We start from the raw sequence: 43,913 nt of genomic DNA on the forward strand, positions 1-43,913 counted from the left end.
CTGAATGTCGATTGGCCCTAGCCCTAGTGTCGATCGGCCCTAACGCGTGTTCGCTCGCGGTGCCTTCCCGAAAGAAGCCCCGGAAAACGGACCTTCCAGAAACGGCTTGTTCCAGGTGATACGCGGCATCCGGCCCGGATGATCGAGAGTGAGCAGCGGATCGTAGCCGCCATGGCGCACCGCATAGACATGGGCGAAACCGCCAAGCCTGCGGCGCGCGGCCGCATCATCGAGCAGCGCCGTGCCGGCGAGGCCCAGCGACCAGTAGTCCGAGGGCAAGCCGGACCGGAGCGGAACGAGCGCGAAAGGGCACGGCCCCTTGAAGCGCAAGGCACAGGCTTCCCTTGCCACCACCAGCATCGCTTCATGCTGCACCAGCAGCGCACTTGAGGGCCGCGCCGCCGCGCGCGTCAGCGCGGTATCCCAGTCCTCGATCACGAAATCCTGCCGGTGCGATGCCAGGTTCAGGACTAGCACTGCGGCCGTAACCGCCACCACCGCCCGCCGCACCAGAACCAGACGCAGTTCGGCGATACCGCAGGCCATGATGATGGCGAGCATACTCATCGGCCACTGCACGGTGCGCTGCGTCACAACCGGCTGAAACACGGAAGCCCCCCACCAGGCCAGCGGACACAGCGCCACGATCACGCAGCACAGGCGCACCAGCGGCACATGCCGGCCAAACCCGGCCATGGCGATGATAAAGGCAGTCCCGGCCACCATCAGCGGAAACTCGGCGGCGCTCACAAAGCCCAGAAGCTGGCCGTTCTGCAGGAACTTGAAAACCGTCTGGACGAAATTGAAATGGACAATCCACGACGTGTTTTCAGCCGCCTCCGCCGGGCGGTGCAGCAGAACCCAGATCCACCAGGATGCCCCCAGACACGACACCGCGACCATGGCGGCGAGGTCTCGCCAGAGTGCACCGCGCGTTCGCATCCCCGCCACCATCCGCACGCCATCGCGAAAGAACGCGCGCCAGTGGCAGAGCACCAACGCGGCCGGGCCGATCCCCAGCCAGAGGATCAGGGTGGTATGCGTATAAAAGGCGAGGAGCGAGCCCAGCACGAACAGCCCCATGCCGGGCAGCCGTCCACGCCCGCCGTCCCACCACAGCAGCAGCCCGGCAAGCGCGACGGACGATCCCAGCATCGCAAAGGTATATCCGCGCACCATGTGGGTCACGAGGACATGCTGCATCGACAGCGCCAGCAACAGCGCCGCCACCAGAGCGGCCGTCCGGCTGTGCCAGCGCTGGCAGATCCAGGCGACCACGGCCACGTGCAGCGTCCCGGCAGCGATCGGCAGCAGCCGCAAGGTCACGATGCCGTCAGCGCCCAGACCGCGCCAGATCCGCAGCAGGGAATAGAACAGCGGCGGGTTGGCTTCCCGCGCCATCCACAGACTCCACAGGCGCGATTGCGGTTGATCGGCAAAAATCAGCGAAGCGTAGTCATCGAACCACAACGAATAACCGGCCAAAGCCAGACGCACCGCGAAGGCCAGGAGCAGAAGGCCTCCCAAGGCAAGGCCAAAGGCCCATTGCCCCTTCACGGGAGGCCGGATGCCCGTGCCATCTGCCAGCCTGTCTTCCCCCGGCAAGCCCACGCACCGGGCTCAGGACTTGGAGCCGCGCTCCCGCGTCAGACGCTCCTGGCGCTCGATCGCCGATTCGGTGGGCACGAAGCTGTCACCGCTCACGCCCAGCCAGATCAGGATCGGCGCGGCCATGTAGATCGAGCTGTACGTACCCACGAAGATACCCAGCACGATCGCCGCAGTCAGCCCGAACAGGCTTTCCGGCCCGAAGAACAGCAGCGGGATCAGCGCCACCAGCAGCGTCGCCGAGGTCATCACGGTACGCGCCAGCGTCTCGTTCACCGACATGTCGAGCAGCTCGGGCAGCGGCATCTTGCGGTACTTTTTCAGGTCTTCGCGGATACGGTCATAGACGACGATCGTATCGTTCAGCGAATAGCCGATGATGGCCAGGATCGCGGCGATGATCTGCAGGCTGAATTCGAGCTGGAACAGCGCGAACATGCCCAGCGTCAGCGAGACGTCGTGGAACAGCGCGAACAGTGCACCCACGCCGAACTGCCATTCGAAGCGAACCCAGATGTAGATCGAGATCGCCAGCATCGCCGCGCCTAGCGCGTAGATCGCGGTCTGGCGGAATTCGCCCGAGACCTTGCCCGAAACGGTGCTCACGCTTTCGATGCGCACATCGGGATTGCTGGCGCGGATCGCGGCGATGATCTTCTTGGAGATCGCCTCGGCCGCGCCGGGGTTGCCCTCAGCGCTTTCCGGCAGCTTGGTGCGGATCGAGACTTCATTGGGCGCACCGAAGCGCTGGATCACCGGATCGCCGTAGCCCAGCTTGCCCACCTGCTCACGCAGCGCGGCGACGGGGGCTTCGGCCTGTTTGGTGAAAGTGGCCTCGATTTCCTGACCACCGGCGAAGTCGACGCCGTAGTTCAGCCCCTTGGTCATGATCAGGCCCCAGCTCGCGGCGATCAGGATCATGCTGACCACGTAGAACGGAACCCGCCAGCGCAGGAACTTGATGTTGGTGTTGTCGGGGACAAGCTTGAGAAGACGCATGGCAGCAGTCCCTTACACGTTCAGTTCGGTCGGCCGCGCCTTGCGCAGCCAGTCGGCCACCCACATGCGGGTCAGCGTCACGCCGGTGAAGACCGAAGTGAACAGGCCGATGATGAGAACCACCGCAAAGCCGCGCACCGGACCCGAGCCGAAGGCAAAGAGCAGCACGCCTGCGATGAAGTTGGTGATGTTCGCGTCGTAGATCGCGCGGCTGGCTTCCTTGTAGCCGTTCTCCACCGCCGCGATCACCCGCCTGCCCTTCTTGCGCTCCTCGCGCATACGTTCGTAGATCAGCACGTTGGCGTCCACGGCGGCACCGATGGTGAGCACGAAACCGGCGATACCCGGCAGCGTCAGGGTCGTACCCATCACTGCCATCACGCCCAGGATCATCATCAGGTTGAAGATCAGCGCGATCGTCGCATAGATGCCGAAGCGGCCATAGACCGCGATCATCAGCAGCACGACCAGCCCCGAACCGACGCCCATGGCGATCAAACCCTTGCGGATCGAGTCGGCACCAAGGTCCGGCCCGACGGTGCGCTCTTCGACCACGGTGAGATCGACCGGCAGCGCGCCGGAACGCAGAGCGATCGCGAGCTGCGTGGCCGACTGCACGGTGAAGCTGCCCTGGATCTGAGCACTGCCGCCCATGATCGGTTCGTTGATGGCCGGGGCCGACAGCACTTTACCGTCAAGGATGATGGCAAAGCGCTTGTTGACGTTCTCGCTGGTCAGCTTGGCGAACTTGGCGCCGCCCTGCTGGTCGAACGTGATCGAGACGACCGGCGTGTTGTTGCGGCTGTCGAACGACTGCTTGGCATCGGTGAGCTGATCGCCCTTGATGCCGCCCAGACGCTTGACCGCCAGCACCGGCACCCCGCCCGAACCGGGCGCGTTGGGATCGGCCCAGGGCACGATCTCGTCGCCCGGAGGGGCAATGCCCTGCTTCACGTCATTGGGCGCGGCGGTCTCGTCGACCATCTTGAATTCGAGCTTGGCGGTCTGGCCGAGCAGGTTCTTGAGCGCGGTGGGATCGTCGAGGCCGGGAACCTGCACGACAATGCGGTTCTCACCCTGGCGAATGATCGTCGGCTCGCGGGTGCCCAGCGCGTCAATGCGCTTGCGGACCACTTCGATGGCCGAATCCATCGCATTCGAAACGGCCTGTTCCAGACCTTCGCGAGTCGGCGTCAGCACGAAGCGGCTGCCGTCCTCGACCGCGATGTCCCAGTCGCGCTGGCCGGTCAGGCCCGCGCCAGTGGTCAGCGGCAGGATCTGCTCGCGCGCCGCATCGACTTGCGAGGGGTCCTTGAGCATGAACGTGAGGCGGCCGTTAGCGCTGGAGATGTCGCCGATGCCGATCCGCGGGTCCGCCAGCTTGAGGCGGCCGCGGACCGATTCCTCCATGTTCTCCAGACGCTGCTGCGCCACCTGCTTTTCATTGGCTTCGAGCAGGATATGGCTGCCACCGGCAAGGTCAAGCCCGAGGCTGACTTGCGGATTGGGAAGCGCCGAGGGCCAAGAAAGCCCGGCCACGGAGAACAGGGAAGGCAGCGCGGCGGCGGCGATGACAAGCGTCAGCCCCCAGTACCAGAGCTTCTTCCAGAGAGGAAATTCGAGCATTGCCTGTGGCTTCTCTCCAAGCGGGCTCTCACGCCGGAGAGCCCTGGAATGGTCTGCGTCGCGAAAGCTCAGTCGTTCGCGGGCTTGGATCCCGCAGGCGGGATCACGTCGACGATCGTCGACTTGAGCGTCTTGACCTTGACCCCCTGCGCGAGTTCGACTTCGGCATAGTTCTCGTCAACCTTGAGAACCTTGCCGACGAAACCACCGCCCGTCAGCACTTCATCGCCCTTCTTGAGCCCGCCGAGCTTGGCCTTGTGTTCTTTCTGCTGCTTCATCTGCGGACGCAGGATGAGGAACCAGAAGATCAGCGCCATGGCGACGAACGGCATGTACTGGATCCAGACCGGCGGCGATCCGGCAGGAGCGGCGGCGGCGAGCTGGTTGAGAATCGAGGTCTGCATTGAATTGAAAGGCCTTCTCGTAATCGACCGGTTGACGGCTTGGGGCGCAGCATCGCGGCATCGCACATGCCGCACAGCTCACCCGGAAATCCGCAACCGGCTTTTTCCGGATGCGGGCGGTTAGCAACAAAGCGCCGCACTGGCAACGCGTGCGCCATTTTGCGCCCCGCCTCCGTCAGGGGCGACAGATAAGGCTGCAGGCGGTGCAATCAAGCGCAGTGCAAAACTCTTTATCACACCGCTTGCGCTAGCCGCACGACCTGCCTATAGGCCGCGGCTCCGGTCGGGACGTAGCGCAGCCTGGTAGCGCATCACACTGGGGGTGTGGGGGTCGGAGGTTCGAATCCTCTCGTCCCGACCAATTTTCCGAAAGCCCTGATTTTCCGCAGCCTGCGGCCGCTTTCGAAAACCATTTTCCTACACGAACCGTTATGGTTATCTGATTGCGAGTCACCAACCGGAAACGGAAGACTCGCTCATGCCCCTGCTCGATTCGATCCTTGGCCCCGCCACCCGCATCATCGACAAGGTGATTCCCGATCCCGACGCGCGCGACCGGGCCAAGCTGGAACTGCTCAAGCTCGACGCTTCGCAGGAACTGGACATGCTGCGCGCCAGCCTTTCGGCCGTGATCGCCGAAGCCGGCGCGCCCGATCCCTGGACCAGCCGCGCCCGGCCGAGTTTTCTCTACGTGATGTATGCGCTGATCCTGTGGGCGCTGCCCATGGGGCTGATCGGCGCATTCAGCCCCGGCACGGCCAAAGCTATTACAGCCGGCATGAGCGCCTATCTCTCGGGCATTCCCGAACCGCTCTATGCCCTCTTCGGCACGGGCTATCTCGGCTATTCGGCGATGCGCCAATGGGGCAAGGTCAAGGGCTCTGACCGTTGAAGCACAGGAGCGCCAGCCGCGCCGCCGCGCTTGCGCCGCCCTGCACGGCCGCTAAAGGTCACGGCATCGGTTCAACCGCGTTCCAGGGATTTCGCGCATCATGGCAAGCAAGCTGGTCTATGTCCTCAACGGCCCCAACCTCAACCGGCTGGGCAAGCGCGAGCCCGAAATCTACGGCTCGCAGACGCTGGACGACATTGCCGCTATGCTGGCGGAACGCGGCGAGGCGCTGGGCTGCGCAATCGAGATGCGCCAGTCCAACCATGAAGGCGACCTCGTCGACTGGCTGCACGAGGCGCAGGACGAAGGCGCGCACGCGGTGCTGCTCAATGCCGGGGCCTATACCCACACCTCGGTCGCGCTGCTCGATGCGATCCGCTCGATTTCGGTGCCGGTGATCGAGGTCCACCTGTCGAACCCGCACACCCGCGAGCCCTTCCGGCACACGTCATGGGTGGGTCAGGCCGCGAAAGGCACGATCGCCGGATTCGGCGCGAAGGGCTATCTTCTGGCGCTGGAGGCTGCGGCGGGGCTCTGAGTTCGCTCCACACATGGCACCCGGACGCCATCTTCGTTGCGCACGGCAATGATTGGCGTGACTCCTGAGTCGTAGGTAAGTGCCGTTTCGTCAATCACTGCACCGACGGCCGTTGCACCATCCTGCGCAACAGCCACTTCACATATGCCCGAGCGCACCAGAGAAAACAGCATCGCGCGCATGTCAGCGGATGAAGCATCACGTGCCAACGCGACCATGAGCACATTCTTCCCCAGAACAGCCGCGTCACCCGAAACTTCGTAGCTCGGACGAAAAAACGCCGAAAGGTCAGATATCGGTGCGCCTTTCACCATCCAGATCCGGCGCGCGCCATCAAACCTTGGCAAATCAGGGAGCTGCTCCCTTTCGATGGATACGTAGGCTCGACTTGAACCCAACTCGAAATCCATATCCGGGGCGGGCTTTTCACTGGCAAACCACCAGATATTTCCAGCCAACAGAACCGTCGCGACACCAATAAGGCTGGCACGCCGCACCCGACCCGAGAAAGGCATGCCCGTCTGGTTCAGCCCAGCGGCACGCCCGGCACGTTCTTCGAGGTCCGGATCGTCAGCGAGGTCTTCACGCTGTCCACGTTCGGCGCGGGGGTCAGCTTGCTGGTCAGGAATTCCTGGAAACTCTGCAGGTCGCGGCTGACGATCTTGAGGATGAAGTCGATCTCGCCATTGAGCATGTGGCACTCACGCACTTCGGGCAGCGTCTTCATGTGGTCTTCGAAGGCCCGCAGCGATTCCTCGGCCTGGCTCTTGAGGCTGACGAGCGCGAAAACGGTGATCGTGAAACCCAGCTTCGAGGCATCGAGATCGGCATGATAGCCCTGGATGATGCCCGCTTCCTCCAAGCTGCGCACGCGGCGCAGGCACGGCGGCGCAGTGAGGCCCACGCGCTGGGCCAGTTCCACGTTTGTGATCCGCCCTTCCGCCTGCAGCTCGGCAAGGAGCCGGCGATCGATTTCGTCGAGATTAATCATATATGTTCCCTGGCGAGTGCCCTTCGCTTCCATTCAATGCAATATCCACATCGAAAACGCCAGCGCACCGTAATATTATTATTCCTTAGCGTAATCGTCCCGCTTTGCAACGCTACAAAGCGAACACTTCCGATCATCCACGGCTTTGCTAGTAGAGAGGCTTCCCCAGCCCGGCTGGCTGGCTAGAATGCAAAGTTCGTGTGCCTGCACCCGGTTGCCACCATGGCCGGGCGGGGCCGCTCTGGAGTTCAGATGCACTTTGACGATCGCCTGGATACGGTCTTGCGCCTCCCCGATTCCGGGGATGGCCTTGCGCGTATCCAGTACCGTCAGCTCATCGACATCCTCGGACGGCTGCCGACCGGCGCCGTGTCCGAAGCGCTCGACGCGGGATTCGCCCGGCTCGCGGCGCTGTCCACGCGCATCCCGGCGGCCGATCAGGCCCGGCTGCTGCGCCAGCCGCTCCAGCCGATCACCAATCCGCGGCTGATCGCGATTCTGGCGCAGGCCGAACCCGGCGTCGCCAGCGCCGCTATGGGGGCCGCGCAGCTTCGCGATTCCGACTGGCTCTCGCTGATTCCCGAATTGCCCGTGCGCGCTCGCGGCATCCTGCGCCACCGCCGCGATCTGTCGGCGCCGGTCGAAGCGCTGCTCGAACGGTTGGGCGTGCATGACCGGGGCCTGCCGCCCGCTGCGGTCTCTGCCGCGGATGACGAATACATTTCCGGGGACGTGCTGGAACTGCTCGACATGATCGAGGATCCGCCCGCCCCCACCTCGCTGCACGAATGGGCGCAGGCGCGCGCGGCCAGGGCCCAGGCCTCGCCTCCCTCCCCTGCGCCTTCCGCATCGGCCGAGGCCGGTATCGGCGCCATCGTCCGGCGCATCGAGGAATTCCGCAAGGCCCGCGAATCGCAGGGCCATCCCGAAACGGGCACCGATGCCCCGCGCCTGCCGCTGGGCGATGCCGTGCCGGCGGCGGACCGGCGCGCCAGGGCCATCGATTTCGCCACCGACGCGGAAGGCCGCATCAACTGGGCCGACGGCCCCTTCGCGCCTGCCGTTTTCGGCCTCAACCTCGCCGCCAACGACGACGACACCGGCTCCTCGCCGAACCCGGGCGCGGCCATGCGCAAGCGCCAGCCGCTGCGCGCCGCGCGCCTGTGCGTCAACGGCGCCCCGGCGGTCTGCGGCGAATGGCAGGTCGATGCCGTGCCGCGCTTCGATCCGGTCGGCGGCCACTTCACCGGCTATTACGGCCGCCTGCGCCGCCTGCGCCCCCGCGCGGCCGACGAAGCGGCAGCCGCGGCACGCCGCGAAGCCGGGCGGATGCGCGAGATCCTCCACGAACTGCGCACCCCGGCCAATGCCATCCAGGTCGCTGCCGAGATCATCCAGCAGCAGCTCTATGGCCCGGCCCCGCACGAATACCGCGCGCTGGCCGCCGCCATCGCCAGCGACTGCGCGCATATCCTTGCCGGCTTCGAAGAGCTGGACCGGCTGGTAAAGCTGGAAACCGGGGCGCTGCAGCTCGAAACGGGCGAATGCGATCTCGCGCAGGTCCTGGCCGAAACCGTCGCCCGCCTGCGTTCATGGACCGATCCGCGCCGCAGCGGCTTCATCGTCGATCCCGGCGCGGCACCCGCCTCGCTCCCGGTTCCGTTCGACAGCATCGAGGTCAACCGCCTGATCTGGCGCCTGTTCGCCGTGCTGGCCGGTGCCACCGCGCCGGACGAGCCGCTGGCCCTGACCTGGTCCTCCAGCCCCCAGGGCATCGCCCTGCACGTCGCCCTGCCTGCTGCACTGGCCGTCCGGGAGGATGGAGACCTCTTCGGCACGAACCCCGGCGAGCGCGGACAGGCGCTGACGGCCGGCATGTTCGGGATCGGTTTCACCTTGCGCCTCGCAGCGGCGGAAGCGGCCGCGGCCGGCGGCAGTCTGCAACGGGAAGGCAATGGTCTCTGCCTGCGCCTTCCCCGGCTGGACACCGGATTGGCATCCGGGCAGGCCACTGGGTTGACCAGTGCAAATACAGGCAATAGCACTGTTGAGAGTTACTCGCAGTAATTCAGATCCTCGCAGCCTTTGCTTGGTGACGATTTCTCAAAGGGAACGGGCTAGCATCAGCACAGCACGGGCCAGAGGGGCAATTTGCCAATGCCAAGTCTCAATCTTCTGGAAACCCCAGAACCGGGGGCCAGAACCGTTTTCCGCGAGGATTTCGGGCAGCGGTTCATGGTCACGGTCGATACCGAAGAGGAATTCGACTGGGACGCGCCGCTCGACCGGTACAAGCACAGCGTGGTCACAGTGCCTGCCCTGCGCAAGTTCCAGCAGTTCTGCGAAAGCTTTGGCGTCGTCCCCACATATCTGGTCGACTATCCCGTCGCCTGCTCTCCCTATGCCCCCGAAGCCATCGGCGAGGCCGTTGCGCAAGGCCGCGCCGATATCGGCGTGCAGCTCCATCCCTGGGTAAGCCCTCCGTTCGAGGAGGACGTCACCGAATTCAACAGCTATGCCGGCAACCTGCCCTTCGAACTGGAGCGTGCGAAGTTCCACACGCTGCGCGACCGTATCGAAGAGGCCTTCGGCGTCGCCCCGCTGATCTATCGCGCCGGGCGCTATGGGCTGGGCCCGCGAACCGCCGAGATCCTGCGAGAATGCGGCATCGCCATCGACACTTCGGTACGCGCCCGCTTCGACTACAGCGGCACCGGCGGGCCGAACTACCGCGACCATCCGCTGCATCCCTACTGGGTCGATGAAGACCACAGCCTGCTCGAACTGCCGCTGACGACCGTCTATTGGGGCCCGCTGCGGCAGGTCGGCAATGTGATCTACCCGCATTTGTGGCGCGCCCCTTCGATGCGCGGCGTGCTGGCGCGCGCGGGCCTGCTGGAGCGCATCCCGCTTACGCCCGAGGGAATCACCGCCGAAGAGGCGCTGCGCGGCGTCGACATCGCCATCGACGAGGGGCTGCCGGTGCTGATGTTCTCGTTCCACAGCCCTTCGCTGGCACCGGGCCACACCCCCTATGTGCGCAGCGACGAGGATCTTGATGCTCTTTATGACTGGTGGCGCACGCTTTTCGGCCATCTTGCCGAGCGCGGCGTGAAACCGGCGAGTGTTACCGACATCATGTCGTCCGTGACGCTTGCCTGATCGCAAAAGCCAAGCTAACGCGCACCGGCCCGGCCGGCTCGTGTACCGCCGGGCGCACGGCGGTTGGGGCCTGTAGCTCAGCGGTTAGAGCTGGCCGCTCATAACGGCTAGGTCGCGGGTTCGAATCCTGCCGGGCCCACCACCGTGGACCTACACGCCCGAAGGGTCGGGGAGTGGCGCAGTCCGGTAGCGCGCCTGCTTTGGGAGCAGGATGTCGCAGGTTCGAATCCTGTCTCCCCGACCAACTTCCTTTTCCCTATCAATGCGTTCCGGTTCCCGTCGCAACTCCGGGGCATTCCGCGCGGATGCGGGCGATGATGTCCTCGCCGGTGGCGGTGAAGCTCGCCTTCGAAAAGCGCGTCAGCATGTCGGTGCGCGCGGCGCGGCCCATCGCGGCCAGGCGGGAGGGATCGGCAAGGGCCTCGCGCAGGGCGTCCGCAAGCGATGCCACATCGCCCGGCTCGACCAGCCAGCCGGTTTCGCCCGGGATGATCGAATGGGGCATTTCGCCCACGCGCCCGCCGATCACCGGCAATCCGGCGGTCAGCGCCTCGTGCGCGGCGATGCAGAACCCCTCGGCGCGCGAGGGCTGGAGATAGAGATGGAGGTCCGACAGGAACGCGCGCGGCGTCTCGGTATAGCCGGCCAGCGAGAGTTCCGTGATCCCGGCCTCCCGCATCGCCGCTCGCAGCCGTTCGGCCTGTGCCCCCTCGCCCGCGATCGCGATCGTAAAAGGCACTGGTGGCACAAAGCCCTCGGCGCGCAGGCGGGCCAGCGCGGCGATGAGCACGTCATAGCCCTTGGCCGGATGCAGGCGCCCCAGACTGCCCAGGCGCAGCTGCTCCCCGGGCGACCAGGGCCGCGCCTCGGGCATGGCCGGATCGGCGAAATAGATCGGCCAGGTGACGAGCTTGTCCGGCGCGACGCCGAGCCGCTCGACCGTGAGATCGGCGACCGAACGCGAATCCGCCACCCACAGCGCAGCCCGCGACTTGAGCAGGCGCATGAGCCTGCGGTTCCAAGGCTTGAGGAACGCGTTGTGCTGCCAGGCAATGACCGGCAGGTCGAGCGAAGGGCCGACCAGCAGGCCGAGGATGGTGGCGCGGCTGAGCGAGGTCCACAGGTGCGTTGCCCCCCAGGCGCGTACCTCGCGCCGCAGCCAGCGCGCGGCGGCGAAGTGGTCGGCGTCGCGGCCCTCGCGAATCGTGACGTCGAGCCCGGCGTCGAGCATGGGCGCAAGCGCGCGCCCGTCGCGGCGCAGAAGGGCAAAGATGCGCACCTCAGCCCCCGCATCCTGCAACACCCGCACTATGGCCGGGACCGGCAGCGCAGCGCCGCCTCCTTCGAGCGAGTTGATCACATAGGCGATACGGAGCGGTGTCATCGCAGGCTGCCGCTCCCGCGCCAGGTCAGGAAGACGAGCACCGCGCTCGCCAATATGGCCTGGCCAAGCGCCTGAAAGCCCGCCCCCATCAGGTCGAAGCGATGGAGCAGCCACGGCAGGATCGGCAGGAAGGCCAGACTGGCGAAGAGATTGGCCGCCATCGAGCGTTCCGGATGACCGAGCGCGGAAATCGCCGAACTGCACGGCGGACCGACCAGCGCAATGGCGCGCGCCGCGACGAGCAGGATCATCACCGTGGCCGCCGCCGCAAAGGCCGGGCCAGCCAGCAGGCCGACAATCGCCTGGGGAAACAATGCGACGATCAGGACCACCGGCGCAGCGGCAAGCAGGCTGATCCCCGCGACTTTGGCGACCGTCTGGCGCAGCGCGCTGGCGCTGCCGCCTTCGGCGACGATGTGCGAGAGCTCGGCATAGGAGGTATTTCCCAGGATCTGCGCAGGCTGCGAGATAACCACCGTCGCCCGCTGGGCCACCGCGAACAGGCCCGCCGAGGCCGGCCCCAAGACCCAGCCCACGATCAGGGGCGCGATCCGTCCGGTCAGATCGCGCAGCGTCACATCGGCATTGCTGGCGATCAGGAAACGCCAGATGCCGGGATTTTCCTGCCGCACCTCGCCCGCCTCGGGATTCCACAAGCTGGGTCCGAGCCGGCGCGCGGCAAACCACAGGCCCATGGCCCACAGGACCGCGAACTCGGCAAGTGCAGCCAGCAGCCAGGCGACCAGAAACGACTTCAGCCCCCATCCGCAGGCGATGACCAGCAGCGTGCCGCCGATGCGCACGAGCGGCTGGACCAGGTTGTGCAGCCCGATCAGGTCGAAGCGGCCGATCAGTTGCAGATAGCCCGAGGGCGTCGAGCGGATCGAGCCGAGGACCGCGAAGGCATAATAGGGCGCAAAGGCCATCGCCTTTTCCGACCAGCCCAGATGCGGGCCGACGACAGGCGCAAGCGCCATGGCCGAAACGATCGCCAGCGCCCCGCCGGTCAGTTCCACCCCCGCCCCGAAGCGCAGCAGGCGCGCCATGCGGTGGCTGGCCCCGCCGCGTTCGGCTTCCGCACCGTAGCGCAAGATCGCCTGCCAAGAGGGAAACTCGATCACGCCACACACCGTAGTGACATAAGCATGGACCAGCACCAGAACGCCATAGTCGGTCGGGCCGAGGTAGCGCGTGGCCAGAAGCAGGTAGATGAGACTGAGCAGCCCGGCACCGGCCTTTCCGCCCAGAACCAACCCCAATCCCTGAAAAATCCTGCGGATGCGGCCATCCGCGGGGGCCGCTGCAACCGGCACACCATACTCCAAGTCTGCGTCTTCCCGCCCCGAAGGGGGATCCGGTTAGCAGCTTATTTCATGTCCGTGTAGTGAATTGCCGACGCCGGAGATCGGGCTCATGTGCCGACCAGCCGCAAGTGCGGGCGCACAGGCTTGCGGCCTTGGGCAAAGTCCACGATCGCGGCCGCCGCCCGCACCGATGAAGGCAGCGCGGTGATATCGAAACTCTCCGCGAACATCTCTTCCTGCACGGCGCGGTAGCGCGTCTCGTGGAGTTCGCCGGCGCGGGCCAGGGCACCGGGCAACTGGTCGGGATGGACGATCACTTCGCCCGCCTCCCAGTGACGGAAGTTGGGATCGCCCGCCCAGGCGTACCGATTCGAATTGAGGAAGATGCAAGGGCGCGGGTGGAGCAGGAACTCGTAGACCTGGCTGCTGGCATCGCCCAGGTAGATGTCCGAGCCAAGGGTATAAGTCATGTCGGTAGAGGCCCGGCTGCCAAGGTCGAACTTCATGTTGTCGCCCCGCAGGAACCGCTGCGGGATTGTGCCTGCGCGGTTGATCCTGAGCTTGTCGATGGTCACCACAAAGCTGCGCTGGAACAGCATGACATGGGGCGCGAAGATCATCCCATAGCGCGGTTCGTCAACGAACTTGTCCAGCACGTCGATGCCGTGGCGATACCATGAAGACAAATGGGGCGAAGGGTGCGGGTTGTAGAGCACGGCCTTCTCGGTGGTCGGCAGGAAGCGGTGAGCCGGCTTGTCGCGCGCCAGATCGAACTTGGGATAGCCCACGATCGTGATTGCCTCGGGCGCCACCCCCGCCTCGCTGATCAGACGCTCGCGAATTTTCCGGCCCGAGCACAGCACATGGTCGAAGCCGGCGCTTGCCTTGTCGAAGCCGATCGCCCGGTCGCCCGCGCCGTGGCGGGTGTGAATGATGGCCAGCTTGTCGAGACCATAGCGCGACTTGAGGATAAGCGAGGTCTTCTCGGCCACGACGAGAATGTCGAGCCCCCGGAAGAACTCCAGGTTGTCCCGATAGATAAGCAGCTTGTGCGCGGGAACGACTTTGCCGAGCACGGCATCAAGCCCGCGCGAAAAGCCCGACGGGCGCAGCTCGACGTGTTCGATCCGGCTGCCGATGAGATCCCCCGCGATCCGGTGCACTTCAAGCGCCAGCGCCGGGGTGGTCGTGGCAACGATGATCTCGCCGGCAAAGCCCCCGTTGGCAAGCGCCATGGCAATGGGCAGGCTGTGCCCGATCTGGTGGATCTGGTCGTGGTTAAACAGGAAACCGATGCGCATGAGCATATGACGCCGCGCGCGAGAGACCTCCCCAGTTACCATGAACAAATATTCAGGATCGGACATCTGACGCCAGTTTCGTGGGGCTCTGGCCGAGGCTGATCCGCTCAACTAAGGACCGCGGCTCTTGTCGTTGCGTGTCCCGGTTCCTTGATGCGAGACGCCATCGCGCCCCTCTGCCGCGATGCAACTTTGGCCGTCTGGATCGAGCGCGACCGGGTTTCGCCCCCGGAACCGCCGAAATCCTTACCTCTTCCTGCCGGACACCCCCTCCGGCAGGGTCTCCAGTCAAGTACTTATTCGCAGTTGCACAAGACCGCGCTGCCCGCAGGCGCCAGATTTTCCGGCAAGCGGCCAATCCCACAACCAGGAGCCGCGCGCCGGGAATGTGGTTCTGACGTCAAGACTCGGGGAGCTTTTCATGATCAGCAAGACTCACTTCGTCCATGCCCTGGCCTGCAGCGCTTCGCTGCTTGCCTTCACATCGGGAACTGCCCGTGCCGCCGACGCCGATGCGGCCGCAGCGGCGGACTCTGCCGCCGCGAGCGATTCCGGCACTGGTATCTATGACATCGTCGTCACCGCCGAACGCCGCGATGTGAGCCTGCAGGACGCCCCGCTTTCGGTCAGCGCGGTGACGTCGGAAATGCTCAAGTCCGCCAATATCAACGACATCACCGGCCTCAACGGCTCGGTTCCCGGCCTTGTCGTGGCCCGCAGCGGCGGCGGCGAGCGGATCATCACGATCCGCGGCATCGGTTCGGAAACGCCGGAGAACACCAACACCCAGCCGGGTGTCTCCTATCACATCGACGGCGTCTATATCTTCAACTCGATCGCTGCGAGCGCGGCCTTCATCGACGTCAAGCAGGTGGAAGTGCTGCGCGGCCCGCAGGGTACGCTGTTCGGCCAGGGCTCGACCGGCGGCACGATCAACGTCGTCACCAACGATCCTTCGACCGATGCGGTCAGCGGCAATGTGAGCGCGGGCATCGGCAACTACAATTACAAGGAAGGCAATGCCGCCCTCAACGTGCCGCTCTCCGACACGCTGGCCGTGCGCGGCGCCTTCCAGTTCACCAAGCATGACGGCTATGCCTATGCCACCAAGGTGCCGGGCGTTGCCAAGTACCAGCTCGACGACGAGGACAACACCGGCTGGCGTCTCGGCGCCAAGTGGTCGCCCGCGTCGAACTTCTCGATCACGCTGAACACGATCCAGTACGACAGCAACACCAACGGCCCCGCGCAGAAGAACATTCTCGATCCCGAGACTGATCCGCGCGTCCTGACCCAGGACTATCCGGGCCGTTCGGCGGTGAAGACCCAGTTCTACTCCGGCACGATGCGCTACGAGACGCCGTTTGCCGTCATCAAGTCGATCACCGGCTACCAGAAGCTGCATTCGGAACAGGCGTGGGATGCCGACGGCCTCGACACCTCGACGTTCTATGCCCTGACTTATAACCCGGCGTCCTATACCGGCTATACTTACGACCACGTTCCGCTCTGGGCCTCGGACACCAAGAGCTGGAGCCAGGAAATCAACCTGACCTCCAACACCACCGGCCCGTTCAGCTGGGTTGCCGGCGGCGTGTACCTGCATTCGAAGAACAGCCAGTACATCAACGAATACAATGGTTCGGACGATCAGTTCCTGCGCGCGGCGCTTCCCGTCGACACGGCCTACGACGATCCCAGCATCGCCTACCTGAGCTATGCCGAGCTTTCGTCGATTACCCGCGAACTCTATGCGTTCTATGCGCAGGGCACCTATGAACTGACCAGCAACCTCAAACTGACCGCAGGCGCCCGCTACAACCACGACAAGTCCTCGGGCACGTTCGACAGCGTCGCTGGCGGCAGCGGCAGCCAGACCTCCGGCGCCTATCTCCAGCCGGTCTCCACCGGCAGCCGTTCCGCCCACGCCTGGACCGGCAAGGTCGCGCTGGATTACCAGTTCACGCCCGAAAACATGGTCTATGCCAGCTGGACCCGCGGCTTCAAGCCGGGCGGCATCAACAGCGCCGCCGCTTCCGGCAGCAGCGCCTACTACATCTTCGGCTGGGAAGACGCGATCAAGCCCACCTACAAGCAGGAAACCGTCGATTCCTTCGAGATCGGCACCAAGAACCGGTTCCTGGACGACACGCTGCAAGTCAACGCCTCGGCCTTCCTCTACAACTACAAGAACATGCAGTTCCTTGAGGAAGACCCGGTTCTCTACGGCGAGGGTATCAGCAACGCCCCCAAGGCGCGCGTCTACGGCATCGAGCTGGAAACCACCTGGGCACCCAGCAAGCACTTCCGCGTCGATGCCTCGGGCTCGTGGCTGGAAGGCGAGTTCACCTCGCACTACTATGCTCTCGATCAGGCGGCAGCCTCCGCCGCGCAGAGTGCAGCGGGCTATCCGGACTGGCTGTTCTGGACCAACTTCTATGACGCATCCGTTGCCCGCGAAGGCGCCCGCGCCGACATCAAGGGCAACCGCGTGCCGAAGCTGCCGCGCTGGCAGGGCACCATCGCCGCCACTTACACCGGCGAAGTGGGTCCCGGCGAGCTTACTGCCCGCGCCCAGCTGATCTATCGCGGCCAGTACCAGTACCGCCTGTTCAACGACGGTGCCGTCGACCTCACGCCGTCCTACACGCAGGTCAACCTGATGGCGAAGTACGAACCCGAAGGCACGAACACCGACATCACCCTGCGCGTGATCAACCTGTTCGACAAGAACGGCGTCAACTCGCGCTTCTCCGACCCTTACGGCTCGGCTCAGGTGTTCGACACCTACATCCCGCCGCGGCAGGTGATCCTGTCCTTCGGCTACAAGTTCTGACCCAGCCGGACCTTGTCAGCCAACAGGGAGGTGGGCGCGGTGACGAAAGTCGCCGCGCCCTTTCCGCATGAACGGCCCTGTGTTGAGCGATGTGTTCAGTGATGTGTTCAGCGATCAAATCTTAAGGCGCGCATCATCAAGAGTCTGCACGCGTGGCATGACAGCCTGCGCAATGTAAAAACCCGCGCCGTTTGCCCCCAACGCCTGCAGGAGAATTCATGCCCCGCAATGCCCAGGTCATGCTGGCCGCGTCGCTCGCTTTCTTTTTCGTCACGGCCACGACCTTCACGTCGCTGGGGTACGTCCTCTACACCATGGTTGCGGAACTCGGCTGGTCCAAGGCTTCCGCCGGTCTCAGCTTCTCGCTGCTGGGCCTCACCTGCGGGCTTGCCAGCCCGCTGCCGCCCTTGCTGATGAAGACGATCGGCACGCGCTGGACGATGGTGGCCGGCTGCCTCGTGCTTGCCGCCGGGTTCCTGCTGGCCTCGGTCATCACCGATCTGAACTTCTTCTTCGTCGCCACCGCGCTGATGGGCATCGGTTTCACGCTCGCCGCGCCCTCGCCCGCCGTCTATCTGCTGGCGACATGGTTCCCGCGCACGTCGGCGCGGATGATCGGCTTCTATTTCATGATCGGCTCTTCGGGCGGCATTGCCGGGCCGCTGATCGTCGGCACCATCGTCGGCCTGACCGGCGACTGGCGCCTGCACTGGCTGGTGATGGCGATCTGCTCCACGCTCCTCGCCGTCATCTGCTTCGTCTGCGTGCGCGACGCGGTGAAAGTGGAAAATGTCGACCAGGTCAAGGAAGCCGGCGGCCAGGGCGAGAAACCCGCCGCCTCCGGCACATGGACTGTTCGCAAGGCCTTGCGCACGCCGACTTTCCTGGTTCTGGCCGCCGTCATGACGGTCGTGCAGATGGTCGTCACCAGCACGCATTCAATCCTCGTCGCCCACATCGCCAACCTCGGCGAAGGGGCCGCGCCCGGCGCCATCGCGATGAGCCTGCTGGCCTTTGCCGGAACCGGTGCCAAAGGCGTGACCGGCGCCGTGTGCGAACGCTTCGATCCGCGCCACATCCTCGTTTTCGGCCTGATACTGCAAGCCGTGGCCATGGCCATCCTGTGGTCGACCCCGCTGGTGCTCGTCGCCTGCGCCGCCGCCGCGCTGTTCGGCACCGGCTGGGGCATGGCCTGGCTCTCCGCCCACGTGCTGATCCTGCGCTATTTCGGCGCCGCCATCGCGGGTGACATGGTGGCCATGGCGACCACCGCCACGACTCTCGCGGTGTTCGGCCCGGTCGGCGCCGGCCGCATTGCCGACGTGACCGGCAGCTATGCCCCGGCCATGCTGGTCTTCTCGCTGCTGCTCGCCGCCGCCACGGCCATCGCCGTCCTGTTCCTGCGAGCACCGGATTCCACGGCGGCCGAAAGCGATGCGGAGTCGGAAAAAGAAAGCGCCGGGCAGGACGCCGAACTGGTGACGCAGCTCGTCCCCGCCGAATAAGCGCACCTGCCAAGAAACACTGCGTCCAGCGCAAAGCCAGCCCCGGACGCAGCGCCTAACCTCGCTCCCATCATCGGCAGGCACAAAGCCTGTCCGGGTTCGCATTCACACGGTTCGCCGAAGAGGGAAACATCCGGAAATGACCCTGCTCACCGACCAGTTCTTCGACAGCTTCGCCAGCTCCATCAAGGAGATCGAGGAAGCCGACACGCTTCCCGCCGAATGCTATGTCGACGAGGAATTCCACCGCTTCGAGAAGGAAGCGCTCTTCCAGCACGAATGGCTCTGCGTCGGCAGGGTGGAATGGCTCGAAAATCCGGGCGATTTCTTCACCGTAACTCGCGCCGATGAGCCAATCGTGGTGTGCAAGACGCGTGACGGCGTGATCAAGGCCCTGTCCTCGGTCTGCCAGCACCGCGCCATGCTGGTGGCCGAGGGGCATGGCAATACCCGCGCCTTCGTGTGCCCCTATCACCACTGGACCTACGATCTCGACGGCGCGCTGGTCGGCGCACCGGCGATGAACAAGACCTGCAATTTCGACAAGAAGGCCGCCTCGCTGCCCGAGATCCGGCACGAGATCTGGCACGGCTTCATCTTCATCAACCTCGATCCCGAGGCCGAAGCCCTGACCCCGCGCCTGGCCGGACTGGAAGACGTCGTCGCCAACTACGACTTCGCCTCGCTGCGCGGCCCCCGGCCCGACGAGCCGACGATCTTCCCGTGGAACTGGAAGGTCATGCTGGAGAACAACAACGACGGCTATCACGCCAGCCGTCTCCATGCCGGGCCGCTACACGACTTCATCCCGAGCGGCCTCGCCAGCTTCCCGGAAATGCCGGAAGGTTCGGCCGGGTACTACCGGCTCAACGGCACGCTGCACAAGAACGCCGCGTTCAATGCCACGCAGCGCGCGATCTTCCCGGTCTTCCCCAAGCTGACCGAGGAAGAGCAGAACCGCCTGCTGTTCGTGAACCTGCCGCCCAGCCTCTCGCTGGTGGTGACGAACGACACCGTGCTCTACCTCATCATGGACCCGCGCACGGCGGAATCGCACGCGCTCACGATCGGTACGCTGATGGTACCCGAGGCGATGGACGATCCGCTGTTCGAGCTGAAGGTCAAGATGGCCGACGAAGCGGTGGAACGCATCGTCGCGCAGGATTTCCATGTCGACGAACTCGTGCAGCAGGGCCTGCGCTCCAAGTTTGCACCGCGCGGCCGCTATTCCTGGCAGGAAGGCGCCCAGCGGCTGCTCAATGTGTGGCTGGTCGAACGCTATTGGGCCGAATGGAACCGCCGTCGCGGTCCTTCGGCTCCGGTGACGGCCATTCGCGGCGGCGGGGCGTCCTGACCCGCAGTTTTTCAATTCATTCCTGACGCCTGCGGCGCCCGGTTCCGATCGGGCGCCGCTTTTTTGTGCGGTGCGCATCCTCCCTGCTCCCCAGCGCTCGCGATCAAGGTTTTGTGCGCAGCGCGCCGAGCAAACATTGCCCGCCGCTCTAGGCAGAAAGAAAGGACCAAAAGGAGCCCTTCGATGACCAACAGCCTGATCTTTTTCGACTTCGCCACCGACGATCCGGACAAGGCCGGCAAGTTCTACGCCGAAGTCTTTGGCTGGGAAGACGATTCCCGCATGGGCGGCCTCTATCACCGCATGGTTCCGGGCGGCTTCTTCAAGAACAAGGACGGGTCCGACAGCGAAATCGGCAACCTGCACTTCGGCGTGTTCGACGCCAAGAACGCCCGCCCCCATCCCGAACCGGCCGGCGTCGAGCCCCGCACGCTGTCCAGCCAGGGCCGCAAGGCGCGCATCTGGGTTCTGGTGAGCGAGGACGATTCGCCCGAGCGCATTCTGGACACCGCCGAAAAGCTGGGCGGCACCGTGCAGTGGCGCAACCACTACTGGAAGGAGTTCAACGGCTACAACTGGTGCTTCTCCGACCCCTGGGGCAACGAGATTCTGCTCTGGGTCAAGGCTGGCGAAAATCCGCAGGTTCCCGAGGATTTCACCCGCGAGTAATCGCCACCGGCCTGCGGCGGCGGCGAACGGCGCGACAAGTTCTTGTGCGCTTCCCCGCAAGACCCGCAGGCCCACCCTACCTAGCGTCGACAAGGTAAAGACAAAGCAGAGTCCTTCGGGCCGCAACTGAAGGATCGAAATGGAGCACCAAGTCATGCGCCGTCTTCCGATCGTCTTTTTCGGACATGGCAGCCCGATGATCGCGCTGGAAAAAAATGCCGTCACGCGCACGTGGCACGAAATGGCGCAGCACATCGGCAAGCCGAAGGCGATCCTGTGCATCTCGGCCCACTGGCAGACGCGCGGCACGGCCGTGACCGCCATGGCCCAGCCGCGCACGATCCATGACTTCGGCGCTTTCCCGCAAGCGCTGTTCGACATGCAGTATCCCGCGCCCGGCGATCCGGAACTGGCCGCGCGCGTACAGGAATTGCTGGCCCCGATGCCGGTCAAGCTGGACGCCAACTGGGGTCTGGACCACGGCACCTGGTCGGTGCTCGTCCATGCCTATCCGGAAGCGGACATTCCCGTCGTGCAACTCGGCATGGACATCGGCAAGACGCCTGCCGAGCACTGGGAAGTGGGCCGCCTGCTGCGCCCGCTGCGCGATGAAGGCGTGCTTATCATGGGCACCGGCAACATCGTCCACAACCTTCCGGCGATGGACTGGGGCAACCCGAACGCGGTGCCCTATCCCTGGGCCGAACAATTCAATTCGGTGATGTGCGAGGCGATTGCCACGGACACGCCGCAGACGCTGATCGACTATGAATCGCTGGGCGATGCCGCCCGCCTCTCCGTGCCCGGCGCCGATCATTTCCTGCCGCTGCTCTATGTCCTCGGCGCGCGGCACGAGGGCGAGACGGCCGAGTTCAATCCGCATTTCATCCACCACAAATCCCTCAGCATGACGAGCGTCCTCATCGGCGCCGCATGACTTCGGGTCGCCCCCTTCAACCTGCGTCACAGGAGTTCAAATGGCACTGGTCAGCCTAAAGCCCGATTCCGCCAAGGCAGCCGTTCAGCCGAGCGCGCTGCATCATCTCAGGGCCACGCCTGAAACGGTGCACTGGGGCTATTTCTCGCCGGACATCAAACCGGCCCTTACCGTCAAGAGCGGGGACCTGATCCAGGCCCAGGCCGTCACCCACCACGCGGGCGACGATCCCGAACTGATGTTCGACGACGACATCCGCCGCATCTTCACCGAGATCGATCCGGCCACCCGCGCGCCGGGCTGCCACATCATGACCGGCCCGATCTACGTTGAAGGCGCGGAGCCCGGCGACATGCTGGAAGTGCGCTACTTCCAGATGAAGCCGCGCTTCAACTACGGCTCTAACCTCGCGGCCAACTGGGGCCATCTCTACGAAGAATTCGGCGAAACCGAGCGAGTGACGATCTACAAGATCGATCCCAACGCCAATACCGCCAGCGCGCTCTACGCCTACGACGTCGAGGAAAAGTACGTCGTGCCCGGCCGCATCACGCATTGCCCCGAATGCGACCGCTCGCCCGCCCTGCCCGGCATCACCCTGCCCGCGCGTCCGCACCTCGGCACTGCCGGCGTGGCGCCTGCGGTCAACGAGCCGGTCAGCACGATCCCGCCGGGCCTCCATGGCGGCAATATCGACAACTGGCGCATCGGCGCGGGCGCAACGATGTACTATCCGGTGCAGGTCAAGGGCGGCCTGTTCTCGATCGGCGATCCCCACGTCAGCCAGGGCGACGGCGAGATCAGCGGCACCGCGATCGAATCCTCGCTCGACGTGCTGTTCCAGATCATCCTGCGCAAGGACTTCTCCTTCCCCTCGCCGCTGCTCGAAACGCCCGATTGCTGGATCGTCCATGGCTTCGGCGAAGACCTCGATCAGGCGATGAAGGGCGCATCGATGGACATGCTGCACCTCCTCACCGAGCATCAGGGCCTTTCGCGCAACGACGGCTATTCGCTGATGAGCGTCGCCGCCGACTTCGGCGTGACTCAGGTGGTTGATGGCACGCAGGGCATCCACTGCCGGATCGAACGGCGGATCTTCCCCGACAAGGGGACGGTCAAGGACCCCGAATAAGACTTGGTGCGCCGGGTCCCGTCCCAACGGCCCGGCGCGCCATCCGGCACGACCAAGAACTGGTAAGGCGCAGGAACAGACCAGATGGCCTACGAAACGATCGATGTCCGCCCGGTGACAAAGCGGATCGGCGCCGAAATCTTCGGCGTCGACCTCACCAAACCCCTGGGCAATCAGACCTATGCGGAAATCCGCGAGGCGCTGATGCAGCATCAGGTCGTCTTCTTCCGCGATCAGGAAATCGATCACGAAGCTCACCTTGCGTTCGGCCGTGCCTTCGGCAAGCTGCACATGCACTCGGCCGTCAAGGGCCTCGACGACTACCCCGAAGTGGTGAAGATCCACGCCGACGCCCAGAGCAAGTACATCGCGGGCGACAAGTGGCATTCAGACCTGTCGTGCGATCCAGAGCCCCCGATGGGCTCGATCCTCTATATGCACACCATGCCCGAGGCAGGCGGCGATACGCTGTTCGCCAGCATGTATGCAGCTTACGATGCCCTGTCCGCGCCGATGAAGGCCTTCCTCGAACCGCTGACCGCGATCCACGATGCGAACCCGGTCTACAAGGCAATCTTCCCGGACGTGGACAAGACTTACGAGTGCAACACCCATCCGGTCGTGCGCACGCACCCGGAAACGGGCCGCAAGCTGCTCTTCGTCAACTCCTCCTACACCACGCGCATTCCCGAGCTGTCGAAGGAAGAAAGCGCCGCCGTGCTCGCCTTCCTCTATGAGCACGTGAAGGACGCGAATTTCCAGGTGCGCTTCCGCTGGCAACCGCACTCGATCGCCTTCTGGGACAACCGCTGCACCCAGCATTTCGCGGTGTGGGACTACTTTCCGGAAACGCGCTCCGGCTACCGGGTGACGATCGCGGGCGACAAGCCGTTCTGAAGGTGAAAACCGCGCTGCGCCTTGCCGCGACGGCACTGCTGCTTTCCGCCACGGTTCCGGCCGCAGCGCAGGCTGGAACAACGCCCGCCCAGGCCACCCGATCGCTGAAGGCAGAGCTGGACGCGATGGTGTCCGCAGGCGAATTGCCCAATGCCCTCGTGCTCATCGAACAGGACGGCAAGCCGCTGATCGAGGTTTCGACGGGCTACAGCGACATCGAAAAGCGCACGCCGGTCACGCGCGATGCGATCTTCCGGCTCTATTCGATGTCGAAGCCCATCACGACGGTGGCCATCCTGCAACTGGCGGAGCGCGGGCTGATTGCGCTCGATGCGCCGGTTGGCACCTACCTGCCGGAACTGTCGGACCTGCGCGTCTGGGACGGCAGTCCGGACGAGCCGGTCCGCACCGTGCCTGCCGACCGCCCCGTGACCATCCTCGACCTGCTCACCCATACCTCGGGCATCACCTACGAGTTCATGGGCGATACGCCGGTTCACCGTTATTACCGCGCGCACGGCGTTGGCCGCGTGACGCTGGCGAGCAGCGAACAGCCGCAGGCCCGGCCCGCGGATTCGCTCGGCGAACTGGTGGCACGGCTGGGCAAGGCGCCGCTGCTGCACCAGCCCGGCGCGCGCTTCAGCTACGGTTTCTCGACGACCGTGCTCGGCGCCGTGATCGAGAAAGTCAGCGGCGAAACGCTGGACGCCTATTTCCAGACGCACATCTTCGCGCCGCTGGAAATGAAGGATACGACCTTCGTCGTCAGCGATGCGCAGGCCCCTCGCCTCGTCGTCGAGTACAGCGCCAGCGCGCAGGGCCTTAAAGCTGTCGACCGGCCGGAAACGTCTGAATACCGGCAGCCAGACCGTCTCCGCGACGGCGGCGGCGCGCTGGCCGGGACGCTGGAAGATTACCGCCATTTCGCCGAGATGCTCGCCAACCGGGGCATCTGGCACGGCAACCGCGTGGTGTCCGCCGCCAGCGTCGATGCCATGTTCTCGCCCCGGCTGCGGACCGGCGGCGGGCCGGACTTGGATATTCCCTTCGGCCTTGGTCTCGGCATTGGCGATGCCGGAACGGAAGCGCGCGGCGGCGTGCCTGTGGGTGCGGGAAGCTGGTCGGGGTCCGCCAATTCCTATTTCTTCGCCGATCCGGTGCACAAGCTCGTTGCCATCGTGATGACCAACGAACTGACGCCCGGCGCGTTCATGGCACGGACCTGGAAACTGCGCGCGGCGCTGGACCGGGCCGCGCTCGCGGTGGCGAAACGCTAGCCCCAGCCTCTCCGGATCCCATCATAATTCCCCGTCATCCCCGCGAAGGCGGGGATCCCGCTTCTGTCGGCGCGGCGCAGGCAAAGGCAGCGGGGCCCCCGCCTTCGCGGGGGCGACGGGTTTGGGAGGTCAAAAGAGCGCTGCCCTTCGACAAGCTCGGGGTAAGCGGGTCCTAATGGACGTAACGCGCGCCGAACGTCAGCTCGTGAACAGCGCCTTGCGGATCACTGCGTGCACGCCGAAGTTGCCGTTCACCACCTGGCTCACTCCGAAATCGACACCCACGGACAGCAGCGAAATCGCTTCGTCCTCGCTCAATTGCTTGGCCGTCATCAGGAAGCGGCGCGCCTTGCGGAACGCATCGCGCATGGCGGCATCGATCGAGCTTTGCTTGTAAACCTCGCTCTGCGCATCCGGGCCCAGTTCCTTGAGATAGTCCGGATGGCTGAAGCCCATGATGACCCATTCGGTCTCGGTCTCGATCAGCGGGTAATCGACATCCCGAAGCTGGTCCATCAGGCCCGAGGCCGGGTGATGGATCACCTGGATCAGCGCCGTCATCGAACACTCGATGGCCGTGCCGCACAGTTCGCTGTCCCCCTGCGAGGCATGGGGATCGCCCAGCGAGAGCAGTGCGCCCGCCACCTGCACCGGCAGGAACACGCGCGCGCCCGGCCCCGTGCGCCAGTTGTCGAGATTGCCGCCGAACGAGGCCGGCGGCACCGAGTCCACCAGACCGTCAACTGCCGGGGCCACCGCGATCACGCCGAAGTGCGGGCGGATCGGGATTTCGACGTTGCGCAGCACATCGTAATTGCGCTCGATCGTCTCCGGATCGACAGGGACGCCCGGATAGTCATAGCGCGCGTGCTTGCGGCCCGAGGGGTCGGTCTGCTCGGTCCAGCGGTAGGAATAGACGGCGTGGGCAATCGGCGGCCGTGCGCCGGAGGCTTCCACCTCGTAGATCGTCACGACCTCGCGGCCCTTGGGCTCGGTCAGCAGGTCCTGATAGTGGAAGCCCCAGAACGTCGCCGCATTCGAGCCGAAACACTTTCCGGCAAAGCGCGAATTGCCGCTGGGGCGCGGCTTGAGATCGAGGATGCGCACTTCGATCAGATCGCCCGGCATCGCCCCTTCGAGCGCGATCGGACCAGTGCAGATATGCACGCCGAAGCCCTCGCCCGGCCCGCGTCCGAACGCCGATGCATCCATCGGCCCGGCGCCGCGCCGCTCGATGGCCTTGCCGCACTCATCCCAATGATAGACGCTTTCCGCCCCCGCATCGCCCTGTACCATGCGCTCGGGATCGTCGTTCGCGTGATGGGTCAGCGTCTCGATCGTAATGAAATCGCCCGAACGGACGTGCAGCGCGGGCTTCAGATCCTTGCTGAGATAGCCCCAGTGGACGGTTTCGGGAGAGACCGGCAGATGATGATGCCGCACCGGTTGCCCGTCGGCCGCGCCATCGGGAACGGCCGGCAGGGCCAATGCCGCATCGTCATCGCTGTCCGCCTCGGGCAGGACGTCCGGCTCTGCGCCTGCGTCCTCGTTTTCCTCTTCGCCTTCGGCTTCGAGTTTTGCGTTAGCCCGCTCGCCGCGTGCGGGGCGGCCGCGCCGCAGCAGTTCGACGGCTTCCTGTTCCTGCGGCTGGGCCTTGCGGTATTCGCGCGGGGAAATGCCGTACTGCTCGCGGAAGGCGCGGCTGAACGAGGCGGAATCGTTGAAACCCCATTCGAACAGGATGTCCGAGATCGACTTCTGCACGTGGAGCGGACTGCGCAAGTCGAGGCGGCAGCGTTCGAGGCGGCGCACTTTCACATAATGCCCGAACGAATCGTTGATCGATTCGAACAGCTTCTGGAGATAGCGCGGCGAAATGCCGTGTTCGGCCGCCACCTGCTGGTAGTTCAGGTTGGGATCGGAGAGGCGGATCTCGATCGTCTGGAAAATCCGCTCCAGCAGCGCCGCGCGCATACCGGCCGCGCCGCCCATCGCCTTGGCCGGCGCATTGTCGAGCAGGCTGGTGACGAGAAATTCGGGAAAGGCCAGTTCGACCGGGCGGGCCTGATCGGGCGTGATGTCGTTGATGGTATCGGCCAGCGAACGCAGCATACCGGCAAAGACACGCGCGGTGCCGCTTTCGGTCGCAATCTTGCGCGGCGCGCCGCCGATCGGCGTCTTGAGGCGCATCGACAGCTCGCTGTGCGGCACCTGCACGATCAGGCTGCGGTTGTCTCCGGAAAACGTCAGATGCACCGGGGAATCCCCGCGCCCGCAGATCATCTCGCCGTCGCCGAGCCGGATTTCCTGATTGGCATCGCGCATCACCGCGCCGCCGTCGAGGATCATCGCCAGCCAGTAGGTCTGCGGCTTTTCGCGAAAGTCGATCGACCACGACTGCGGGGTGCCGGTAATCCGGATGAAGTCGATATTGGTGCTGGAACGGAACTGGATCAGTTCGCCGTACAGCGTCGCCTCATCCGCCTCGTCGAGCGTGATCGACTGGCGCTTGAGCGCGAACCGCCAAGCTTCGCGGCGCTGTTCCTTCGGATAGACGTTTGTTGTTATTCGCAATCGAGGACCACCCCAAAATGGTGGCACCCTTCCCGGGACCTGAACATATTTTAACCTAGCGACCTTGTGCCTGATCTATGCAGCCCAGGCGCCATCGGCAAGGGGCATGTCCCGTTCCGTCAGAAGGGTGTCTCGTTCCCATACACGCTGGTTGCGCCGCCCAGCCCCGCTGGTGCCTCTCCCCGGCCGCAGACCGCCAGCATCGTCAGCGCATAGACGAGCGCGCTGGAGGCCATGTCCTCGCCTGTCGGCCGCCAGCGCGGCATACCCGTGGTCACGGCCGGAATCCGGTGCATGTTGAACACGTTGTGATCGCGCCACATGCTGGAGAACACGGGATGGGCCGGCTCCAGCGGCGCCCCCCGCGCCAGCCGCGTCGCCGCATCGACCGCCCCCACCAGCGGCGCGACTTCGCCCGGCCGGGCCTCGAACCCGTGGCGCACGACAACCGGCTCGACGTCGAATTCGTCCACATCCACCCCGCGCATCGCCTCGACAATGCCATGCCAGGCATCCGCCGCCTTCTGCCGGGGATTGAGCAGGACTTCGAGATAGAGCGCGCAGACTTCCGTGCCCGCGCCGAAGTCGATCGGCATACCGCCGCGCACCGAAGCAATCTGGACCTTGGGCATGATCCTGCCGCTTGCGGTTTCCATCGCGCTGTCGCGCTCGAAAGCGAGGCCCCAAGCGTGCAGCGCATCGATCACCGGGCCGAGCCGGTAGATCGGATTGGGATGCCGGTGCGGGTTTTCCGGCGCATCGAGGATCGGGGAGAACATGCCCTGTCCGAAAATGCGGATGCGGAACAAGGCATAGCCGCAGCCCTGCCAGGTCAGCCCGAAATCAGTCCCTTCGGCAGCAATCGCATAATCCGGCGCGACCCCGCCGTGATGAAACAGGTAGTGCGCACCGATGTCCTTGCCGTTCCAGCCGATGCCGGAGAATTCCTCGATCGGTTCCGGGCCGATCTCACCGGGACAGGCCGTCAGCCAGGTCTTGCCGGCAAGGCCGATCCCCGCCTTGCGCAAAGCCTTGGCCGCGATCAGGAAGCAAGACATCGGCCCCCGGTCGTTCGTGACCGGATAGCCGCGGATCCTGCCGTCCTCGTCCAGCCAGCACTTCGTCCATTCGGGATCGGCCAGCGTGCTCTCGCGATAGCGGAACTTGTCGTGCTCGATCATGCCCGTGGGGCTCTCGGTATCGAGATGGGCAGTGAACAGCAGGTTGGCGCCGCGACCGGTGCCGCCATATTCGCCGATCACATTGGGCCGCTCGGGCGTGGCACCGACCTTGCGCGGACGGAATCCCTCGCGCGCCATCCAGTCGTGGACGAACTCGGCCGCAGCCAGTTCCTCGCGCGAGCGGCTGGGAATATTGCCCAGCGTCAGCGCGAGCTCGACCAGTTCATCGGTATCGATGGCAGCCGCGATCGCCGCACGCTCTTCTTCGCTGACGGTATAGGGCGCCTTGGCCGGATCGGCGAAGCCAGTGCCCGGTTCGGTTTGCGAATAATCGGCCACGAAAGTCTCCCGAAATCTCTGTGTCAGCGGCTTGTTGTCAGTGGCCCGGCGCCAGCAGGCCTTCGTCCGCCACGGCCTCGCGGCTGTAGCGCGGCAGCAGCATGAGCAGCAATGCGCCTGCCAGCAGCGCCCCGCCCACGCCGACCAGCGCCGGACGGTAGGAATGATGCGCATCGAACACCGCGTCGAGCAGGATCGGCGTCGTGCCCTGCGCCGCGATCACGGCCGAATACATCGCACCGATGATCGAGCCGAAATGGCGGACACCGAAATAGCGGCCGACGAAATAGGGCAAGGCGCCGAACTGGCCGCCCAGACCAATCCCGAGCAGCGCGCCGCCGGTCACAAGCATGGTCATCCCCTGCCCCGTTTCGAGCAGGACAAGCCCCGCGACGGCCATCAGATACATCGGCACGGCCACGCGCGGCGACTGGATCATGTCCATGATGCGCCCGGTGGCGATCTGCCATCCCGACGTCACCAGCGCGAACACGCCGACCACGGCCGTGCCCGTCGCCACCGAAAACCCGCGATCGCTCAGGATCGGCACGACATGGCTGAACACGGCGGTCGTCCCGCCGGCACCGGCGGCCAGCGCGATCAGCACCAGCCAGAAGGCAGGCGTATGCGCCGCTTCGGACAGGGTCATACCCTCGCGCCCAGCCAGATCGCCGTCATGCCCCTGCCCGCTGCGGTCGCGCAGCAGCAGCCAGAGCAGCGGCAGCGCCACAATCAGCATGAAAGCGCTGATGCCCAGGTATCCCGTGCGCCAGCCCCAGGTTTGCACCAGAACGGCAGCCAGCACCGGCAGCACGACAGAGCCCAGCCCATTGCCTCCGCCTGCACTCACGCCCAGCGCGGTGCCCCGGTTGTGATCGAACCAGTCGGCAATCACTTTCTGGAAAATCGGCGTCCCGGCCATGGCGCCAAATACCGCGATCGCGGCAAACGTGGCGTAGAACTGGATCAGGCTGCCGCGGGTCAGGGACAGCGCGGCGATCGACAGCGCCAGTCCGAACACGCCCGCCAGCAAGGTGCGCCGCGCGCCGTGCTGGTCGACATGGCGGCCGATCATCGGGTAGCTCAGCGCCCCGACGAGCGCCAGCACGCCAAGAACCCCTGAAATGCTGGCACGCGCCCAGCCGAACTGTTCGGACAGCGGCACCAGGAACAGGCCGAAGACTGCATGGACTGCCGGCGTCACGCTGACGGAATTGCCCATCGTGCAGGCGGCCAGAACACCCGCAGGCGTTCCACGAGTCCATGTTCTTATCTTACCGGTCATAGGCTGGAACCCTCCATATAGGCCCCACAGGACAAAGCAGCGGCAGGCGCCGTCACGCCCACGCCGCGATTACCGCGTCGCTTGCAGTCAGCAGCGCCACGTTCTTTTCCAGCACATTGAGCGTGCCGGCATGCAGTTCCGGCTCGTAAGCCGCGCAGGCATCCGACACGACGAAGACGTTGTAGCCGTGATGGAACGCTGCGCGCGCCGTGGAATCGACACAGCATTCGGTGGTGATCCCCGTCACCACCACTGTATCGATCCCGCGCGCCTTGAGCTGCGCATCGAAGTCAGTGCCGTGAAAGCTGTCGAACAGCAGCTTTTCGATCTCGATGTCGCCGGGTTCAGGCATGACGCGGTAGTAATCGGCGCCGCCGTCATCGGCGCGGCAGATCACCTCGCCGCCGGGGCTGCCGCGCCGTGCCATCAGGGTCTTGAGCGCTTGCGGATCGGTTTCCGGCCGCGTTACCACCCGCATGAACGCGACAGTTGCCCCGGCCTTGCGCGCAGCGGCGATAAGATCCTCGATCCTGTCGATCGCCGCTTCGGCCGGCGAGAGGTCGACACCGAAACTGCCCATCAGGCCATCGGGCGCGGCAAAATCCTTCTGGATATCAACCACTACAAGCGCGGTCGTGGCGGGCGGCAGCATGGCCGCCAGCGCATCCGGCGCGACGTGCGGCAGGTCCGCGGCCTCAGCCATGGTTGCCCACTTTCACCTTGCCGGGAAAGCGCTCGCGCAGGACGGGCAGCACTTCGCGGCCGAACTTGGGAATGCCCGTCAGGTAGTCCGGGAAGATCAGCATCAGCCCGTCGGTCTCGGCAACCGCGAAAAGTTCGGTGAGCTTGTCGATCACCGTTTGCGTGGAGCCGGTGACATAGGCGGACATGAAGCTGGAGCGCGACTTCTTGGTGAAGGCGTTCTCCTTGCCGATCTCGGCATCGAGGAAGCCATAAGCGCGCATCATGCCGTGCAGCGCCCCTTCGTCGAAGCCCTCGGCGTAGTGCTTGGCGGTCGCTTCGGCTTCCTCGTCGGTATCGCCGAAGACGATCGTCATCATCGAATAAGTACGCACATAGCGCCCGATGCCCGCTGCATCCGCCTTGGCATCATGGCTGGCCTGCGCCAGTTCCTCGGGATCTGCACCGCTCAGGAAGATCGCGTCCATTTCCTCGGAAGTGAAGCGCATCCCGCGCTGCGACGAACCGGCGCAGACGAGGAACGGGCGCTTTTCCGGCTTGGGCCAGGATTCGCATTCGTCGAGCTGGAAATACTTGCCGTCCATCGTGACCGAGTCCTCTTTCCAGAGGCGCTTGATCGCGGTGATCCATTCCTGCGCAAGGTCATAGCGGGCATCGTGATCGACCCCCTCGGGCCAGGCACCCATCTGCGAGAACTCGCCCTTGTAGGAGCCAGTGACGACATTGAGACCGGCGCGGCCCTTCGAAACCTGATCGAGCGTCGCCAGCATCTTGGCCACGACGGCCGGGTTCTGCAGGATCGTGTGAACCGTGGTCCAGCACTTTACCTTGCTGGTCACTTCGGCCAGCGCGGCCATCAGCACGACGGGATCGAGCGAGCTGTCCCAGTGGTGGGTTTCGCCGCCGTAGCCGCGAAACTTCGACATCGACATGATGAAGTCAAAACCGGCTTCTTCGGCCAGCACCGCGCACTGACGGTTGTAGGCATAGGAACCGTCCAGTTCGGGCTTGTTCTTCGAGAGGATCCAGCCGCCGTTGGCGATCGGAAGGAAGATGCCAAGGTCCTTGCCGCCGACGTCCGACGGAATGCCAAAGGGTGTGGGTTCGAACGCACTCATCTTCAGATCCCCAAAATTGCGCGGCCAGATGCCATGACCTCAGCTTACGGCGGCAGTGCGCGGGTTCTTGATCGGCGGCGCATGTTCTGTTGCCGCACCCGAAAGCAGATCTTCCACGGCCGCACGCGAAGGCATCGAAGGCGCGGCGCCCTGCCCCAGCGTGCTCAGCGCGGCAGCGGCGCTGGCCTTCGGCAAGGCCTCCGCCAGACAATAGCCCTCATCAAGCAAAGCCGCCAGCGATCCGCAGAAGCAGTCTCCCGCGCCGATCGTGTCGACCGGGACGACCGGGACGGCGGGCACATGGAAATGCCAGTCTCCACGAACGGCCAGAGCCCCCTCGCCGCCCAGCGTGACAACGATCGCCTGTTCGGGCCGCGTCAGCAGGCTGCGCGCGCGGGCCAGCACGTCGCCGTCGCCGGCAGCGTCCGTATAGACGGCCAGTTCGTGCTGATTGAGCACAAGGATGTCGACGTGCGGGAACAGGCACTGCGCCTCGGCCACGGCAGGCGCCGTGTTGAGGATGCGGATCGCCTTCGATTGCGCGAACACCGGCAGGAGCGCAGCCACCGGAACCTCAAGCTGCGAAAGCAGGACGCCTTCGGATACCGGCTCCACGCCGGACAGATGAGCATTGGCGCCGGATACGACGATGATCTGATTCTCGCCCTGCGCATCGACAGCGATATAGGCCGTTCCGGTCTCGTGCTGGTTCAGGACGGAAACGCCCGAGACGTCGATACCTTCGGCCGCCAGCCGCTCGCACATCCAGATTCCGGCATCGCCTTTGCCCACGGCGCCGATCATGCGCGTTGCAGCCCCCATGCGGGCCGCGGCCACCGCCTGATTGGCGCCCTTTCCGCCGGGCAACCGCGCGGTCGCCCGCGCCAGTACGGTTTCGCCCGGCAACGGCAGGCGTTCGAGCGAAGTGATGATATCGAGATTGATCGAACCGGCAATGTGAACGGCCAAGTCTGCGCCCCGTCATTCTGCTTCTTGGCCCTTGATGGACCACGAGCCTGCGGGCCGGGTCAAGCAGGAGCATGGCGCGTGCGCCTCCACGCAACAATTGCGGCAACCAGTGCCAAGAGTGGGAAGCCCCGTGCCTCCTAGGCTGCCCTGGCAATCAAAGAGAGCGAAGGTGGCAGGAATGACGAGTTGGCTCATCACCGGAATCGGCGCAGGCCTGGGCCGGGCGCTGGCGCAAGCGGCGCTCGCGCGCGGGGACACAGTCGTCGGCACGACACGCAAAGCCACTGACGAGGCTTTTACCGGCCTCGCTCCGGGCCGGGCCCATGTGCTCAGCGTGGATCTGACCAATCAGGCCAGTGTGCATGAAGCCGTCGCCCGGGCCGAAGAACTGACCGGCGGGATCGACCGCCTTGTCAACAATGCCGGTTACGGCATGATCGGCGCGATCGAGGAAGTCTCGATCGCGGAAGCCAGGGCGCTGTTCGAGATCAACGTCTTCGGGGCGATGCGGATGATACAGGCCGTGCTTCCCGCCATGCGGGCGCGCCGCGCGGGGCATATCGTCAATGTCACCTCGGTCAGCGGCCATGCGCCCTGGGCGGGCACAGGCATCTACGGCGCGAGCAAATATGCGCTGGAATGCCTCGGCCAGACGCTGGCGCAGGAAGTCGCGCCGATGAACATCCGCGTCACCAATGTCGCGCCGGGCGGAATGCGTACCGAGTTCGCCGCCGCCGGGCTTCGCATCGCCGGCAAGGACATTGCCGACTACGACGAGGTCGCCCACTTCGCGCGCCGCAGCCTCACCGAGAACGCTGGCAAGGAAAAGGGTGATCCCCGGCGCGCCGCCGCCGCCATCCTGACCGCTCTCGATGCGCCGGAACCGCCCTTGAACCTGCTGCTCGGCGAAGATGCCCTGCACTACGCCACGGACCAGCACGCCTTCGTCGCCGCGCAGATCAAGCAATGGGAAGCGCTTTCGCTTTCCATCGCCTTCGAAGACGCCTGATGCATCCCTGCGAGCTGCCCGAATGGGCGATCGCGCGCGGGCGGGGCTACAACAGTTTCGACACGATCGACCCGGCTCGCACGGCATTGGTGGTGATCGACATGCAATCGGTGTTCGTCGCCGAGGAGGAAATCTTCGGCAACCGCCATGCGCGCGCGATCGTGCCGCAGATCAACCGGCTGGTACGCGGCCTGCGCGATACCGGCGTGCAAGTGATATGGACCCGCCAGACCGTAAGCGATGCGCCGCCTCTGGCCATGCCCGAATGGCAATACGACATGACCGACCCGGTGGTGCAGCGCGCGGTCGGGGCGATGCAGGTTGGCGCGGCTGCGCGCGAACTGTTTCCGGAAATGGCCCTGGAGCCGAACGATCTGGTGCTCGACAAGTACCGCTACGGGGCCTTTTCATGCCCGGCCGGCGCGCTGGCCAAAGCGCTGGAACTGGCCGGTATCGACACGCTCATTCTGACCGGCACGCTCACCAATGTCTGCGTCGAATCCACCGCCCGCGAAGGCAACATGCGCGGCTACAAGGTGATCGTGGTGCCGGACGCCTGTGCCGCCGTGACCGATGAGGAACACCTGGCCGCGCTGCTCAACCTGCGGCTGAACTTCGCGGACGTGAAAACCGCGGATGAAGTTTTAGCGCTGGTGTGAAGTCAGAGAAATCCTCCCTGTCGCGCAGCGATGGGGAGGATTTCGCGACGTGCTATCCTCCTACGACAGCAAGCGCGGCACTGAAACCGAGTAGATGTCGAAATGCGCGTCCGGATGCTCTGCCGCTCCGTCGCGCGGGGCCGAGCGGATCTGCACCACGCCGTTCTTGCCGAAGCCGGGCACCACTGGACGGCCCGCGTCGCGGCTCAGCCACAAGCGCAGCAGGTGGCGGCGGCGCTGCGGTTCCGGCCAGTCCCAGAACGTGGTGCGGGCATGGAGCGCGGCGTAGTTCGACAGCCACTGGATGTCGCCCGGACGGAAGTCCATCGCGATCGCCATGCCCTCTTCGTAAGTGATCTTGTCGAAGAGTTCGAGCACTTCGATCTGCTCGGGCGTGAGCTTGGGCACGCCTTCGTATTCCTGCGCGGTAAGGATGTAGAGCGAGCCCGCGTACATCGAGAACACCCCGTCCACGAGGCTGACGATCGGCGAGGTATAAGTATCGGCCGGCGCATTGTGGTCCTGGCGGCGCCAGTCCCAGTGGAACGGCTCCAGCAGCAGCGGCGCGAGATCGGGGCGGCGCTCCAGAATCTCGTTGTAGATCTGCGCGCCGGAAACGAGGCAGGACAGCCCGCCTTCCCGGGCCGGGCGCAGGCACATCAGCGCGACGACATCCGAGCTGTCCGAGTGATAGACCAGCTTGTCGCGCACTTTGGCGGAAAGCGCGGTGGGATCGTCCATGGTCTTGTCCGACGTCGCATAGACGTGGTCGATCAAGTCGCCCATTTCGTTCTGGCGGATCGGATCGCCCATGTGCAGGCCCAGGATGTAGTAGATCGCCGAGGACAGCGCGTCCGAATAGAGATGCGTGCGCAAGCCCCGCACAAGGACGAAACCGCGGCCATAGTCCACGTCGCGGCCCCATTCCTTCACTGCATCGGCGCAGGCCACCAGCGGATAGTCTTCCGCCTGAACCGTGCGCAGATCGGGGTTCTCCTCAAGGAAGCGCGTGCCCAGCGCTTCGAGTTCGGCGATCTGCTCCGGTGAGAGCAGGAAGACCCATTCACCGGTCTTTTCAAGCGCATCACCGCGCCAGGCCGCTTCCGTCGTGACGGGCGGAACGACTTCCAACGATGCGCTCGGATTGCTGGCCATGGACTGATCCTTCTGTGCAAAAACTCTGTGGCTAGGCCGCAAGCTTACGCGGAGCGAACGCGGACGACTTGTCGCGCCATGGCATAAAGTTTTTCGCACGGCGAACGGCGGAACTCCGGCGTCATCCCGGATGACCACCCGCGTTTCGACTGAGGCTGGCGCACCTCGCCGTTTACGAAATCTGAACGCTGATCGTCCAGAGAGGAGGCAAGGAGACCCTCAGGTGGCGATCTTGCGTAATATCATACGTGCCCTGAGGGCCGTTCGCCGATTTGGCACGCCCCTGCGCAAAGACTGCCGGGGCGCGACGATCATCGAGTTCGCCATAGTCGGGCCGGCGTTCATCGCACTTCTGCTCGCGATCCTGTACACGATGCTCATATACCTGGCCCAGCAGATGCTGGAGACGGCAGCACAGAACGCGGGACGCCTGCTGCTGATCGGTACGGCGCAAACGGCGCAGATGGCCAGCGGCAACACCGGCATGTCCGAAAGCGAGTTCAAGAACGCCATCTGCAATGGCACGACAGCCACCGATTCCGATGGCAATACCATCACCATTCCCAAGCTGCTGCCGCCGATGCTCTCGTGCTCCCGGCTGACGGTCAATGTCACGACTGCGAGCAGCTACAACGTGGCAAGCACTGCCGCGCCGACATTCACGTATGACAGCAACGGCGTTCTGACGTCGACAGGCACGGGCTACAGCTACCAGTCGAGCGGCAGCGGTCAGAACCGTATCGTCGTCCTGCAACTCATCTACCTGTGGCCGACAGGAACCGGGCCGCTGGGCCTGAACCTGATCGATCAGCCGAATGGCAATCACATGCTCGTGGCGACATCCGTTTTCACGACAGAGGACTATTCATGCAGCGCGTCGCAAACCTCTTGCTGAAGCGTTTCGCACGCGACACCCGCGGCGCGGTGCTCGTGGAATTCGCGCTCGTCCTGCCGGTGCTTCTGCTCCTGTACACGGGTGGGTGCAGCCTGTCCGACATGATCGCCTGCAAGCGCAAGGTCACGGTCGCGACCCGCTCGCTGACCGATCTGGTCAGCCGGACGATGTCGCCCGCGATCATCTACAATGCCCCGCAGAACGCCAGCGCCAAATCGTACCTCAGCGCCAGTGCAGTGGTCCTCTCGCCCTACAAGCTCAACAATGCGGTCGAGCAGATTTCGCTGCTCAGGGTCTGCGATGCCACTCATGCCTATGTCGTCTGGACCCAGGCGCAGACGCAGAATGTCGACGGCAGCACCGTCACCGCCACGACATCCAGCCATACGGCCGGTACTCTCCCCGTAAATGAGACGCAGTCGTCCAACAGCGTGATCTCGATCCCCAGCGACATGATCACCTCGACAATGGTGCCGACTTCACCGGACGGCACCAACGTGTGCGGCAACCTTGCCCCGGGTGACAGCAACAAGACCCAGGTCGGCACGGCCGGCGGCTGGCTGTTCATGGGCAAGATTACCTACAGCTTCACGCCGACGCTCGGCTTCACCTCTCTCACGACCACGCAGCTGACCGACACCATCTACATGCTGCCCCGCCTTTACTAGGTACGTACATGATGAAGAAATTCCTCTCGCTCACGTCTCCGGCGGCATGGCGCAAGGTCATGGCCCGGCTGAAGGCCGATCAGCGAGGCAACGTCCTGATTGTCGTGGGCTTCACGATCGTTCCGCTGACTTTCACCGTCGGTTTCGGGATCGACTACGCACGCGCCATGAGGCTCCAGACGCAGCTGAACGCCGCGGCCGACGCCGCCGCGCTGGCCGCTGTCGCCCCCTCAATGATCCTCCAGTCGGACAGTGAGGCGGCCCTGGCCGCCACGAAGATGTTCAATTCGCAGGCTGCGCTGGCGAGCGGCTACCAGGACCTGCAGATGACCCCCACCATCACGGCCAGCACCTCCGGCAGCAGCGGGGCTCTGGGCTATCTGCGCAAGGCCACCATCAGCTATACAGTCAAGTCGATCAACATGTTCGGCGGGATTCTCGGCGCCGACACACTGACTGTGAACGGGACGGCCTCGGCCAGCGCCCAGCAGCCGCCCAACGTCGATTTCTACCTGGCGATGGACAATTCGCCTTCAATGCTGCTGCCCGCGACATCGGACGGGATCACCAAGATCCTCAACGCTACTGGCTGCGCCTTCGCGTGCCATGCGCAACTTCCGCACACGGACGGCATCTACGTCAACGACACGCAAAGCCGTAAGGTGCTGTTGTCGACCAGCTACTATACTTCGGGCTCCTCAAAGGAAAACGTCTATTACCGCTGGAACTCGTCAACCAACACACTGTACGACAGTTCGGGGAATTCGATGAATTCGACGAGCACGTCGGTTTCCGGACCCACGACAACGACTACGGGGAATGGAAACAACAGGCGCACCATCCAGACGACGACCACCACGGTAACGACCACGACCTATTCCATCTCCGACAGCACGAGCGGCCCGGTAACGATCACCAAGCGCGTGTCATCGACGCCGACCACGACCACAACCACGACTTATATCAATAGCGGAAGCTCAAGCACTTCCACGAGCACCGGCAGCACGAGCACGACCACTTCGACCTACGACACCGGATGGTGGGCGGACGGCTACTGGCTCACGCACAATTATGGCGAAATCTACGGCAGCCCGTCGAGTCTTGTCCTGCGCAAGGACGACGTCGTCTCGGCCGCCTCGCAGCTGATCCCGTTCGCGGCCAACCAGGCCTCGGAGTACCAGGTTACATACCGGGCGCAGATGTTCTCCTTCGACTGGACCCGGTCCGGCAGCAGCACGCCGGTCAAGACGCTCAACAGTCTTACTGACGTTTCCTCGTACGGGAGCACGTCAGTGGCCGCCCTGTTCCCGGCAGACGACTACTGGTGGAAGAACTCGATGCCCACCAGCAGCACCAACATCAATGACCGGGCCTCCGAAGTTACCAACATGCTGACAACGATGAAGAACCTCATCCCTACGGCAGGTACGGGGGCCCCCGGCGCCACGCCGCAGAAGATCCTGTTTCTCATTACCGACGGCATGCTGGACCAGCCGAATGGAAGCGGCCGCTATTTCGGACCGTTGCGCAGCAGCGACCTGACCGAATGCACGGCGATCAAGGCCAAGGGCATCAAGATTGCGGTCCTTTATACGCAGTACCTTCCGGAATCGCTTGTCGGTGACTCCTGGTCGCAGTCGAACGTCGCTCCGTTCCTGCCCGCTCCGCCCTCGCCCTATCCGGCCGGCAATGCAGGGACTTCCGATCAGGTTCTCACTGCACTGGAGAGCTGCGCCTCGCCGGGCACCAACGGTTCGCCGCTGGTTCAGACCGTGACGGCAGACGACGACATCACCACGGCCCTCCAGCAGCTGTTTTCCACGGCCCTTCAAACGTCCCGTCTGGTGCAATAGCCGCGGCAAGAGCGCTGTTCTGAACGGACGCGAGGCCGCTAAACCGGCCTCGCGTACCGGCGCCTGTATGTTCGCCTCGTTCCTGAGGCTTCGGGATCAGAACCGGCGCAGCCAGTATTGCATCGGCTTGGGCGTATCGGCCGCGTCCCGGTGGTCCTTCCAGGCCAGATGAGTGACGAGCCCCTCGACAGGCGCATAGCCGCGCTTGCGCCAGAAGGCGTCCAGGGGGACATAATCGACCGGCCGGTCAGGATGATCGGCCGGTCGAATGACGGCTGCAAAGGTCGCGGCACTGGCATTGCATTTTCGGGCCTGCGCTTCACGGTGATCGAAGAAGGCATGGCCGATCCCCTGCCCGCGATATTCGGGCAGCAGAACGGATTCGCCAAAGTAGAACAGCCGCGAAACATCGAGGCCGCGTGCCTCGAAAGGGGCCCGGAATTCCGCCTTCTGCGCCTGCATGGGCGAAGCGGTGGCGGCGCCCACCACCCGGCCGCCATCGCAGGCTGCCACCAGGATGCCGTCCGGCGCCTCGACGAATTCGCGCAAGTATCCGGCCTCGTAGGCGGGATCGCCGTCGTAGAGGTAGGGCCACTCGGCGAAAACCGTCATGCGCAGCGCGGCAAGATCGTCGATCGCTGCCAGGATCTGGTCTCCGGTCAGGGCTCTGACAGTAACAGTCACGATCGTTTGCGCCTTTCAGGTCAGGTATCGCGCCGCCATGGGGCTGCGTGGCAGGCCGTTTCCGTCCTCCGTTACCGGCCTGGCTGCATCGCCACAATCTCCCGCGCCAAGGCCATGTCTTCCTTTCTCCCGCTTTATGGGCCGCCATCGTGCCGGAAAGGCGGATGTCCACCGCCTGCAGAGAGGGCAGTTTGCTTTTGCCCCCGCTTGCACTATATGGCCGCCGAAATGCCCCGGCCCGTGCAGTCGCCCGAGACTCGACGGGCCGGGGCTTGCTCTTTTTGCCGTTTGAAGGACGAAAACCATGTCCCGTCGCCGTCAGATCTACGAAGGCAAGGCCAAGATTCTCTACGAGGGTCCGGAGCCGGGCACGCTGATCCAGTACTTCAAGGATGATGCCACTGCGTTCAACGCGCAGAAGAAAGGCACGATCCAGGGCAAGGGCGTCATCAACAACCGCATCAGCGAGTACGTCTTCACGCGCCTCAACCACATCGGCGTGCCCAACCACTTCATCCGCCGCCTCAACATGCGCGAGCAGCTGGTGCGCCAGGTCGAGATCATCCCGATCGAAGTCGTGGTGCGCAACGTCGCGGCCGGCTCGATCTCCAAGCGCCTCGGCATTCCCGAAGGCGAGATGCTGCCGCACACGCTGATCGAATACTACTACAAGGACGACGCGCTCGGCGATCCGATGGTGGCCGAAGAGCACATCCGCTGCTTCGGCTGGGCCGGGCATGACGAGATGCAGGACATCGCCGACATGGCGATCCGCGTGAACGACTTCATGTGCGGCATGTTCGCGGCGATCAACATTCGCCTGATCGACTTCAAGCTGGAATTCGGCCGCATCTGGGACGGTGATTTCAGCCGCGTGATCCTGGCCGACGAGATCAGCCCCGACGGCTGCCGCCTGTGGGACATGCACACCGGCGAAAAGCTCGACAAGGACCGCTTCCGCCGCGATCTGGGCGGTGAGGAAGAAGCCTATCAGGAAGTCGCCCGCCGCCTCGGGCTGCTGCAGGACGACAACGGCCCGAGCGAAGTCTTCGACCTGTCGAAGCACCGCAAGCTGCGCGGCAAGTAAGATAAAACTCCTCCCTGTCGCGCAGCGATGGGGAGGAATTCATCCTTGTTATCCTTATCTTGCTCGGGCACTCCTGCCGCGATGAGAGGTTATCTGTTTGCCCTCCTCGTGGTGCTGGCGCCTGCGCCATTGGCTGCGAAGCAGGCCCCCTACCCTGAAGATCCCCGCTGGGTATTCGAGAAAAGCGACGTTCCCGTCGATCCGGATTTCCGGTTCGGCAAGCTCGGCAACGGGATGCGCTACATCATCCGCCACAATGCCACGCCCAAGGGCACGGCCGTGGTGCGCATGGACGTGGATGTTGGCTCGCTCGACGAGAGCGACAGCGAACAGGGCTATGCCCATTTCATCGAGCACATGGCCTTCAACGGCTCGCAGCGCGTGCCCGAAGGCGAGATGGTCAAGCTGCTGGAACGCGATGGCCTGGCATTCGGCGCCGACACCAACGCCTCGACCGGTTTCGAGCACACGCTCTACAAGCTGAACCTGCCGCGCAACGATCCGGCGCTGCTCGACACCGCGCTGATGCTGATGCGCGAGACGGCCAGCAATCTCACCATCTCGCAAGGCGCGGTCGACCGCGAACGCGGCGTCGTGCTCTCGGAAATGCGCGACCGCAACACCTGGGCCTTCCGCAACGCGGTGGATTCGACGCGGTTCTTCTATCCGCAGGCCCGCTATGCCAGCCGCTTCGCGATCGGAACCGCCGAAACCCTGAATGCCGCCACCAGCGCCTCGCTGAAAGCCTTCTACAAGCGCGAATACGTGCCTGCCCACGTCACGCTCGTCATCGTCGGAGACATTGATGCCGCCGCAGTCGAAGCCGGCATCGTGCGCCATTTCAACGATTGGGCCGCCGCGCCAGTCGAACAACAGCCCGACGCCGGGCCTGTCGATCGCAAGGACAGGAACCGCACCGAGATCTACATCGATCCGGCGCTGTCGGAGCGCGTGACGGTGCTGCGCAACGGGCGCTATCTCGACAAACCCGATTCCGTGGCCGAGCGGCAGGAAAACCTGCTCCGTTCGATCGGCTATGCCATCGTCAACCGCCGCCTCCAGCGTCTGGCCCGCAATGCCAAGCCGCCGTTCCGCAGCGCCGGTTTCGGCACCGGCGACGTCTTCGAATCCGGCCGTTCCACCCGCCTCATCATCGATACCGTCGACGGCAAATGGAAAGCCGGGCTGGAAGCGGCCGCCCACGAATACCGGCGCGCCCTCGCCCATGGCTTCGAACCCGGCGAAGTGGCCGAACAGCTTGCCGAACTGCGCGCATCGATCACCGGTTCCGCGAAATCCGCCCAGACGCGTTCCAACGCGGCTCTGGCCGATGCGGCGCTGGCAATGGTGGACGACGATCTCGTGGCCTCCACGCCCGGGTCCGTGCTCCAGCGGTTCGAAGCCTTCGCGCCGCATGTCACCCCAGATGCCGTGCTCGCCGCCATGAAGCGCGATGCCCTGCCGCTCGACAAGCCGCTGATTCGCTTTCAGGGGCGCATGGCCCCGGCAGGCGGCAAGGAGGCCTTGCGGGATACCTGGCGCGCGGCGATGCATGGAAAGATCGCCCGGGAAACCGCCGGCAGCGTGACCCGGTTCGCCTATACCGATTTCGGCCCCCCCGGAACCGTCGTGAGCGACACCCGCGACCCTGAACTGGGCATCCGCGAAGTGCGCTTCGCCAACGGCGTGATGCTCAACGTCAAGCACACCGACATCGAGAAGGACAAAGTCAGCGTCTCGGTTGCCATCGACGGCGGCGACATGCTCGACACCAAGGCCGATCCGCTCGCCAGCGAAATGGCGCCCTATCTCGACGAAGGCGGTCTCGGGAAGCACAGCCGCGACGATCTCGATTCGATCCTGGCCGGGCACACGCTCAGCCTGAATCTTTCGCGCGGCGAAGCAGCCTTTAATTCCGGCGCGCGGACCACTCCCGGCGATCTGGAACTGCAACTCGATCTGATGACCGCGCTGATTTCCGATCCCGGATACCGGCCCGAAGGCGAAGTGCAGTACCGCCAGTCGGTGAACAACTATTTCGCGCAACTGCGCTCCACGCCCGCCTCTGCTTTGCAGGCGGATCTGGGCGCAATCGTTTCCGGCAACGACCCGCGCTTCAGCCTGCAGCCGGTGCAGGATTACCGTAACCTGACATTCGCCAAGCTGCGCGAGGACATCGGCGACCGGCTGGCGCACGGCGCCATCGAAGTGGGCGTGGTCGGCGACATCGACGAGGACCATGCCATCGCGCTCGTCGCGAAGACGCTGGGGGCCCTGCCCATGCGCGAACCGGCGTTCCGCAACCATGATGGCCAGCCGCCGCGGACGTTTACTGCCGACCGCTCACCGCGCGTGATCCGCCATACCGGCGCGGCCGATCAGGCGCTGCTGCGGATCGTCTGGCCCACCTGCGACGACAGCGATCCCGTCGCCGCGCTGACGCTGGAAATGCTTGAGCGGATCATGCGCGTCGAACTGACCGACGAATTGCGCGAGGCCCTCGGCAAGGCCTACTCGCCATCCGCCAGCAGCTCGCTGTCGCGGCACTGGAAGGGCTACGGCGTGTTCTCGGTGAATGCCTCGGTCGATGTTGCCGATGTAACGGCCGCACGGGCAGCGATCCGCAAGGTCGTTACCGTCCTCAACACCGCGCCTGTCAGCGACGATATCTTCCGGCGCGCGCGCCAGCCATTTCTGGAAGAGCTGCAGAATGCGCTCAAGAGCAATGGCGGCTGGCTCTCGCTGGTCGACCGTGCGCAGACAGAGGCGGACCGCATCGACCGCTTCGAGAAAGCCCGGGAACGGCTGCTGGCGCTGACCCCGGGGGATGTCGAAGCGATGGCCCGGCGCTACCTCACGCCGGACGCCGGGCTGGAAGTGCTGGTCCTGCCCGAAGGCGTCGCGGTTCCCCGCTAG

At 64.7% G+C, this 43,913-nt stretch carries 36 protein-coding genes and 3 tRNA genes; 22 read left to right on the forward strand and 17 right to left on the reverse strand.

Features of this window, described 5'->3' with window-relative positions; all coding sequences use genetic code 11:
* Positions 1-39 precede the first annotated feature (39 nt).
* The 4 genes from NN5_RS14600 to yajC form a co-directional block, all read right to left on the reverse strand.
* The gene (locus tag NN5_RS14600; protein WP_067734835.1) at positions 40-1,557 is read right to left on the reverse strand and encodes a glycosyltransferase family protein; all 1,518 of its coding nucleotides are present in this window, start codon (positions 1,555-1,557) and stop codon (positions 40-42) included.
* 63 nt (positions 1,558-1,620) lie between these two features.
* A complete protein-coding gene (gene secF / locus NN5_RS14605; RefSeq protein ID WP_067734836.1) occupies positions 1,621-2,607 on the reverse strand; it encodes a protein translocase subunit SecF in 987 nt (328 codons plus the stop codon).
* A 12-nt stretch (positions 2,608-2,619) separates the two neighbouring features.
* Complete coding sequence (gene secD, locus NN5_RS14610) at positions 2,620-4,233, reverse strand: protein translocase subunit SecD (RefSeq protein WP_067734837.1); 1,614 nt, start codon at positions 4,231-4,233, stop codon at positions 2,620-2,622.
* A 68-nt stretch (positions 4,234-4,301) separates the two neighbouring features.
* Positions 4,302-4,637: a preprotein translocase subunit YajC gene (gene yajC / locus NN5_RS14615; protein ID WP_067734838.1), complete on the reverse strand. Its 336-nt coding sequence runs from the start codon at positions 4,635-4,637 to the stop codon at positions 4,302-4,304.
* A gap of 284 nt (positions 4,638-4,921) precedes the next feature.
* Between yajC and NN5_RS14620 the strand changes: the two genes are divergently transcribed.
* The 3 genes from NN5_RS14620 (at position 4,922) to aroQ (ending at position 6,067) form a co-directional block, all read left to right on the forward strand.
* Positions 4,922-4,998, forward strand: a tRNA-Pro gene (locus NN5_RS14620).
* Positions 4,999-5,115: 117 nt separating this feature from the next.
* Positions 5,116-5,529, forward strand: a complete 414-nt coding sequence (locus NN5_RS14625; RefSeq protein WP_067734839.1) for a holin family protein — start codon at positions 5,116-5,118, stop codon at positions 5,527-5,529.
* Positions 5,530-5,629: 100 nt separating this feature from the next.
* Positions 5,630-6,067 carry a type II 3-dehydroquinate dehydratase gene (gene aroQ, locus NN5_RS14630; protein WP_067734840.1) on the forward strand — a complete coding sequence of 146 codons (438 nt, stop codon included), beginning with the start codon at positions 5,630-5,632 and terminating at the stop codon, positions 6,065-6,067.
* On the opposite strand, the gene NN5_RS25880 is transcribed toward aroQ, so the two are convergent.
* Together NN5_RS25880 and NN5_RS14635 are read right to left on the reverse strand one after the other, a co-directional pair.
* On the reverse strand, positions 6,031-6,582 hold the full coding sequence (locus NN5_RS25880; protein ID WP_157081153.1) for a hypothetical protein: 552 nt from the start codon (positions 6,580-6,582) through the stop codon (positions 6,031-6,033). The two genes, aroQ and NN5_RS25880, sit on opposite strands and share 37 nt — an antisense overlap.
* An 11-nt stretch (positions 6,583-6,593) precedes the next feature.
* Positions 6,594-7,058 carry an Lrp/AsnC family transcriptional regulator gene (locus NN5_RS14635; RefSeq protein ID WP_067734863.1) on the reverse strand — a complete coding sequence of 155 codons (465 nt, stop codon included), beginning with the start codon at positions 7,056-7,058 and terminating at the stop codon, positions 6,594-6,596.
* A 252-nt stretch (positions 7,059-7,310) separates the two neighbouring features.
* On the opposite strand from NN5_RS14635, the gene NN5_RS14640 reads away from it, so the two are divergent.
* From NN5_RS14640 to NN5_RS14655, 4 genes are all read left to right on the forward strand, one after another.
* Entirely contained in the window at positions 7,311-9,125 is a 1,815-nt protein-coding gene (locus NN5_RS14640; protein ID WP_067734841.1) for a histidine kinase, read from the forward strand.
* Between the two features lie 90 nt (positions 9,126-9,215).
* Complete coding sequence (locus tag NN5_RS14645) at positions 9,216-10,220, forward strand: polysaccharide deacetylase family protein (protein WP_067734842.1); 1,005 nt, start codon at positions 9,216-9,218, stop codon at positions 10,218-10,220.
* Positions 10,221-10,286: 66 nt separating this feature from the next.
* A tRNA-Ile gene (locus NN5_RS14650) sits at positions 10,287-10,362 on the forward strand.
* Positions 10,363-10,387: 25 nt separating this feature from the next.
* Positions 10,388-10,464, forward strand: a tRNA-Pro gene (locus tag NN5_RS14655).
* A gap of 15 nt (positions 10,465-10,479) precedes the next feature.
* Here NN5_RS14655 and NN5_RS14660 read toward each other — a convergent pair.
* From NN5_RS14660 to NN5_RS14670, 3 genes are all read right to left on the reverse strand, one after another.
* Complete coding sequence (locus tag NN5_RS14660) at positions 10,480-11,604, reverse strand: glycosyltransferase family 4 protein (protein ID WP_067734843.1); 1,125 nt, start codon at positions 11,602-11,604, stop codon at positions 10,480-10,482.
* Positions 11,601-12,857 (reverse strand): lipopolysaccharide biosynthesis protein, encoded by a 1,257-nt coding sequence (locus NN5_RS14665; RefSeq protein ID WP_306305107.1) that lies wholly within the window; start codon positions 12,855-12,857, stop codon positions 11,601-11,603. The genes NN5_RS14660 and NN5_RS14665 overlap by 4 nt, the downstream gene beginning before the upstream one ends.
* 158 nt (positions 12,858-13,015) lie before the next feature.
* Entirely contained in the window at positions 13,016-14,209 is a 1,194-nt protein-coding gene (locus NN5_RS14670) for a CDP-glycerol glycerophosphotransferase family protein (protein ID WP_067734865.1), read from the reverse strand.
* A gap of 421 nt (positions 14,210-14,630) precedes the next feature.
* Between NN5_RS14670 and NN5_RS14675 the strand changes: the two genes are divergently transcribed.
* From NN5_RS14675 to NN5_RS14710, 8 genes are all read left to right on the forward strand, one after another.
* Positions 14,631-17,045, forward strand: coding sequence for a TonB-dependent receptor (locus NN5_RS14675; RefSeq protein ID WP_067734844.1), 2,415 nt, complete (start codon positions 14,631-14,633; stop codon positions 17,043-17,045).
* Positions 17,046-17,263: 218 nt separating this feature from the next.
* Positions 17,264-18,550 (forward strand): MFS transporter, encoded by a 1,287-nt coding sequence (locus NN5_RS14680; protein WP_245656506.1) that lies wholly within the window; start codon positions 17,264-17,266, stop codon positions 18,548-18,550.
* Positions 18,551-18,689: 139 nt separating this feature from the next.
* On the forward strand, positions 18,690-19,904 hold the full coding sequence (locus NN5_RS14685) for an aromatic ring-hydroxylating oxygenase subunit alpha (RefSeq protein WP_067734845.1): 1,215 nt from the start codon (positions 18,690-18,692) through the stop codon (positions 19,902-19,904).
* A 183-nt stretch (positions 19,905-20,087) separates the two neighbouring features.
* On the forward strand, positions 20,088-20,573 hold the full coding sequence (locus NN5_RS14690; protein WP_067734846.1) for a VOC family protein: 486 nt from the start codon (positions 20,088-20,090) through the stop codon (positions 20,571-20,573).
* 154 nt (positions 20,574-20,727) lie between these two features.
* Positions 20,728-21,510, forward strand: coding sequence for a 4,5-DOPA-extradiol-dioxygenase (ygiD, locus tag NN5_RS14695; RefSeq protein WP_067734866.1), 783 nt, complete (start codon positions 20,728-20,730; stop codon positions 21,508-21,510).
* Positions 21,511-21,550: 40 nt separating this feature from the next.
* Positions 21,551-22,645, forward strand: a complete 1,095-nt coding sequence (locus NN5_RS14700; protein WP_067734847.1) for an acetamidase/formamidase family protein — start codon at positions 21,551-21,553, stop codon at positions 22,643-22,645.
* Positions 22,646-22,729: 84 nt separating this feature from the next.
* On the forward strand, positions 22,730-23,542 hold the full coding sequence (locus tag NN5_RS14705; protein ID WP_067734848.1) for a TauD/TfdA dioxygenase family protein: 813 nt from the start codon (positions 22,730-22,732) through the stop codon (positions 23,540-23,542).
* A 125-nt stretch (positions 23,543-23,667) separates the two neighbouring features.
* Entirely contained in the window at positions 23,668-24,819 is a 1,152-nt protein-coding gene (locus NN5_RS14710) for a serine hydrolase domain-containing protein (RefSeq protein WP_373280341.1), read from the forward strand.
* A 198-nt stretch (positions 24,820-25,017) separates the two neighbouring features.
* Here the strand turns inward: NN5_RS14710 and NN5_RS14715 are convergent, their stop codons facing one another.
* The 6 genes from NN5_RS14715 to NN5_RS14740 form a co-directional block, all read right to left on the reverse strand.
* On the reverse strand, positions 25,018-27,393 hold the full coding sequence (locus NN5_RS14715; protein WP_067734850.1) for an acetamidase/formamidase family protein: 2,376 nt from the start codon (positions 27,391-27,393) through the stop codon (positions 25,018-25,020).
* Positions 27,394-27,512: 119 nt separating this feature from the next.
* Entirely contained in the window at positions 27,513-28,913 is a 1,401-nt protein-coding gene (locus tag NN5_RS14720) for a zinc-binding metallopeptidase family protein (protein ID WP_067734851.1), read from the reverse strand.
* 37 nt (positions 28,914-28,950) lie between these two features.
* Positions 28,951-30,198, reverse strand: coding sequence for an MFS transporter (locus NN5_RS14725; protein ID WP_245656508.1), 1,248 nt, complete (start codon positions 30,196-30,198; stop codon positions 28,951-28,953).
* Positions 30,199-30,250: 52 nt separating this feature from the next.
* A complete protein-coding gene (locus NN5_RS14730) occupies positions 30,251-30,901 on the reverse strand; it encodes a cysteine hydrolase family protein (RefSeq protein ID WP_067734852.1) in 651 nt (216 codons plus the stop codon).
* On the reverse strand, positions 30,894-32,018 hold the full coding sequence (locus NN5_RS14735) for an LLM class flavin-dependent oxidoreductase (protein WP_067734853.1): 1,125 nt from the start codon (positions 32,016-32,018) through the stop codon (positions 30,894-30,896). The genes NN5_RS14730 and NN5_RS14735 overlap by 8 nt, the downstream gene beginning before the upstream one ends.
* Before the next feature lie 39 nt (positions 32,019-32,057).
* The gene (locus NN5_RS14740; RefSeq protein ID WP_067734854.1) at positions 32,058-32,987 is read right to left on the reverse strand and encodes a ribokinase; all 930 of its coding nucleotides are present in this window, start codon (positions 32,985-32,987) and stop codon (positions 32,058-32,060) included.
* A gap of 178 nt (positions 32,988-33,165) precedes the next feature.
* On the opposite strand from NN5_RS14740, the gene NN5_RS14745 reads away from it, so the two are divergent.
* Together NN5_RS14745 and NN5_RS14750 are read left to right on the forward strand one after the other, a co-directional pair.
* A complete protein-coding gene (locus tag NN5_RS14745) occupies positions 33,166-33,996 on the forward strand; it encodes an oxidoreductase (protein WP_067734855.1) in 831 nt (276 codons plus the stop codon).
* Positions 33,996-34,655 carry a cysteine hydrolase family protein gene (locus NN5_RS14750; RefSeq protein ID WP_067734856.1) on the forward strand — a complete coding sequence of 220 codons (660 nt, stop codon included), beginning with the start codon at positions 33,996-33,998 and terminating at the stop codon, positions 34,653-34,655. The genes NN5_RS14745 and NN5_RS14750 overlap by 1 nt, the downstream gene beginning before the upstream one ends.
* A gap of 60 nt (positions 34,656-34,715) precedes the next feature.
* On the opposite strand, the gene NN5_RS14755 is transcribed toward NN5_RS14750, so the two are convergent.
* Complete coding sequence (locus NN5_RS14755; protein WP_067734857.1) at positions 34,716-35,810, reverse strand: TauD/TfdA family dioxygenase; 1,095 nt, start codon at positions 35,808-35,810, stop codon at positions 34,716-34,718.
* Positions 35,811-36,033: 223 nt separating this feature from the next.
* On the opposite strand from NN5_RS14755, the gene NN5_RS14760 reads away from it, so the two are divergent.
* From NN5_RS14760 to NN5_RS14770, 3 genes are read left to right on the forward strand one after another with little or no spacing between them, the layout of a single operon-like run.
* Complete coding sequence (locus NN5_RS14760) at positions 36,034-36,705, forward strand: TadE/TadG family type IV pilus assembly protein (RefSeq protein WP_067734858.1); 672 nt, start codon at positions 36,034-36,036, stop codon at positions 36,703-36,705.
* On the forward strand, positions 36,678-37,373 hold the full coding sequence (locus tag NN5_RS14765) for a TadE/TadG family type IV pilus assembly protein (protein WP_067734859.1): 696 nt from the start codon (positions 36,678-36,680) through the stop codon (positions 37,371-37,373). Before NN5_RS14760 ends, NN5_RS14765 begins: the two co-directional genes overlap by 28 nt.
* An 8-nt stretch (positions 37,374-37,381) precedes the next feature.
* Positions 37,382-39,226 carry a TadE/TadG family type IV pilus assembly protein gene (locus tag NN5_RS14770; RefSeq protein ID WP_067734860.1) on the forward strand — a complete coding sequence of 615 codons (1,845 nt, stop codon included), beginning with the start codon at positions 37,382-37,384 and terminating at the stop codon, positions 39,224-39,226.
* A gap of 96 nt (positions 39,227-39,322) precedes the next feature.
* Here the strand turns inward: NN5_RS14770 and NN5_RS14775 are convergent, their stop codons facing one another.
* Positions 39,323-39,913: a GNAT family N-acetyltransferase gene (locus NN5_RS14775; RefSeq protein WP_157081154.1), complete on the reverse strand. Its 591-nt coding sequence runs from the start codon at positions 39,911-39,913 to the stop codon at positions 39,323-39,325.
* 301 nt (positions 39,914-40,214) lie between these two features.
* Here NN5_RS14775 and purC point away from each other — a divergent pair, with 301 nt between their 5' ends.
* Both purC and NN5_RS14785 read left to right on the forward strand, forming a co-directional pair.
* Positions 40,215-40,997 carry a phosphoribosylaminoimidazolesuccinocarboxamide synthase gene (gene purC, locus NN5_RS14780; RefSeq protein ID WP_067734861.1) on the forward strand — a complete coding sequence of 261 codons (783 nt, stop codon included), beginning with the start codon at positions 40,215-40,217 and terminating at the stop codon, positions 40,995-40,997.
* A gap of 81 nt (positions 40,998-41,078) precedes the next feature.
* Positions 41,079-43,913, forward strand: a complete 2,835-nt coding sequence (locus tag NN5_RS14785) for a M16 family metallopeptidase (RefSeq protein WP_067734862.1) — start codon at positions 41,079-41,081, stop codon at positions 43,911-43,913.

This window comes from Novosphingobium naphthalenivorans NBRC 102051, from assembly GCF_001590985.1.
In the GTDB taxonomy this organism is placed as follows: Bacteria; Pseudomonadota; Alphaproteobacteria; order Sphingomonadales; family Sphingomonadaceae; genus Novosphingobium; species Novosphingobium naphthalenivorans.

What these genes read in the sequence shown, in the direction of transcription:
- aroQ (WP_067734840.1), top strand. Translation starts at nt 5,630, where the DNA reads ATGGCAAGCAAGCTGGTCTATGTCCTCAACGGCCCCAACCTCAACCGG.
- secF (WP_067734836.1), bottom strand. Translation starts at nt 2,607, where the DNA reads ATGCGTCTTCTCAAGCTTGTCCCCGACAACACCAACATCAAGTTCCTG.
- NN5_RS14745 (WP_067734855.1), top strand. Translation starts at nt 33,166, where the DNA reads ATGACGAGTTGGCTCATCACCGGAATCGGCGCAGGCCTGGGCCGGGCG.
- NN5_RS14680 (WP_245656506.1), top strand. Translation starts at nt 17,264, where the DNA reads ATGCCCCGCAATGCCCAGGTCATGCTGGCCGCGTCGCTCGCTTTCTTT.
- purC (WP_067734861.1), top strand. Translation starts at nt 40,215, where the DNA reads ATGTCCCGTCGCCGTCAGATCTACGAAGGCAAGGCCAAGATTCTCTAC.
- NN5_RS14755 (WP_067734857.1), bottom strand. Translation starts at nt 35,810, where the DNA reads ATGGCCAGCAATCCGAGCGCATCGTTGGAAGTCGTTCCGCCCGTCACG.
- NN5_RS14705 (WP_067734848.1), top strand. Translation starts at nt 22,730, where the DNA reads ATGGCCTACGAAACGATCGATGTCCGCCCGGTGACAAAGCGGATCGGC.
- NN5_RS14640 (WP_067734841.1), top strand. Translation starts at nt 7,311, where the DNA reads ATGCACTTTGACGATCGCCTGGATACGGTCTTGCGCCTCCCCGATTCC.
- NN5_RS14675 (WP_067734844.1), top strand. Translation starts at nt 14,631, where the DNA reads ATGATCAGCAAGACTCACTTCGTCCATGCCCTGGCCTGCAGCGCTTCG.
- secD (WP_067734837.1), bottom strand. Translation starts at nt 4,233, where the DNA reads ATGCTCGAATTTCCTCTCTGGAAGAAGCTCTGGTACTGGGGGCTGACG.
- NN5_RS14670 (WP_067734865.1), bottom strand. Translation starts at nt 14,209, where the DNA reads ATGCGCATCGGTTTCCTGTTTAACCACGACCAGATCCACCAGATCGGG.
- NN5_RS14635 (WP_067734863.1), bottom strand. Translation starts at nt 7,058, where the DNA reads ATGATTAATCTCGACGAAATCGATCGCCGGCTCCTTGCCGAGCTGCAG.
- NN5_RS14660 (WP_067734843.1), bottom strand. Translation starts at nt 11,604, where the DNA reads ATGACACCGCTCCGTATCGCCTATGTGATCAACTCGCTCGAAGGAGGC.
- NN5_RS14765 (WP_067734859.1), top strand. Translation starts at nt 36,678, where the DNA reads ATGCAGCGCGTCGCAAACCTCTTGCTGAAGCGTTTCGCACGCGACACC.
- NN5_RS14625 (WP_067734839.1), top strand. Translation starts at nt 5,116, where the DNA reads ATGCCCCTGCTCGATTCGATCCTTGGCCCCGCCACCCGCATCATCGAC.
- NN5_RS14735 (WP_067734853.1), bottom strand. Translation starts at nt 32,018, where the DNA reads ATGAGTGCGTTCGAACCCACACCCTTTGGCATTCCGTCGGACGTCGGC.
- yajC (WP_067734838.1), bottom strand. Translation starts at nt 4,637, where the DNA reads ATGCAGACCTCGATTCTCAACCAGCTCGCCGCCGCCGCTCCTGCCGGA.
- NN5_RS14700 (WP_067734847.1), top strand. Translation starts at nt 21,551, where the DNA reads ATGGCACTGGTCAGCCTAAAGCCCGATTCCGCCAAGGCAGCCGTTCAG.
- ygiD (WP_067734866.1), top strand. Translation starts at nt 20,728, where the DNA reads ATGCGCCGTCTTCCGATCGTCTTTTTCGGACATGGCAGCCCGATGATC.
- NN5_RS25880 (WP_157081153.1), bottom strand. Translation starts at nt 6,582, where the DNA reads ATGCCTTTCTCGGGTCGGGTGCGGCGTGCCAGCCTTATTGGTGTCGCG.
- NN5_RS14750 (WP_067734856.1), top strand. Translation starts at nt 33,996, where the DNA reads ATGCATCCCTGCGAGCTGCCCGAATGGGCGATCGCGCGCGGGCGGGGC.
- NN5_RS14645 (WP_067734842.1), top strand. Translation starts at nt 9,216, where the DNA reads ATGCCAAGTCTCAATCTTCTGGAAACCCCAGAACCGGGGGCCAGAACC.
- NN5_RS14730 (WP_067734852.1), bottom strand. Translation starts at nt 30,901, where the DNA reads ATGGCTGAGGCCGCGGACCTGCCGCACGTCGCGCCGGATGCGCTGGCG.
- NN5_RS14785 (WP_067734862.1), top strand. Translation starts at nt 41,079, where the DNA reads ATGAGAGGTTATCTGTTTGCCCTCCTCGTGGTGCTGGCGCCTGCGCCA.
- NN5_RS14770 (WP_067734860.1), top strand. Translation starts at nt 37,382, where the DNA reads ATGATGAAGAAATTCCTCTCGCTCACGTCTCCGGCGGCATGGCGCAAG.
- NN5_RS14710 (WP_373280341.1), top strand. Translation starts at nt 23,668, where the DNA reads ATGGTGTCCGCAGGCGAATTGCCCAATGCCCTCGTGCTCATCGAACAG.
- NN5_RS14690 (WP_067734846.1), top strand. Translation starts at nt 20,088, where the DNA reads ATGACCAACAGCCTGATCTTTTTCGACTTCGCCACCGACGATCCGGAC.
- NN5_RS14685 (WP_067734845.1), top strand. Translation starts at nt 18,690, where the DNA reads ATGACCCTGCTCACCGACCAGTTCTTCGACAGCTTCGCCAGCTCCATC.
- NN5_RS14725 (WP_245656508.1), bottom strand. Translation starts at nt 30,198, where the DNA reads ATGACCGGTAAGATAAGAACATGGACTCGTGGAACGCCTGCGGGTGTT.